Origin of the sequence: Enterobacter sp. Bisph1 (assembly GCF_000814905.1) — a bacterium.
In the GTDB taxonomy this organism is placed as follows: Bacteria; Pseudomonadota; Gammaproteobacteria; order Enterobacterales; family Enterobacteriaceae; genus Kosakonia.
The window spans coordinates 1-57,671 of the sequence record NZ_JXAG01000020.1; the positions used below are offsets into that span (position 1 = coordinate 1).

At 53.7% G+C, this 57,671-nt stretch carries 53 protein-coding genes and 1 other annotated feature (1 of these 54 running past the window's edge); of the genes, 15 read left to right on the top strand and 38 right to left on the bottom strand.

Annotated elements, in window-relative coordinates; genetic code table 11:
* Positions 1–416, top strand: a 416-nt coding sequence (locus RW65_RS01425) for an Hcp family type VI secretion system effector (RefSeq protein ID WP_039054649.1), incomplete at its 5' end; no start/stop codon positions are given.
* A gap of 38 nt (positions 417–454) precedes the next feature.
* Here RW65_RS01425 and RW65_RS01430 read toward each other — a convergent pair.
* From RW65_RS01430 to RW65_RS01445, 4 genes are all read right to left on the bottom strand, one after another.
* Positions 455–805 carry a DUF202 domain-containing protein gene (locus RW65_RS01430; RefSeq protein WP_039054864.1) on the bottom strand — a complete coding sequence of 117 codons (351 nt, stop codon included), beginning with the start codon at positions 803–805 and terminating at the stop codon, positions 455–457.
* On the bottom strand, positions 795–1,142 hold the full coding sequence (locus RW65_RS01435; protein ID WP_039054865.1) for a YidH family protein: 348 nt from the start codon (positions 1,140–1,142) through the stop codon (positions 795–797). Before RW65_RS01435 ends, RW65_RS01430 begins: the two co-directional genes overlap by 11 nt.
* Before the next feature lie 106 nt (positions 1,143–1,248).
* Positions 1,249–2,571 (bottom strand): 6-phospho-alpha-glucosidase, encoded by a 1,323-nt coding sequence (locus tag RW65_RS01440; protein ID WP_039054866.1) that lies wholly within the window; start codon positions 2,569–2,571, stop codon positions 1,249–1,251.
* Positions 2,568–4,184 carry an alpha-glucoside-specific PTS transporter subunit IIBC gene (locus RW65_RS01445; protein ID WP_039054867.1) on the bottom strand — a complete coding sequence of 539 codons (1,617 nt, stop codon included), beginning with the start codon at positions 4,182–4,184 and terminating at the stop codon, positions 2,568–2,570. Before RW65_RS01445 ends, RW65_RS01440 begins: the two co-directional genes overlap by 4 nt.
* A 221-nt stretch (positions 4,185–4,405) precedes the next feature.
* Between RW65_RS01445 and RW65_RS01450 the strand changes: the two genes are divergently transcribed.
* A complete protein-coding gene (locus tag RW65_RS01450; RefSeq protein ID WP_039054868.1) occupies positions 4,406–5,152 on the top strand; it encodes a GntR family transcriptional regulator in 747 nt (248 codons plus the stop codon).
* Here the strand turns inward: RW65_RS01450 and RW65_RS01455 are convergent.
* The 3 genes from RW65_RS01455 to ibpA all read right to left on the bottom strand — a co-directional run bounded on the left by RW65_RS01455 (position 5,120) and on the right by ibpA (position 7,912).
* Positions 5,120–6,781, bottom strand: a complete 1,662-nt coding sequence (locus RW65_RS01455) for a putative transporter (protein WP_039054869.1) — start codon at positions 6,779–6,781, stop codon at positions 5,120–5,122. The two genes, RW65_RS01450 and RW65_RS01455, sit on opposite strands and share 33 nt — an antisense overlap.
* A 180-nt stretch (positions 6,782–6,961) precedes the next feature.
* On the bottom strand, positions 6,962–7,390 hold the full coding sequence (gene ibpB / locus RW65_RS01460) for a small heat shock chaperone IbpB (protein WP_039054870.1): 429 nt from the start codon (positions 7,388–7,390) through the stop codon (positions 6,962–6,964).
* A 108-nt stretch (positions 7,391–7,498) separates the two neighbouring features.
* Complete coding sequence (gene ibpA, locus RW65_RS01465; RefSeq protein ID WP_039054871.1) at positions 7,499–7,912, bottom strand: small heat shock chaperone IbpA; 414 nt, start codon at positions 7,910–7,912, stop codon at positions 7,499–7,501.
* Positions 7,906–7,981, bottom strand: a sequence feature (ROSE (Repression Of Heat Shock gene Expression) occurs in the 5'-region of heat shock genes and acts as an RNA thermometer to modulate expression.). It overlaps the preceding gene by 7 nt.
* Positions 7,982–8,221: 240 nt before the next feature.
* On the opposite strand from ibpA, the gene RW65_RS01470 reads away from it, so the two are divergent.
* Positions 8,222–8,551, top strand: coding sequence for a YceK/YidQ family lipoprotein (locus RW65_RS01470; protein ID WP_039054872.1), 330 nt, complete (start codon positions 8,222–8,224; stop codon positions 8,549–8,551).
* Position 8,552: 1 nt separating this feature from the next.
* Here the strand turns inward: RW65_RS01470 and RW65_RS01475 are convergent, their stop codons facing one another.
* The 6 genes from RW65_RS01475 to dnaA form a co-directional block, all read right to left on the bottom strand.
* Positions 8,553–9,779 carry a YidR family protein gene (locus tag RW65_RS01475; RefSeq protein WP_039054873.1) on the bottom strand — a complete coding sequence of 409 codons (1,227 nt, stop codon included), beginning with the start codon at positions 9,777–9,779 and terminating at the stop codon, positions 8,553–8,555.
* A 118-nt stretch (positions 9,780–9,897) separates the two neighbouring features.
* Positions 9,898–10,710, bottom strand: a complete 813-nt coding sequence (gene yidA / locus RW65_RS01480) for a sugar-phosphatase (protein WP_039054875.1) — start codon at positions 10,708–10,710, stop codon at positions 9,898–9,900.
* 149 nt (positions 10,711–10,859) lie between these two features.
* Positions 10,860–13,277 carry a DNA topoisomerase (ATP-hydrolyzing) subunit B gene (gene gyrB / locus RW65_RS01485; RefSeq protein WP_039054876.1) on the bottom strand — a complete coding sequence of 806 codons (2,418 nt, stop codon included), beginning with the start codon at positions 13,275–13,277 and terminating at the stop codon, positions 10,860–10,862.
* Positions 13,278–13,305: 28 nt separating this feature from the next.
* Complete coding sequence (recF, locus tag RW65_RS01490; protein ID WP_039054877.1) at positions 13,306–14,379, bottom strand: DNA replication/repair protein RecF; 1,074 nt, start codon at positions 14,377–14,379, stop codon at positions 13,306–13,308.
* 140 nt (positions 14,380–14,519) lie between these two features.
* Complete coding sequence (dnaN, locus tag RW65_RS01495; protein WP_039054878.1) at positions 14,520–15,620, bottom strand: DNA polymerase III subunit beta; 1,101 nt, start codon at positions 15,618–15,620, stop codon at positions 14,520–14,522.
* Between the two features lie 4 nt (positions 15,621–15,624).
* Positions 15,625–17,022 (bottom strand): chromosomal replication initiator protein DnaA, encoded by a 1,398-nt coding sequence (gene dnaA, locus RW65_RS01500; protein WP_039054879.1) that lies wholly within the window; start codon positions 17,020–17,022, stop codon positions 15,625–15,627.
* Positions 17,023–17,628: 606 nt separating this feature from the next.
* On the opposite strand from dnaA, the gene rpmH reads away from it, so the two are divergent.
* The 6 genes from rpmH to RW65_RS01520 all read left to right on the top strand — a co-directional run bounded on the left by rpmH (position 17,629) and on the right by RW65_RS01520 (position 22,396).
* Positions 17,629–17,769, top strand: a complete 141-nt coding sequence (gene rpmH, locus RW65_RS21500; protein ID WP_000831330.1) for a 50S ribosomal protein L34 — start codon at positions 17,629–17,631, stop codon at positions 17,767–17,769.
* Between the two features lie 17 nt (positions 17,770–17,786).
* Positions 17,787–18,146, top strand: coding sequence for a ribonuclease P protein component (gene rnpA / locus RW65_RS01505; protein ID WP_017458071.1), 360 nt, complete (start codon positions 17,787–17,789; stop codon positions 18,144–18,146).
* Positions 18,110–18,367, top strand: a complete 258-nt coding sequence (gene yidD, locus RW65_RS21505; protein ID WP_017458070.1) for a membrane protein insertion efficiency factor YidD — start codon at positions 18,110–18,112, stop codon at positions 18,365–18,367. The genes rnpA and yidD overlap by 37 nt, the downstream gene beginning before the upstream one ends.
* A gap of 2 nt (positions 18,368–18,369) precedes the next feature.
* A complete protein-coding gene (yidC, locus tag RW65_RS01510) occupies positions 18,370–20,016 on the top strand; it encodes a membrane protein insertase YidC (protein ID WP_039054880.1) in 1,647 nt (548 codons plus the stop codon).
* 73 nt (positions 20,017–20,089) lie between these two features.
* Positions 20,090–21,454, top strand: a complete 1,365-nt coding sequence (gene mnmE, locus RW65_RS01515; RefSeq protein WP_039054881.1) for a tRNA uridine-5-carboxymethylaminomethyl(34) synthesis GTPase MnmE — start codon at positions 20,090–20,092, stop codon at positions 21,452–21,454.
* 198 nt (positions 21,455–21,652) lie between these two features.
* Positions 21,653–22,396, top strand: a complete 744-nt coding sequence (locus tag RW65_RS01520) for a 4'-phosphopantetheinyl transferase family protein (RefSeq protein ID WP_039054882.1) — start codon at positions 21,653–21,655, stop codon at positions 22,394–22,396.
* A gap of 134 nt (positions 22,397–22,530) precedes the next feature.
* Here the strand turns inward: RW65_RS01520 and RW65_RS01525 are convergent, their stop codons facing one another.
* Complete coding sequence (locus tag RW65_RS01525; protein WP_039054883.1) at positions 22,531–23,868, bottom strand: NCS2 family permease; 1,338 nt, start codon at positions 23,866–23,868, stop codon at positions 22,531–22,533.
* A gap of 171 nt (positions 23,869–24,039) precedes the next feature.
* Here RW65_RS01525 and yieH point away from each other — a divergent pair, with 171 nt between their 5' ends.
* Both yieH and cbrC read left to right on the top strand, forming a co-directional pair.
* Positions 24,040–24,705 carry a 6-phosphogluconate phosphatase gene (gene yieH, locus RW65_RS01530; protein ID WP_039054884.1) on the top strand — a complete coding sequence of 222 codons (666 nt, stop codon included), beginning with the start codon at positions 24,040–24,042 and terminating at the stop codon, positions 24,703–24,705.
* Between the two features lie 26 nt (positions 24,706–24,731).
* Complete coding sequence (cbrC, locus tag RW65_RS01535; RefSeq protein WP_039054886.1) at positions 24,732–25,319, top strand: PF03691 family colicin E2 tolerance protein CbrC; 588 nt, start codon at positions 24,732–24,734, stop codon at positions 25,317–25,319.
* Between the two features lie 208 nt (positions 25,320–25,527).
* On the opposite strand, the gene phoU is transcribed toward cbrC, so the two are convergent.
* From phoU to pstS, 5 genes are all read right to left on the bottom strand, one after another.
* A complete protein-coding gene (gene phoU, locus RW65_RS01540; protein WP_039054887.1) occupies positions 25,528–26,253 on the bottom strand; it encodes a phosphate signaling complex protein PhoU in 726 nt (241 codons plus the stop codon).
* Positions 26,254–26,322: 69 nt separating this feature from the next.
* On the bottom strand, positions 26,323–27,096 hold the full coding sequence (gene pstB / locus RW65_RS01545) for a phosphate ABC transporter ATP-binding protein PstB (RefSeq protein ID WP_039054888.1): 774 nt from the start codon (positions 27,094–27,096) through the stop codon (positions 26,323–26,325).
* Positions 27,097–27,142: 46 nt separating this feature from the next.
* Positions 27,143–28,033, bottom strand: coding sequence for a phosphate ABC transporter permease PstA (gene pstA, locus RW65_RS01550; protein WP_039054889.1), 891 nt, complete (start codon positions 28,031–28,033; stop codon positions 27,143–27,145).
* The gene (gene pstC, locus RW65_RS01555) at positions 28,033–28,992 is read right to left on the bottom strand and encodes a phosphate ABC transporter permease PstC (protein WP_039054890.1); all 960 of its coding nucleotides are present in this window, start codon (positions 28,990–28,992) and stop codon (positions 28,033–28,035) included. Before pstC ends, pstA begins: the two co-directional genes overlap by 1 nt.
* A gap of 124 nt (positions 28,993–29,116) precedes the next feature.
* Positions 29,117–30,157 (bottom strand): phosphate ABC transporter substrate-binding protein PstS, encoded by a 1,041-nt coding sequence (gene pstS, locus RW65_RS01560; protein WP_039054892.1) that lies wholly within the window; start codon positions 30,155–30,157, stop codon positions 29,117–29,119.
* A gap of 386 nt (positions 30,158–30,543) precedes the next feature.
* Between pstS and RW65_RS01565 the strand changes: the two genes are divergently transcribed.
* Positions 30,544–30,930 (top strand): kinetochore Spc7 family protein, encoded by a 387-nt coding sequence (locus tag RW65_RS01565; RefSeq protein ID WP_039054893.1) that lies wholly within the window; start codon positions 30,544–30,546, stop codon positions 30,928–30,930.
* 145 nt (positions 30,931–31,075) lie between these two features.
* Here the strand turns inward: RW65_RS01565 and RW65_RS01570 are convergent, their stop codons facing one another.
* The 4 genes from RW65_RS01570 to glmU all read right to left on the bottom strand — a co-directional run bounded on the left by RW65_RS01570 (position 31,076) and on the right by glmU (position 37,274).
* A complete protein-coding gene (locus RW65_RS01570) occupies positions 31,076–31,399 on the bottom strand; it encodes a DUF3592 domain-containing protein (RefSeq protein WP_039054894.1) in 324 nt (107 codons plus the stop codon).
* 12 nt (positions 31,400–31,411) lie between these two features.
* Positions 31,412–33,670 carry a type VI secretion system Vgr family protein gene (locus RW65_RS01575; protein WP_039054895.1) on the bottom strand — a complete coding sequence of 753 codons (2,259 nt, stop codon included), beginning with the start codon at positions 33,668–33,670 and terminating at the stop codon, positions 31,412–31,414.
* 225 nt (positions 33,671–33,895) lie between these two features.
* Positions 33,896–35,725, bottom strand: a complete 1,830-nt coding sequence (gene glmS, locus RW65_RS01580) for a glutamine--fructose-6-phosphate transaminase (isomerizing) (protein ID WP_039054897.1) — start codon at positions 35,723–35,725, stop codon at positions 33,896–33,898.
* 181 nt (positions 35,726–35,906) lie between these two features.
* The gene (glmU, locus tag RW65_RS01585; RefSeq protein ID WP_039054898.1) at positions 35,907–37,274 is read right to left on the bottom strand and encodes a bifunctional UDP-N-acetylglucosamine diphosphorylase/glucosamine-1-phosphate N-acetyltransferase GlmU; all 1,368 of its coding nucleotides are present in this window, start codon (positions 37,272–37,274) and stop codon (positions 35,907–35,909) included.
* Between the two features lie 344 nt (positions 37,275–37,618).
* Here glmU and RW65_RS01590 point away from each other — a divergent pair, with 344 nt between their 5' ends.
* The gene (locus tag RW65_RS01590; protein ID WP_039054899.1) at positions 37,619–39,736 is read left to right on the top strand and encodes a right-handed parallel beta-helix repeat-containing protein; all 2,118 of its coding nucleotides are present in this window, start codon (positions 37,619–37,621) and stop codon (positions 39,734–39,736) included.
* A gap of 333 nt (positions 39,737–40,069) precedes the next feature.
* Here RW65_RS01590 and RW65_RS01595 read toward each other — a convergent pair whose 3' ends face one another.
* From RW65_RS01595 to asnC, 13 genes are all read right to left on the bottom strand, one after another.
* Positions 40,070–40,489 carry a F0F1 ATP synthase subunit epsilon gene (locus RW65_RS01595; protein WP_039054900.1) on the bottom strand — a complete coding sequence of 140 codons (420 nt, stop codon included), beginning with the start codon at positions 40,487–40,489 and terminating at the stop codon, positions 40,070–40,072.
* Between the two features lie 20 nt (positions 40,490–40,509).
* Positions 40,510–41,892: a F0F1 ATP synthase subunit beta gene (gene atpD / locus RW65_RS01600; RefSeq protein ID WP_039054901.1), complete on the bottom strand. Its 1,383-nt coding sequence runs from the start codon at positions 41,890–41,892 to the stop codon at positions 40,510–40,512.
* A gap of 26 nt (positions 41,893–41,918) precedes the next feature.
* The gene (gene atpG / locus RW65_RS01605; protein ID WP_039054903.1) at positions 41,919–42,782 is read right to left on the bottom strand and encodes a F0F1 ATP synthase subunit gamma; all 864 of its coding nucleotides are present in this window, start codon (positions 42,780–42,782) and stop codon (positions 41,919–41,921) included.
* Positions 42,783–42,832: 50 nt separating this feature from the next.
* Positions 42,833–44,374, bottom strand: coding sequence for a F0F1 ATP synthase subunit alpha (gene atpA, locus RW65_RS01610; protein WP_039054904.1), 1,542 nt, complete (start codon positions 44,372–44,374; stop codon positions 42,833–42,835).
* A 12-nt stretch (positions 44,375–44,386) separates the two neighbouring features.
* Entirely contained in the window at positions 44,387–44,920 is a 534-nt protein-coding gene (atpH, locus tag RW65_RS01615) for a F0F1 ATP synthase subunit delta (RefSeq protein ID WP_039054905.1), read from the bottom strand.
* 13 nt (positions 44,921–44,933) lie between these two features.
* The gene (atpF, locus tag RW65_RS01620) at positions 44,934–45,404 is read right to left on the bottom strand and encodes a F0F1 ATP synthase subunit B (RefSeq protein WP_017458044.1); all 471 of its coding nucleotides are present in this window, start codon (positions 45,402–45,404) and stop codon (positions 44,934–44,936) included.
* Between the two features lie 58 nt (positions 45,405–45,462).
* Positions 45,463–45,702 (bottom strand): F0F1 ATP synthase subunit C, encoded by a 240-nt coding sequence (gene atpE, locus RW65_RS01625; RefSeq protein ID WP_007369368.1) that lies wholly within the window; start codon positions 45,700–45,702, stop codon positions 45,463–45,465.
* Positions 45,703–45,750: 48 nt separating this feature from the next.
* Positions 45,751–46,569 (bottom strand): F0F1 ATP synthase subunit A, encoded by an 819-nt coding sequence (gene atpB, locus RW65_RS01630; protein WP_039054906.1) that lies wholly within the window; start codon positions 46,567–46,569, stop codon positions 45,751–45,753.
* An 8-nt stretch (positions 46,570–46,577) separates the two neighbouring features.
* A complete protein-coding gene (atpI, locus tag RW65_RS01635) occupies positions 46,578–46,958 on the bottom strand; it encodes a F0F1 ATP synthase subunit I (protein ID WP_039054907.1) in 381 nt (126 codons plus the stop codon).
* Positions 46,959–47,575: 617 nt separating this feature from the next.
* The gene (gene rsmG / locus RW65_RS01640; RefSeq protein WP_039054908.1) at positions 47,576–48,199 is read right to left on the bottom strand and encodes a 16S rRNA (guanine(527)-N(7))-methyltransferase RsmG; all 624 of its coding nucleotides are present in this window, start codon (positions 48,197–48,199) and stop codon (positions 47,576–47,578) included.
* A 54-nt stretch (positions 48,200–48,253) separates the two neighbouring features.
* Positions 48,254–50,143 (bottom strand): tRNA uridine-5-carboxymethylaminomethyl(34) synthesis enzyme MnmG, encoded by a 1,890-nt coding sequence (gene mnmG, locus RW65_RS01645; RefSeq protein WP_039054909.1) that lies wholly within the window; start codon positions 50,141–50,143, stop codon positions 48,254–48,256.
* Between the two features lie 371 nt (positions 50,144–50,514).
* Positions 50,515–50,964: an FMN-binding protein MioC gene (gene mioC, locus RW65_RS01650; protein WP_039054910.1), complete on the bottom strand. Its 450-nt coding sequence runs from the start codon at positions 50,962–50,964 to the stop codon at positions 50,515–50,517.
* 119 nt (positions 50,965–51,083) lie between these two features.
* Positions 51,084–51,542, bottom strand: coding sequence for a transcriptional regulator AsnC (asnC, locus tag RW65_RS01655; RefSeq protein ID WP_039054911.1), 459 nt, complete (start codon positions 51,540–51,542; stop codon positions 51,084–51,086).
* 150 nt (positions 51,543–51,692) lie between these two features.
* On the opposite strand from asnC, the gene asnA reads away from it, so the two are divergent.
* Complete coding sequence (gene asnA / locus RW65_RS01660; protein WP_039054912.1) at positions 51,693–52,685, top strand: aspartate--ammonia ligase; 993 nt, start codon at positions 51,693–51,695, stop codon at positions 52,683–52,685.
* Here the strand turns inward: asnA and viaA are convergent.
* The gene (gene viaA / locus RW65_RS01665) at positions 52,682–54,133 is read right to left on the bottom strand and encodes an ATPase RavA stimulator ViaA (RefSeq protein WP_039054913.1); all 1,452 of its coding nucleotides are present in this window, start codon (positions 54,131–54,133) and stop codon (positions 52,682–52,684) included. The two genes, asnA and viaA, sit on opposite strands and share 4 nt — an antisense overlap.
* Positions 54,127–55,626 (bottom strand): ATPase RavA, encoded by a 1,500-nt coding sequence (gene ravA / locus RW65_RS01670; RefSeq protein ID WP_039054914.1) that lies wholly within the window; start codon positions 55,624–55,626, stop codon positions 54,127–54,129. The genes viaA and ravA overlap by 7 nt, the downstream gene beginning before the upstream one ends.
* A 223-nt stretch (positions 55,627–55,849) precedes the next feature.
* On the opposite strand from ravA, the gene kup reads away from it, so the two are divergent.
* A protein-coding gene (gene kup, locus RW65_RS01675; RefSeq protein ID WP_039054915.1) for a low affinity potassium transporter Kup crosses the window boundary here: on the top strand, positions 55,850–57,671 show its 5' portion. It continues 47 nt past the right edge of the window; the window shows 1,822 of its 1,869 coding nt (coding positions 1–1,822); the start codon lies at positions 55,850–55,852; the stop codon falls past the right edge of the window.

Consider the following 57,671-nt stretch of genomic DNA (forward strand, 5'->3'; position numbering starts at 1 on the left):
AAATGCCGCTGCGTTTAGGCTCGATTGAGTTGAAATCTTTTACCCACGGCGTCACTATCCCCGTCGATCCGAGCTGGGGAAAATTGACCAGTACACGCATTCATCGGCCCATCACGGTAGTAAAAGATTTCGACCAGACCACTCCTCTCTTATACCGCACCGTGTGCGAAGGCCGAACATTGAAGCAAGCGACCATCAAAATGTACCGCATCCTGGAATCAGGTATCGAAGCGGAGTATTTCAATATCATTCTGGACAACGTCAAAATCACCACGGTCTCGCCTCATCTTTCTCCCGGCGGTATGAGCAGTACCCATCTGGAAACCCTCGAAATGCGTTACGAAGCGATTACCTGGAAATATACGGAAGGCAATATACTCTACCGCGATACCTGGAACGATCGCGCCTGTGCCTGAAAAGCACACACTGAAAAGAAAGTAATATCTTCTATTACTTAAAAAAACATCACTAAATGCCGGATATGCGTTACCGCAAACAGTAGCGAGAGCGAGAGCACCGCGAGGGCAATCAACAGCTTGTCCCGCGCCGCGCCGGGTAAGCCGATATCAACGTCCTGTACGTCCATCAGCATGCGCCTGCGGGTATATCGCCACAGCAGCAGCGCCACGCCCAGTAAGATACCTAGTGAGATCCAAAACGGCAGGCCCGATTCCTGCCAGTTATGCTTCACCGCCAGCGCCATTAGCGCACCGTAACCGAATAAGGTGCGCAGCCATGCAAGCGAAGTACGTTCCGGCTGCAGGCCGGGATCGGCTTCGCGGCGCGCTTTACGGTTATTCGCCATAAAACACCAGCACCATTACCACCAGCGCAACGGCCAGCAGAATAACGCTTATCAGCATCAGCGCGGGGGTGTAGGGCAGATCCTCTTTCAGGCGCATCGCCTTTTCATTGCGCAGCCAGCGCAGATAACCATACAGCGCCAGCCCGCCGGCGAAGAGACACAGCAGCAGCGCCAGCACTTCGCGAATCATCGGCGTGGCAAAGCCCGGCGCTAACTGCTCGAGGCCGACACCGGCGGCAAGAAAGCCGAGGGCCGTACGGATCCAGGCAAGAAAAGTACGTTCATTCGCCAGCGAGAAGCGATAATCCGGCGCTTCGCCGACGCGAGAGATTTTCATGGAGGCTCCTTGTTGGGACACTGCACAACAAAGTAGCGGATACGGTAAGTTTTTTCGACAGGTTTGACGTTAAGGACCGGCATCCTGACGATGCCGGTCGCGGGGATCAATGCAGTTCGGGCCAGAAATCCTTATTCGCCTCGACTAAATCATCCAGTATAGCTTTGGCAACGGAGGCGCTGGGCACGGTTTTCGACAGGGTTATCGCCTGCCAAAGCTTCTGGTATGAACGTTGTTCCCAGGCATCCACCACCAGTTTTTCGACCGCCACCTGCTGGCTCATCAACCCTTTCTGGAAGTGAGGAATATCGCCAACGGTTAACGGTTCCGGTCCGTTTTTGCCAACAAGGCAGGGGATCTCCACCATCGCATCGGCATCAAAATTATGAATCGCGCCGTTGTTCGGCACAATCAGCAGCATGCGCTCCTGGGTATTAAAGGCGATGGCGGTCGCCAGATCGACGATGTACGAAGCATGTTCGTCGATTTCCAGCTCACCGGCCGCAGAATTCCCGGCGGCAATAATGGCGCGGCAGGAACCGAATACCTGTTTTTCGCGGTGATCCATCACTTCGTTGGCGCGGGTACGCTCAGGATTGGCGTGCGCAACCACGTAATCAGAGAACAGATAATATTTCAGATAGGTGTTCGGCATGGTATCGGGATCGAGGGCCTGCACATCTTTCGCTTTAGCAAAAGTATCGTTCCAGCTGGCTTCAGTATGAGCATCCTGTGCCGGAGGCAGATAGCCGTTTTTCGCTACATATTCGCGTAATTTAGGCATTAAATCGTTGCCACTCAGATCTTCAATCGAGGTCCACCAGCCGAAGTGGTTTAGCCCGTAGTAGCGCACGCGCATCTGTTTGCGGTCTTGCAGGCCGACAATCTGCGCCATGCGCCCTTCAATGCCGATCGGCATATCGCAAATGTTGAGAATTTTGGCCTGCGGGCGCAGACGGCGCGTTGCTTCCGCAACAATCGCCGCCGGGTTGGAGTAGTTCAGCATCCAGGCATTCGGGGAATATTGCTCCATATAATCCACCAGCTCCAGCACACCGCCAATAGAGCGCATGCCGTAAGCGATACCGCCAGGTCCGCAGGTTTCCTGGCCGACAACGCCATGACGCAACGGGATTTTTTCGTCCAGTTCTCGCATCGGATATTTACCCACGCGAATATGCGCCATCACAAAATCCACATCCGTAAAGGCGGTTTTGGGATCGGTGGTGTAGCTGAATTCGATGTCCGGTGCCTGCTCCTGCAGAATGATTTTACAGGCCTCGGCAATGGTTTCCTGACGCGCGCCATCGTTGTCATAGAACGTCAGCGCCCGCAGCGGAAAACGTTCGCGGTTGGCCAGTAACATCAGAACAATACCGGGCGTAAAGGTGCTGCCGCCACCGGCAATAACAACGGAGAATTTTTTCATGATACAGCCTCTGTCAGGGTGGATGGTTCAGGGTTTAACGGGGTTTTCATTAGCGATTCGATCTGTTCACGCACCTGCGGAACATGCAGACCGACAATGACCTGGATGCCGGTGCCGCGACGAACGACACCGTGTGCGCCAAGGGCTTTAAAGTCGTCATCGCTTTGCGTTTTCGCCATGTCGACCAGCGTGATACGCAACCGGGTAGCGCAGTTATTGACGCTGGCGATATTGCCCGCGCCGCCAAGGGCCAGCAGGAAACCGGCCGCCTGACCCGCCTGGCTGTTTGCCGCCGCCGTGGTTTGTCCGCGCGCGGCTTTATAATCGGCTTTGCTGTAGAGCTTCACTTCGCTCTGTTCCCGACCGGGGGTTTTCAGGTTGAAGCGCACAATCAGCGTGCGGAACACCACGAAATAGACGGCGGTAAAACTCAAACCGATGGCGATTTGCGTAAACACCATCGCGGAATGGTTGTGGAACATCGGGATCCAGTTTTGCGTTAAGAACTGATCGAGCAGCCCGCCGCCCATGTTGCCGACCACGCCGAAGCTGTACATCACCGTCGCCATTGTCGCCGCCAGCACTGCGTGTACGGCAAACAGCAGCGGCGAGATAAATAAGAAGGTGAACTCCAAAGGCTCGGTGATCCCCACCAGTACGGCGGTAAGGGTGGCAGGAATCAGCAGCCCGGCAACCTTAACGCGGTTTTCCGGCGCGGCGGTGTACCACAGCGCCAGTGCGATACCGACGGAGCCGAACACTTTCGAGTTACCGTGCAGGGCAAAACCACCTTCCGGAAAGAGGGTTTTCAGGGGTTCGGTACTCTGGCTGAACTCTTGCAGATGTTGCGCCCAGTAGACCTGAATGCCGCCTTCTACCACCGCCGGACCAAAGACAAAGGGGCCATAAACAAAGTGATGCAGCCCGGTAGGGATCAGAATGCGTTCCAGGAAGGTATAAACCCACACTCCCAGCGCACCGGCGGAGCGTAAAAAAGCCTGCAAGGATTCAATACCTAACTGCACTTTCGGCCAGCCGAGCAGCGTGAGCCAGGCACAGGGCAGCATCACCAGAAACGCGATAATCACCACAAAAGAGGAGCCCTGGAAAATCCCCAGAAATACCGGCAAGGGTTTATCGAAGTAACGGTTATGCAAGGCGGTGACAATGCCGGAGATAACAATCGCGCCAATAATGCTGGTATCAAGGGTTTTAATACCGGCAATCAGCGTTAAGCCGCTGCCCGCGACGGGTTCTGCTGAAAAGTCGACGCCGAAGAAGTGTCCCCAGGTGACACCCATCGCGTTGATAAAGTAGTTCCAGGTCAGGAAGCTGATCATCACTGCCAGACAGGCACGACCCGGCGCCTGCTTCGCCAGACCAATGGGTAAACCGACGGCGAACAGCAGCGGCATATTACGAAACACCGTCCAGCCACCCTCTTCAACGATGTGCACGATTTGCGCAAAGAGATTATCGGGTGCGGTTAATGCTTCACCGACGAACAGCGGGTTGCCGAGCATAATGGCGATGCCGACCACCATGCCCGCGAAGGGGAAAAGCAGCACCGGGGTAAACATAGCGCCGCCAAAACGTTGTATTTGACTGAGCATTTTTAAATCCTCATGTAACAACCTGTAGGGGAGAGAGGCCTTGTTATGTTTTGGTGGCCTGCAGTGAGCATATGGAGTCGCCTTCGCGGCGGCAGGACACGCCGTTACGTTCCGTGATCCCTTTCATGGTTTTATTTCACCCTCTGAGGTCTACTTTTTGCATAAAAAATGGACATGTCGGGCAGGTTTGTTCCCCTTAAGCGGCGTAAAGAGGTCTACAGGTGATCTATAAATCGATAGCGGAACGGCTGCGTCTACGGCTGAATTCGTCGGATTACAATATTGGTAGCCCGTTACCGGGTGAAAAAACCCTGGCGCAGGAGTTCGGCGTGGCGCGAATGACCCTCCGCAAAGCTATCGATCTGCTGGTGAGCTGGGGATTGGTGGTGCGCCGCCACGGGAGCGGAACCTTTGTCGCGCGCAAGGATGTACACCATGAAACCACCAATCTTACCGGGCTGGCGGAAGTGCTGCGTCGACAAGGCAAAGAGGTGCACAGTAAGGTGCTGCTGTTTGAGGTGATGCCTGCGCCGCCCGCTATCGCCAGCCAGTTACGCATTCAGGTTAACGAGCGCATCTACTTTTCCCGCCGGGTACGCTATGTCGATGGCAAACCGCTGATGCTGGAAGACAGCTATATGCCGGTAAAGCTGTTCCGCACGCTCTCGCTGGGGCATCTGGAAGGATCAAAGTTTGACTTCATTGAGAAGGAGTGTGGGATAACCATCGATGGCAACTACGAGAGCCTGACGCCGGTGCTGGCGGATAAACAGCTGGCGCAAACGCTGAATATTCAAGAACAAACGCCGCTGCTGCGCATCACCTCACTTTCCTATAACGACAGCGGCGAGTTTCTTAACTATTCGGTTATGTATCGTAATACTCGCGATTACCAGGTGGATTACCATTTGCGGCGCATCCACCCGGAAACGCCGTTAGGTCATCCCCCAGAAGATCACCGCCAGTAGCTGCGGAGTAATAATGCGCAGAAACATCACCAGCGGATAAACCGTGGCATAAGAGAGCGCCGCCGCACCGCTGGTGGGATGCAGCGCGTTGGCGAAGGCCAGCGCGGGCGGATCGGTCATGGAGCCGGCCAGCATGCCGCATAAAGTCAGATAGTTCATTTTTGCCAGCATCCGCGCCAGCAAACCGACGGTGAGCAGCGGAACGGCGGTAATAAAAATGCCGTAGCTCATCCACTTCAGACCATCGCCGTGGGTGAGCGTAGTAATAAAATCTCCGCCGGATTTCAGCCCGACCACCGCCAGGAACAGCACAATCCCCAGCTCCCGCAGCGCAAGATTGGCGCTTGGTGGCATAAACCAGTACAGCTTACCGATGCTGCCGATACGCCCAAGGATCAGTGCTGTGATCAGCGGCCCGCCGGCCAGGCCCAGCTTTAGCGCCACCGGGAATCCGGGAATAAAGAGCGGTATCGAGCCGAGTAACACCCCGAGCCCAATGCCAATAAAGACCGGCAGCATCTGCACCTGCTGCAGTTTTTGCCGGGCATTGCCAACCTCGTTTGCCGCCGCTTCGATAGCCCCCGGACGGCCGACGAGGCTGAGAATGTCGCCGAACTGCAGACTGGCAGCACTGCTGGCAACCAGTTCCACCCCGGCGCGGTTAAGCCTTGAGATCACCACGTCGTAGCGCTCTTTAAAGTGCAGATCGCGGATTTTTTTCCCCAGCACTTTTTCATTGGTGACCACCACACGCTCGACGCGCAAATCCGTTCCGTGGGTGGACAACGAGACATCCACTTCCTGGCCAATCACCAGTTGGGCATTGTGCAGATCGTGGGGAAGCCCCACCAGATGCAGCAAATCTCCAGTCTCAATCAGCGTCGTCGGCGCCGGCACCATCAGCAGATCGCCGCGTTTTAAGCGTGAGCAGATAATTTTTTCGCTGTTGAGAATCGGCACATCCTGCAGCGCCATTTTGTCGAGATTGGGGTTTTCTACGCGAATATTAATGGTGCGAATCAGGGAAGTTCCGTGGCTCATAGTGGCATCGTGCCGCCGCGCTTCCTCCTCAACGTTCACGCGGAACAGTACGCGCAGCAGCCACATGCAGAGCAAAATGCCGCAGATGCCGAACGGATAGGCCATCGCGTAGCTCATGCCCATCTGATCCACCAGCGGGCCAGTCACGCCCAAATCATGCAGGATCTGCTGTCCCGCGCCCAGGGCTGGGGTATTGGTGACCGCACCAGAGAAAATCCCCAGTACCACCGGTAACGGAATGGCGAATAGCTTATAGAGAATGGCGGTGACAAGACCCCCAAGAAGCACTATCAGAATAGCAAATAGATTCAACCGCAGGCCTGAGACGCGTAACGAGGCGAAGAAGCCCGGTCCCACCTGAATCCCGATGGTATAAACAAACAGGATCAGACCAAACTCCTGCACAAACAGCAGCATGGGGCCGCTCAGCGAAATGCCCATTTTATCAATAAAGTGGCCAACGATTATCCCACCGAACAGCACGCCACCAATGCCGAACCCCACGCCGCGGATCTTCACATTGCCTATCCATAAACCGACCACGGCGACGAGCGCCAGAATGCTTACGGTTAACGCGATATCACTCATGAGCTTTTCCCTGTACAGAATGGCTACAGGAATATTGGCAGAACCCGTCATAGCGGTTTGGGTGATGCCGCACAAAGTGCAGGGATTTTATTGGCGCGCGGTTGGCGCTTTTTAGGCTGAAACTCTGGCTTGCAGAAACAAAAAAGGCCCCGCAATGCGGAGCCTTTTCGTTATCTAACCTTAGCTGTTTAATGCCGGGCGAGTACTGATAGCGATACGCTGTGGCGCGGCGCTTTCCGGCACGTTACGCAGTAAGTCGATATGCAGCAGACCGTTGGTGAAGGTCGCGCCAGAGACTTCCATATAATCCGCCAGCGTGAAGCTCAGGCTAAAGGGTTGAATAACCAGCCCTTGATGCAGCCATTTCGGCTCGTTGGCCGGTTTTTCCGGCGTGCCTTTAACGGTTAAACGGCCATTTTCCAGCTGGATATCCAGCTCTTCCTGGCGAAAGCCCGCCAGCGCAAGGGTAATGCGGTAGTGGTTATCATCGCCCTTCTCAATATTGTAGGGCGGGAACGCCTGCTGCTCGTTGCTGCTTTGCAGGGCGTTAGCCAGTTTGTCAAAGCCGATCCATTGACGCATCAGCGGGGATAAATCGTAGTTACGCATTGTGTTTCTCCTTCTAAGAAGCGAGTGAATACCGGCGAGCGCGTAAGCTCACCTGTGCCCCCTGTCGGCGAGCATCTTCGGGATGGGCCGCCAGCGCGACCCAAGAAATTAGTTAATTTCGATACGACGCGGTTTTTTCTCTTCCGGGATCACGCGTTCTAACTCGACATACAGCAGGCCGTTTACCAGGTTGGCACCCTTAACATGGATGTTTTCTGCCAGCTGGAATTTGCGCTCGAAATTACGTTCGGCGATGCCCTGATAAAGGTAAGTGCGCTCTTTCTGTTCGTCGGTATGGGATCCTTTCACCACCAGCAGGTTGTCCTGCGCGGTGATATCCAGTTCGCTTTCAGCGAAGCCCGCCACCGCGATAGCGATGCGGTAATGGTTTTCGTCAACCAGCTCGACGTTATACGGAGGGTAACCGCCATTGCTCTGATTTTGATTGTTTTCCAGCAGGTTAAACAGACGGTCGAAACCAATAGCTGAACGATAAAGCGGGGAAAGATCGAAGTTACGCATACTAAAAGCTCCTGATATCAGCGAGAGTTTTATGCCTTCCACCATGGACAGGCGATTAACGTAGCCGAACACCCTTCCGGCATGTTCCGGGGCTACACTCATAAAATGGGAATGAAGAGACGAATTTCAAGGACGCGTTTGTGACTTTTTTTTGCACTTTCTGCTGTAATGCATAGACTGGAACCGCAGCACAAATCGTTAAATTTCCCATACCGCCACAGCGCGGAGCCAGAACGCTGTTGCTTTCTTGCTGGTGAGGCTAATCCCCACACGGACAGCATTCAAACGATAGACAACGATGATGAATCGATGATGAAAATTATTCTGATTATTTCTGCATTGCTTAGCGGGATGCTGTTATCGGCGTGTTCAAGCGTGATGTCGCATACCGGCGGCAAAGAGGGAACCTATCCCGGCACGCGCGCCAGTTCAACGATGCTTTCTGATGATGACACGAGTGTCGCGACAAAATCGCTGGTGGCGCTGGATATGCCTTTTACCGCTATCCTCGATACGCTGTTGCTGCCATGGGATCTCTTTCGTAAGGATAACTCGCTAAAATCCCGTGTCGAACAGAGCGAGAAAGCCTCTCTTGCCACCGACTCCATTATCCCGCCAGCACCGATGCCGACGCACTGAGTTACCAGCCGGTTTCCGTCATCCACAGCTGGCGGAAACCGCTGACCTCTTCCATCCACGCTATCTTTTTGCCATCCGGTGAAAAGACTACCGCATCCGCCGACGGCGGGTTTGCATGATCGGCGCTCAAAAAGGTGATTGAGCCCTGGCGGGCGTCGCACAGCGCAATACGGTCATCCAGCACAAATCCCAGCGCTTCACCCGACGGATGCCAGTTAAAGGCCGACTGAATCCCGCTGGTGGTGTGAGTTAACTGGCGCGGTTCACCGCCTTGCGGGCTTATCAACCACAGCTGCACCACGCCATTGTCGTCGCGCATCAGAAACCCTATCTCGGTGGCCTGCGGATTACTGCGCACCCAGTGACGCGGCATATTGACCAGGCCCGGGAAGCGGCGCTGATGCGTAAAGGTCAGGCGCTTTTGCACGACGCCTTTTGGCGGTGCGGGCAGGGTCGTTTCGCTCCCCGCCAACGGCGCATCGCCCGGCGTTTTCCAGCCCTGCTCATCGTCGGGAAGCGCGACAATAAACAGCTCCGGCACTTTTTCACCTGCAATCGACAAGGTATCGCCGATAAAGGCCAGCCGCTGATTACCCACCCAGCCCTCTTCATACGCGCGGTTGATCTCATCGCTGCCCGGCCGCGGCGTGGGCGTGGTGCGACTCACCAGCACGCACCAGTGACTGCCGCTGTATTCACGAGGGTGATAACAGGGCGGTGTGACCGGTCCAAACGGCACTGCGACGCCAACATTGCGTAAATCGAGCGCCGGATCGCACTCATGCAACACATGGTCGTTATAGGTGAAACTGACGTTTTCGCCGTTCGGGCTGTAAACATGAACGTGGGTACCGCCGCGTAACGCACCGGGGGTGAAGGGCGCGGTAATATCCAGCGCGTCGAGATTTTGTACTGCGCCGTTTTCCGCTATCACGCCGCGGCGATGGTGGAAATCGTACTGCCAGCTGGCGTCCGGATTCTCCGGGCCGTGAATAAAAAGGTATTTCTCCGCCGTCGGGCTTACCGTCACCACGCCAACGTGCGCGCCATCGGTGGCAGTATACAGAACCTCAATTTCACCGCTGTGCACATTGACCCGCTCAATGGTTTTGCCGGTAAACGAAGCGCCGGAGGGGCGAACATCAAATACCAGCCACTGGCTGTCCGCTGTCCAGACGTTGATATTAGTGAGTTGATGATGACGCGGGGCAAAGGTGAGCTGTTTCATGACAAAACCTGCAAGCCAAAATATCGCTTCAGGGTAGCGCACTGCGCGAAATACGCCTACTGCCATTGCGGGGGAAAACAGAGCGGCAAGGGCGAATTGCCCCTGCCCGTGTGCGGATTTAATTCAGCGCGAACTTCTCAATGGCATAAGCAACACCATCTTCCAGATTCGATTTGGTGACAAAATCCGCCGCCTCTTTCACCGAGGGAATTGCGTTCTCCATCGCCACGCCAACGCCTGCGTACTCAATCATTGCGATGTCGTTTTCCTGATCGCCAATCGCCATGATCTCTTCCTGCTTGATATTCAGCACCTCGGCCAGGGATTTAACACCGGTGCCTTTATTGACGCGTTTATCGAGGATTTCGAGGAAGTAAGGCGCGCTTTTCAGCACGGTATATTTCTCTTTCACTTCCTGCGGAATGCGGGCAATGGCCCGATCGAGAAGGGTGGGTTCATCAATCATCATCACTTTCAGCAGCTGGATTCTCGGATCCATCTTTTCTGCTTCGCAGAACACCAGCGGAATAGTGGCGACATAAGATTCATGCACCGTGTAGTAGCTGATATCACGGTTGGCGGTGTAGAGCGTGTTGCGATCTAAAGCGTGAAAATGTGAACCCACTTCCCGGGAGAGCTTCTCCAGATAGCGGTAATCGTCATAGCTCAGCGGGGTTTGTGCGACGGTGCTGCCATCGCTGGCGTTCTGCACCAGCGCACCGTTATAGGTAATGCAATAGTCTCCTTCGCGCTCCATATGCAGCTCTTTCATATAGCTGTGCACGCCCGCGTAAGGCCGGCCGGTGGTGAGCACGACGTTGATACCGCGTTCGCGAGCGGCGGCAATGGCATTTTTAACCGCAGGAGAAATAGTGTGGTCCGGCAGCAGCAGCGTACCGTCCATATCGATTGCAATAAGTTTGATAGCCATGAGATCCCCAGGTGAGATATTCCGAGGCTCATGCTAACGCGATTCCGCTCAAAAAACAGCACGGGAATAGGCGGAAAAGGGGGATAGAAACGGGGCGGGAAGTGCCTCTTTTAGATTTCCCCTCTCCGGATGGAGAGGGGAGGAATCCATTAGATATCGATGTTCGCCGCTTTCAGGGCGTTCTCTTCGATAAAGGCGCGGCGCGGTTCAACCGCGTCACCCATCAGCGTAGTGAAGAGCAGGTCGGCGGCAATGGCGTCTTTCACCGTTACGCGCAGCATACGGCGACTGTCCGGATCCATGGTGGTTTCCCACAGCTGATCCGGGTTCATCTCGCCCAGCCCTTTGTAACGCTGGATAGCGAGGCCACGACGCGACTCTTTCACCAGCCAGTCCAGCGCCTGCTCGAAGCTGGCTACCGGCTGACGGCGCTCGCCGCGTTCAATGTAGGCATCTTCTTCAATCAGGCCACGCAGTTTCTCGCCCAGCGTGCACAGTCGACGATATTCGCCGCCGGTAATAAATTCATTATCCAGCGGATAATCGGTATCGACGCCGTGGGTACGGACGCGAATAATCGGCTCGAAATGGCTCAGCTCGCTGTTCACGCGAACCTCGAACTTCCACATGCTACCGTGCTGCTCGCTTTCGTTCAGCTCGGTAACCAGCGCGTTCACCCAGCGGGTAACTTTCTGTTCATCACCCAGATCGGCTTCGCTCAGGGTCGGCTGATAGATAAGCTCTTTCAGCAGCGTGCGCGGGAAGCGGCGCTCCATGCGGCCAATCATTTTCTGCGCAGCGTTGTACTCAGCTACCAGTTTTTCCAGCGGCTCGCCCGCCAGTGCCGGAGCGCTGGCATTGGTGTGCAGCGTCGCGCCATCAAGAGCGATAGCTATCTGATACTGATCCATCGCTTCGTCGTCTTTGATGTACTGTTCCTGCTTGCCTTTCTTCACTTTATACAGCGGCGGCTGAGCAATATAGACATGACCGCGTTCTACGATTTCCGGCATCTGACGGTAGAAGAAGGTCAGCAGCAGCGTACGGATGTGCGAACCATCGACGTCCGCATCGGTCATGATGATGATGCTGTGGTAACGCAGTTTGTCCGGGTTGTACTCATCGCGGCCAATGCCGCAGCCCAGCGCGGTAATAAGCGTGGCGACTTCCTGAGAAGAGAGCATCTTGTCAAAGCGTGCTTTCTCGACGTTAAGGATTTTACCTTTCAGCGGCAGAATCGCCTGGTTCTTACGGTTACGGCCCTGCTTCGCAGAACCGCCCGCGGAGTCCCCTTCCACCAGGTAGAGTTCGGAGAGCGCCGGGTCGCGTTCCTGACAATCCGCCAGTTTACCCGGCAGGCCAGCCAGATCTAAAGCGCCTTTACGACGGGTCATTTCGCGGGCTTTACGCGCCGCTTCACGGGCGCGCGCCGCATCGATAATTTTGCCAACCACGATTTTCGCGTCGGACGGGTTTTCCAGCAGGTATTCCGCCAGCAGTTCGTTCATCTGCTGTTCCACCGCCGTTTTCACCTCGGAAGAGACCAGTTTATCTTTGGTCTGAGAGGAGAATTTCGGATCCGGCACTTTCACCGAAACCACCGCAATCAGGCCTTCGCGGGCATCGTCGCCCGTTGCGCTGACTTTGGCTTTCTTGCTGTACCCTTCTTTATCCATATAGGCGTTCAGCGTACGGGTCATCGCCGCACGGAAGCCTGCAAGGTGGGTACCGCCATCGCGCTGTGGAATGTTGTTGGTAAAGCAGTAAATGTTTTCCTGGAAACCATCGTTCCACTGCAGCGCGACTTCAACGCCGATACCGTCTTTTTCGGTGGAGAAGTAGAAGATATTGGGGTGGATCGGCGTTTTGTTTTTGTTGAGATACTCAACAAACGCGCGGATGCCGCCTTCGTAATGGAAATGATCTTCTTTGCCTTCTTCGCGCTTATCGCGCAGGCGGATGGAAACGCCGGAGTTCAGGAAGGAGAGCTCACGCAGGCGCTTCGCCAGAATTTCATATTCGAATTCGATAACGTTGGTGAAGGTTTCATAGCTCGGCCAGAAACGCACCATCGTACCGGTTTTTTCGGTCTCGCCGGTTACCGCCAGCGGTGCCTGCGGCACGCCGTGCTGATAGATTTGGCGGTGAACTTTGTTATCACGCTGGATAACTAACTCCAGCTTCTGCGACAGGGCGTTTACGACAGAAACGCCAACGCCGTGCAGGCCGCCGGAAACTTTATAGGAGTTGTCGTCAAACTTACCGCCTGCGTGCAGAACGGTCATGATCACTTCCGCGGCGGAAACGCCCTCTTCCGGGTGAATACCCGTTGGGATGCCGCGACCATCGTCCTGTACGGAGACGGAGTTATCGCTGTGGATAGTGACGACAATGTCTTTACAGTACCCAGCGAGCGCCTCGTCGATAGCGTTATCTACCACCTCGAATACCATATGGTGCAGACCGGTGCCGTCATCCGTATCGCCGATATACATACCAGGGCGCTTACGCACCGCATCCAGCCCTTTCAGGACTTTGATACTGGAGGAGTCATAAGAATTCGACATCAACGTTTCTCGCTCATTTTGTCTTGGGTTAATCCGTTATTTTACCCTTTTCCACGGTGAACATCTTCGAATTTTTGTCCGACATGTCCATCACGTGATCGGCGCTAATCGCGCTGACGAAAACCTGTGACTGCGTCGCTTTTAAGCGGCTGGCTAGCAGCCCGCGCTTCGCGTCATCAAGTTCTGAGGCAAAATCATCTATCAGGTATAAACAGCGTCGTCCGCTCTCGCGCGTTAAAAACTCCCCCTGCGCCAGACGCAGCGCGCACATCAGGAGTTTTAGCTGTCCGCGCGACAACGTATCCTCTACCGGCGCACCGTCGGCCCGAATGCGGAAATCCGCCTTGTGCGGGCCATGGGCGGTGTACGTTAACAGGCGATCGCGTTCAAAATTACGTTCCAGCACTTCGCCGTAGTCCGTCTCTTTCTCCCAGCCGCGCTGAAAAGAGAAGGTTAACGCGAACTCCGGTAAAAATTGCTGGCACGTATCCGCCATATCTTCGGCGATAGCTGCGCTGTATTCCGCTCGCCAGCGGCTGATTTGCTCCGCCAGCGGGATAAGTTCTTTATCCCACGGACGCAGCTGTGCGTGGTGGCTCACCTGGCGCAATGCGGCGTTGCGCTGTTTCAGCAGGCGTTTGAGGTTGCTCCAGGCGGTAAAAAACCCGGTTTCGTTATGAAAGCAACCCCAGTCAAGGAATGCTCTTCGGTATTTGGGGCCGCCGTTGAGTAAAGTAAACCCCTCCGGCGTAATCAGCTGCATCGGCATCAGCAGCGCAAGCTCTGCCACCTTGTGACCGTCGGTACCGTCAATACGCACCGTGCTGTCGCCAAGCTTATCTTTGGTCAGCCCGATGGCGGTTTCCCGCTCCGCGCCCTGTAAACGTCCGTGCAGGATAAACGCATCCTGCTCATGACGAATCACGCGACCGATTTGCAAACTGCGAAACGCACGACCGTGGCCGAGGGTGTAGATCGCTTCCAGCACACTGGTCTTACCGCTGCCGTTGGCACCCACCAGGAAGTTAAAACCAGGGGATAAAGCAAGATCTGCGTTTTCGATATTGCGGAAATCTTTAATCAGTAATCGGGTTAGCGACATGATTTACTCATCACCAGGGCGTTATCGTCGCCGTTAATCTGGTTACGGCCAGCGCGCCGCAAACGCAGCGTACTGCTGTACGTGAGTAGTGCGAGCGCTGCCCGAAGCCAGAATAACAAGTAAGATAGCCCGATACTTTTCTACAAGCGCATTGGCATAACAACGTAAGCCGCCGATTGCGATGCGGCATCTTCAATCTGCACACTCGATACGGAATCCGTCAGCAGAATGCGTACATTTTCGCACTTCAGCGCATTCAGTACATCCAGCACGTAGCTGACGTTAAAGCCGATTTCCATTTCGCTGCCGCCGTAGGTGACATCAAGAAACTCTTCCGCTTCTTCCTGCTCGGGGTTGTTGGCGGTGATTTTGATCTGATTGGTACTGACATACAGACGTACGCCGCGGAATTTCTCGTTCGAGAGAATTGCCGCGCGGGCAAAGGCCTGTTTTATCGCATCACAGCCCGCTTCGAGGATCTTATCGGGGTTTTTCGGTAATACGCGGCGATAATCCGGGAAACGACCGTCAACCAGCTTCGAAGTGAAGATAAAGTCGCCAACGTGGGCGCGAATATTATTGCTGCCAATTTGCACGCGCAGCGGCGTATCGCCGCCGTCGAGCATACGCATCAGCTCGATCACCCCTTTACGCGGCACGATCACTGAATGGTTCGGTAACGATTCGCCAATCGGCATAGAGCAGACCGCCAGACGGTGCCCGTCGGTGGCAACCGTGCGCAGCTCTTCGCCTTCGGTTTCAAACAGCATGCCGTTTAAGTAGTAACGCACATCCTGATGAGCCATGGAAAACTGCGTCGCTTCGATAAGCCGCTTCATGGTCGCCTGCGGAAGCGTGAACTCCACTTCGCTTTGCCAGTCGTCCAGGTTCGGGAAATCCGCAGCGGGCAGGGTAGACAGAGAGAAGCGGCTGCGCCCGGAACGGATTAGCATCCGTTCACCTTCCAGCTGCATCGCTATCTCGGCGCCTTCCGGCAGCCCACGGCAAATATCGAAGAATTTACGCGCCGGTACGGTGGTTGCACCCTGTTCATGAGGCTGAACTAAGGCTACGCGTGCCACCATTTCCATTTCAAGATCGGTGCCGGTTAACGATAATGCGCCTTCCGTTACCTGAAGCAGCAGGTTACCGAGAATAGGCAACGTCGGGCGTCCGCCCAGCGGGCCGCTCACCTGTTGCAGCGGCTTTAATAAATGTTCACGTTCAACGGTAAATTTCATAGCGTCACGACGATAGGGTTCTGATTAAATTGGAGAAATCTTCTTTGATATCGTGGCTTTCTTCACGCAGTTGCTCAATCTTACGGCAGGCGTGCAGCACGGTAGTATGGTCGCGACCGCCAAAGGCATCGCCAATCTCCGGCAAGCTGTGGTTGGTCAGCTCCTTTGCCAGCGCCATCGCCATCTGGCGCGGACGGGCAACGGAACGGGAGCGACGCTTCGACAGCAGATCCGCAACCTTAATCTTGTAGTACTCCGCCACCGTCTTTTGAATATTGTCGATGGTGACGAGTTTTTCCTGCAACGCCAGCAGATCGCGCAGCGCTTCGCGGACAAAATCGATAGTAATCGCACGGCCGGTAAAGTTGGCGTTGGCGATCACGCGGTTCAGCGCCCCTTCCAGCTCACGGACGTTGGATCGCAGGCGCTTGGCAATAAAGAAGGCCACTTCGCCCGGCAGACGAATATCGTTTTCATCGGCCTTTTTCATCAGGATCGCGACGCGTGTTTCCAGCTCCGGCGGCTCGATCGCTACCGTTAAGCCCCAGCCGAAGCGGGATTTCAGACGATCCTCAACGCCGTTGATCTCTTTTGGATAACGATCCGAGGTCAAAATGATCTGCTGATTGCCTTCCAGCAGGGCGTTAAAGGTGTGGAAAAACTCTTCCTGGGAGCGCTCTTTATTAGCAAAGAACTGGATATCATCGATAAGCAGGGCGTCAACGGAGCGGTAGTAGCGTTTAAACTCTTCGATCGCATTGTTTTGCAGGGCCTTTACCATGTCCTGGACAAAGCGCTCGGAGTGCATATACACCACTTTGGCGTTGGGCTTTCGCGCCACAATGCCGTTGCCTACCGCATGTAGCAGGTGCGTCTTACCAAGCCCGGTACCGCCGTATAAAAACAGCGGGTTATAGGCGCCGCCTGGGTTGTCGGCAACCTGACGCGCCGCCGCACGGGCCAGCTGGTTCGATTTACCTTCAACAAAGTTATCAAAGGTATGCTTCACGTTTACGTTTGAGCGGTAGGTAGGTTCGGCAGGCGCCGGGACGTTATCCCAGCCAGAACGCGCGGCAGGCGGCGTGCGTGGCACAACAACCTGAGCGGCCTGAGCGGGCGCCGCAACAACCGCGGGTTCTCTCAGGGTCTGGTTGGCCGGACGAGAGCCGACTTCAAAGCGCAGTTGCGGAACATCCGTACCGCAAAAATCGTTTAGCAGCCCGTTGATATTATTAAGGTATTTATCCCTTACCCAGTCGAGCACGAAACGATTTGGCGCATACAAAGCCAGCGTGTTATCGCTCAGTTCCGCCTGCAATGGGCGTATCCACATACTGAATTCTGTGGCTGGTAACTCATCCTGCAATCGGGCAAGACACTGCTGCCAAAGCGAAAGTGACACGGCGGACTCCACTCGAACGAAAATCGATAAATAGTAAAGACAGAGACATTAATGTTTTTAGACACACGTCGATAAGACCCAACCGGGTGACGTGCGAACCGCTATAGACGGTTTTTTGCCCGGCTCACGATCCTGGATCGCGATCGGGACCGCGGATCATAGCCTAAACCGCAGAAGAGATCTTCTGTTTCTCACAGATTCTTCATGATTTATCCACAGGGCTTAGCGGAATCGGATAAGTGTAAACGATCCGGGCAGGGGTGCGAGACGATTTACGCCGCATATTGGAAAATTTAATGATTGACGGTGAATTAGAGCGTAAACGATCTAACGAAGATCCCGACGGATCCTTGCGCTTTGCCATTGGCTCCGTATAATTCTTCCCCCGGCGCGTTATGCTGCTCTTCCGGCGTCGAATGCTGCTTATTTTTTGTGCGAACTTGTGCAAAAAAAGGGGCGCAATAAGGAAAGAGAATTGACTCCGGAGTGTACAATTATTACAATCCGGCCTCTTTAATTACCCATGGCTTGCGCGCCAGTCGTTCGATATTCGTTCAGGCATACGCAAAAGTCAGTGAATTTATTCAAGTTTAGGTAGAAACCGCCATGAAACGCACTTTTCAACCGTCTGTACTGAAGCGCAACCGTTCTCACGGCTTCCGTGCTCGTATGGCTACTAAAAATGGTCGCCAGGTTCTGGCTCGTCGTCGCGCTAAAGGCCGCGCACGTCTGACCGTTTCCAAGTAATAAAAGCTAACCCCTGAGTGGTTAAGCTCGCTTTTCCCAGGGAGTTACGTTTGTTAACTCCCACTCATTTCACTTTCGTCTTCCAGCAGCCACAACGGGCTGGCACGCCGCAAATCACCATCCTCGGCCGCCTGAATTCGCTGGGGCATCCCCGTATCGGTCTTACCGTCGCCAAGAAAAACGTCAAACGCGCCCATGAACGCAATCGGATTAAACGTCTGACGCGTGAAAGTTTCCGTTTACGCCAGCATGAACTGCCGGCAATGGATTTTGTGGTGGTGGCGAAGAAAGGGGTTGCCGACCTCGATAACCGTGCTCTCTCGGAAGCGTTGGAAAAATTATGGCGCCGCCATTGTCGCCTGGCTCAAGGGTCCTGATAGCCCTGATTCGGGTCTATCAGCGCCTGATTAGCCCGCTACTCGGGCCGCATTGCCGTTTCACCCCAACCTGCTCTCACTATGGAATTGAGGCATTGCGCAGGTTTGGAGTGATAAAAGGCAGTTGGTTGACAGTGAAACGCGTATTAAAATGCCACCCTTTACACCCGGGTGGAGACGATCCCGTCCCGCCAGGACCTTCAAAAACCAGAGAACACTAACGATGGATTCGCAACGCAATCTTTTTATCATCGCTTTGTTGTTCGTGTCTTTCATGATCTGGCAAACGTGGGAGAAGGATAAAAATCCTCCTCCGGCGCAGCAGCAGACCACGCAGACTACGACCACCGCAGCGGGTAACGCAGCCGACCAGGGCGTTCCGGCCAGTGGGCAAGGGAAACTGATTACGGTTAAAACCGACGTGCTTGAACTGACCATCAACACCCGTGGTGGTGATGTTGAGCAGGCGCTGCTTCCGACCTTCCCGAAAGAGCTGGGTTCCAGCGAACCGTTCCAACTGCTGGAAACCACCCCGCAGTTTATCTATCAGGCGCAGAGCGGCCTGACAGGGCGTGATGGCCCGGATAACCCGGCGAACGGCCCACGTCCGCTGTATAACGTGGAAAAAGATACGTTTGTGCTGGCCGAAGGTCAGAATGAACTGGCGATCCCGCTGACCTATACCGACGCGGCTGGCAACACCTTTACCAAAACGTTCACCCTGAAACGCGGTGAATATACGGTAAACGTCGGCTATAACGTGCAGAACGCCAGCGAAAAACCGCTGGAAGTGGCGACCTTCGGTCAGCTGAAGCAAACCATCAATTTGCCGACGCATCGTGATACCGGCAGCAGCAACTTTGCGCTGCATACCTTCCGCGGCGCGGCATACTCCACGCCTGACGCGAAGTATGAGAAATACAAATTCGACACCATCGCCGATAACGAAAACCTGAACGTCAGCTCTAACGGCGGCTGGGTGGCGATGCTGCAGCAGTATTTCGCGACCGCGTGGATCCCGAACAAAGACGTTTCCAGCAACTTCTACACCAGCAACCTGGGCAACGGCGTGGCCGCTATCGGCTACAAATCCCAGCCGGTCCTCGTACAGCCAGGCCAAACCACCGCGCTGAATAGCACCCTGTGGGTTGGCCCGGAGATTCAGGACAAAATGGCTGCTGCGGCACCGCATCTGGATCTGACGGTAGATTATGGTTGGTTGTGGTTTATCTCTCAGCCGCTGTTCAAACTGCTGAAATGGATCCATAGCTTCCTGGGCAACTGGGGCTTCGCCATCATCGCTATTACCTTTATCGTCCGTGGCATTATGTACCCGCTGACCAAAGCGCAGTACACCTCGATGGCGAAAATGCGTATGCTGCAGCCGAAAATTCAGGCGATGCGCGAGCGTTTGGGCGATGACAAACAGCGTATGAGTCAGGAGATGATGGCGCTGTACAAAGCGGAGAAAGTGAACCCGCTGGGCGGCTGCTTCCCGCTGCTGATTCAGATGCCTATCTTCCTGGCGCTGTATTACATGCTGATGGGTTCCGTTGAGCTGCGCCATGCGCCGTTCGCCCTGTGGATCCATGACCTGTCCGCGCAAGACCCGTACTACATTCTGCCGATCCTGATGGGCGTAACGATGTTCTTCATTCAGAAGATGTCGCCGACCACCGTGACCGACCCGATGCAGCAGAAGATCATGACCTTTATGCCGGTCATCTTCACGGTGTTCTTCCTGTGGTTCCCGTCAGGTCTGGTGCTGTACTACATCGTCAGCAACCTGGTGACCATTATCCAGCAGCAGCTAATCTACCGTGGTCTGGAGAAGCGTGGCCTTCACAGCCGCGAGAAGAAAAGCTCCTGATTGCGCTAAGCAGTCGCTAAACTAAGGGCGGTCAGATGACCGCCTTTTTTATTGGTATTAAACGAGACAAACCATGAACCATAACGACACGATTGTCGCCCAGGCAACCCCACCGGGACGCGGTGGCGTGGGCATCCTGCGTATTTCAGGCGCCAAAGCGCGCGAGGTGGCGCAGGCGGTACTGGGCAAGCTGCCGAAACCGCGTTATGCCGATTATCTGCCGTTTATGGATGGCGACGGTGCGGTGCTCGATCAAGGGATTGCGCTGTGGTTTCCTGGCCCAAATTCCTTCACCGGTGAAGACGTGCTGGAGCTACAGGGCCACGGCGGTCCGGTTATCCTCGATCTGCTGTTAAAACGCATCCTGACGCTGCCAGGGCTGCGTATCGCCAATCCTGGTGAGTTCTCGGAACGTGCCTTTCTGAATGACAAGCTCGATTTGGCGCAGGCGGAAGCGATAGCCGATCTGATTGACGCCAGTTCCGAGCAGGCGGCGCGGTCGGCAGTGAATTCATTACAGGGCGTCTTTTCCGCACGCGTCAATCATCTGGTGGAAGCACTTACTCACCTGCGCATCTACGTCGAAGCGGCGATTGATTTTCCCGATGAGGAGATCGACTTCCTCTCCGACGGCAAAATCGAAGCCCAGCTTAATGACGTTATTGCCGATCTGGACGCCGTACGCGCCGAAGCGCGCCAGGGCAGCCTGCTGCGTGAAGGGATGAAGGTAGTGATTGCCGGGCGGCCAAACGCCGGTAAATCAAGCCTGTTGAATGCGCTGGCCGGGCGCGAAGCGGCTATCGTCACGGATATTGCCGGTACCACCCGCGACGTGCTGCGCGAACATATTCATATTGACGGTATGCCGCTGCATATCATCGATACCGCCGGGCTGCGTGAAGCCAGCGATGAAGTGGAACGCATTGGTATTGAGCGCGCCTGGCAGGAGATAGAACAGGCTGACCGCGTGCTGTTTATGGTCGATAGCACCACCACCGATGCCGTTGACCCGGCAGCAATCTGGCCCGATTTTATCGCCCGTCTACCGGCAAAACTGCCCATCACCGTGGTGCGCAACAAAGCGGATGTCACCGGTGAGCAGCCAGGCCTTAGCGAAGTGAATGGTCACTCACTTGTGCGCCTCTCTGCACGCTCGGGCGAAGGCGTAGACGTGCTGCGCCAGCATCTTAAGCAGAGCATGGGCTTTGATACCAGCATGGAGGGCGGTTTCCTCGCGCGCCGTCGTCATCTGCAGGCGCTGGAAACCGCTGCCGACCATCTGCAGCAGGGCAAAGCGCAACTGTTAGGTGCCTGGGCCGGGGAGCTGCTGGCCGAAGAGTTGCGTCTGGCGCAGCAGAACTTGAGCGAAATCACCGGTGAATTTACCTCGGATGACTTACTGGGACGGATTTTTTCTAGCTTCTGTATTGGCAAATAATCGCACAGCGGCCGTTTTTACGGCCGCTTTCGTGGCAACGGTATGATTATCCGAAAGTGCGTCGAATCACTAAAGAAAGTGTAAATATCACCCGTTAGGACTTTTCAGATGCGATTTTCCGCATTAAAACCTATGCAGTATGGGCGATAATATTGATTATCGATTCGATTAATTCAGACCATTATCAAGGAGAGAAAAATGGCGACGCACTTTGCAAGGGGGGTTTTGTCAGAAGGGCATCTCGTTTCAACCCGGCTCCCCCTTTCCTGCCACGATATGGCGCGTCAGCTACCTGAACACCGCCGCTCACGCTTTCTCGCTTCCCGCGCACTGCTCGCTGAAATGTTATTTATGCTGTATGGCGCCAGCGAGTTACCGGAAATTGAAATCGAGCCGGGCGGAAGACCACGCTTTGTCGATACCAGCCTGCCACACTTTTCGCTGGCCTATGCGGGAAATATGGTAGGCGTCGCCATCACTACCGAAGGCGAATGCGGATTGGATATGGAGCTACAGCGCGCAACGCGCAGCTTCCATAGCCCGCACGGGCAGAAATATACCTTCACCAACAATGAACAGTTGTGGATCAACAATCAAAACGATGCCAACGAAGCGCAAACTCAGCTGTTGACCATTCGCCAGAGCGTGATGAAGTTGTTGCACCAGATGCATGACGATCCGGGTTTGCTACAGCTGTTGCCAGGGGCGGGACGCCTTCGCGCTGCGCATCTGACGCAGGTAGAAGTGATGTGTGACGCGGAAGACGTGTTGATTTGGTCCGTCGCCGTTAGTCCGGCGATTGAAAGCCTGAAAATCTGGGAGTTCGATAGCCAAAAAGGGTGGCGATATCTCGCGGATGTGCAAACGCGGGCTAACGATCCCGCTTCCCGCTTAATGCGTTTTACCAGCCTGCCTGCGGAAAAAGCTCTGACTTTTAACTGATCTTATCGCGATAGCGCGTCAAGGGGCCAGGAAAAGCGGTTGCTCTGACGAGGCAGCGATACCGCTATCGGCGATGACCTTCGTCGCGTCAAGCGGTAGATACTCGTCCTCTCCCGGCCGGGAGAGGAGAGCGCTTAGTGAGCGTCGATAAAGACGATTTTAAGCAGGAACAGCAGCGCAACCACGATCACGCACGGACTGAGATCACGCAGGCGACCGGTACCGATCTTCATCACGCAGTAAGAGATAAACCCGAGCGCAATCCCTTCGGTAATGGAGAAGCTAAACGGCATCATCACCGCGGTGATAAACGCCGGCACGGCTTCCGTCAGATCGTCCCACTTCACCCGCGCAAGGCTCGAGGTCATCAGCACGCCAACATAAATCAGCGCGCCAGCCGCAGCATAGCCCGGCACCATTCCCGCCAGCGGCGAGAGGAAGATAACCAGCAGGAACAACAGACCCACAACCACCGCCGTCAGGCCGGTACGACCGCCGACGGAGACGCCGGAAGAGGATTCGATATAAGCCGTAACGGAAGAGGTGCCAATAAACGAACCGGCAACCGAAGAGATACTGTCGACAAACAGCGCCTGCTTCATGCGCGGAAACTTGCCTTTCTCGTCCACCAGCCCGGCTTTATCGGTCACGCCAATCAGCGTACCGGAGGAGTCAAACAGGTTAACCAGCATAAACGAGAAGATCACACCCGCCAGACCGATATTGAACGAACCGGCCAGATCTACGTTGCCAACCACGGACGCGACGCTCGGCGGCGCGGAGATAATGCCGTGGTATTGCACATCGCCCAGCATCCAGCCCAACAGCGTCGTTACGACGATGGAGACCAGCACAGCGGCGTGAATATTGCGGGAAGCCAGAATGGCGATGATAAAGAAACCGAGAGCGCCCAGCAGAACGCTGTGGGAGGTCAGGTTGCCGATGCTCACCAGCGTCTCTTTGTTGGCGACGATAATACCGGCGTTTTTCAGCCCCATCATGCCGATAAACAGGCCGATACCGCTGGTAATACCCACGCGCAGGCTAACCGGGATATTGGCAATCATCCAGTAACGTACGCGGAAAATCGTCAGCAGCAGCAAACCTACCGCGCCCCAGAAAATCGCCCCCATGCCAATCTGCCATGAGAGGCCCATTGCACCAACAACCACAAACGCAAAGAAGGCATTCAGACCCATCGCCGGAGCCAGCGCCACCGGCAGGTTGGCGACCAGCCCCATCAGGATGCTGCCGAATGCAGCAATCAGACAGGTGGTAACAAAAACGGCGCTGGTGTCCATCCCGGCGACGCCCAGAATCTGGGGGTTAACAAAAACGATATAGACCATCGTCAAAAACGTTGTAAAACCCGCGATCACTTCCGTGCGTGCAGAAGTACCGTGCTCACGCAATTTAAACACGCGGTCAAGTAACCCCTGGCCCGCAGCCTGGGTAGTCTGTTGTTGGCTCATTATCAATTTCCGGAATAGGAAGGAAAATTCGTCGCTATCCTATACCAAAATGAGACAATATTGACGGTTATCACACAATTTTTTTCATTGAATTTACTTATACGGCAACGATTGCGTCCCGCCATCTGCGATAAGTAAACGTTAAACTTGCAATAAAAAACAGGAAACGGCATGTCCCACATTGAAGCGGTTTTTTTCGACTGTGACGGCACCCTGGTCGACAGTGAAGTAATTTGCTCGCGCGCTTATGTCCATATGTTTGCCGAATTTGGTATCACTCTCGAACTTGAAGAGGTGTTTAAACGATTTAAGGGCATGAAGCTGTACGAGATAATCGATGTTATCGGCGAAGAATCAGGTAAAACACTGGATAAAAGCGCGCTGGAGCCGGTGTACCGCGCGGAAGTGTCGCGTCTGTTTGATAGCGAGCTGGAAGTGATTGCCGGCGCGAACGCGTTACTGGAGGCGGTAGAGATTCCCATGTGCGTGGTTTCCAACGGCCCGGTCAGCAAAATGCAACACTCTTTGGGCAAACTTGGGATGCTACATCACTTTCCTGAAAAACTGTTTAGCGGCTATGACATACAACGCTGGAAGCCCGATCCGGCGTTAATGTACCATGCAGCTAAAGCGCTTGAAGTCGATCCGGTGAATTGTATTCTGGTAGATGACTCCATTGCCGGAGCGCAATCTGGTATCGCGGCAGGGATGGAAGTATTTTACTTCTGCGCCGATCCGCATAACAAACCCATCGACCACCCTAAAGTGACGACGTTCACTGAGCTGGCGCAGTTACCAGCGTTGTGGCGAGCACGAGGGTGGCATGTTACGCGTTAATTTAAACCACTAAACAGGATGTTTATATGGCCCAGAAACTTGGCCCTCTACCGGTATTTAAATATCACCCGCGCCCCCTGGAAACAGGGGTGTTCTCTGAAGACAAAACGGTCACTTGCGCCTGCTGTCAGCAGTCGACCGACTGCTACTACACGAACCCGTTCTATAGCCAGCAAGAAATCGACTATCTCTGCCCGTGGTGCATTGCCGACGGCGCAGCGGCAGCGAAATTTAACGGCAGCTTTCAGGACGAATCTTCGCTGGAGGGTATCGAAAGCGAGTTCGATGACGAAGGCGAATTTACCGGCTTCAAAAATCCCTGGCCGGAAGCTCGCGTGATTGAACTGACCGAACGAACGCCGGGGTATTGCGGCTGGCAGCAGGAGTACTGGCTGGCGCACTGTAATGATTTCTGCGCCTTCGAGGGGTATGTTGGCTGGGCCGATATTGCCGACAAACTGGAGCAATTTGCCGATCTGCATGCCGACTGCCATGCCATCGGTATCGAGTATGACAAGCTGCCTGAGACCCTACGGGACGGCGGCGATTGCCAGGGCTATCTGTTTCGCTGTCTGCACTGCGGCAAGCTGCGTCTGTGGGCGGACTTTTCCTGATACAGCCTGAGGAAAGCAGATGAGTGACGTGCTTGCATGGGCCACAGGCGAGGCTATCGGTAGCGCCAAAGAGACGTTTAGGCTAGTAAGCACAATAGAAGGTTTTCACTGACGGGCGGGCGAGACTTCTGTGGCTTCGTACCTTGCGAAGCTGGCGAGAAAGCGTCCTGAAACAACAACCCCCTCGTGCCTTGAGGGGGTTTTTACATCACTCTTTCGGATCTTTTCCGGCGAGCAGTTTATCCAGCTCATCGCCGCCGACGTGACGGAAATCCTGCCCCTTCACGAAGTAGAAGATGTATTCGCAGATATTCTGGCAACGGTCGCCGATACGCTCGATAGAACGGGCGCAGAACAGCGCAGTCAGGACGCTCGGAATGGTACGGGAATCTTCCATCATATAGGTCATTAACTGACGCACGATGCCTTCATATTCCTGGTCCACTTTTTTATCTTCGCGATAAATACGCACCGCTTCGTCCAGATCCATACGGGCGAAAGCGTCAAGCACATCGTGAAGCATCTGTACGGTATGACGGCCCAGCGACTCAAGGCTGACCAGCAGCGGCTGATGCTGGTGGGAGAACTTCTCCAGCGCCGTACGGCAGATTTTGTCCGCCACATCGCCGATGCGCTCAAGCTCAGCGATGGTTTTAATAATCGCCATCACCAGACGTAAATCGCTCGCCGTGGGTTGCCGTTTGGCGATAATACGCACGCAGGCCTCATCGATGGCGACTTCCATCATATTGACCTGTTTGTCTCCCTCAACAACGCGCTTTGCCAGCTCGCTGTCCTGGTTGTGCATGGCGGTGATCGCATCAGAAAGCTGCTGCTCCACCATCCCACCCATGGTCATTACCTGAGTGCGAATGTTTTCCAGCTCAGCGTTAAACTGAGCGGAAATATGTTTATTAAGGTTGAGATTGTCCATGGTGCACTCCAAATGCCCGACAGATTTCACGTTGTAACAGGGTGGCTGATACCTTTACGGTTCGGTAAATCAACCATAGCGCCCGGTAATATAGTCTTCCGTTTGCTTCATTTTCGGCTTCGTGAACAGATCATCTGTAATGCTGAACTCAATCAACTCACCGAGATACATAAAAGCCGTGTGATCGGAGCAGCGCGCCGCCTGCTGCATATTGTGCGTCACGATAACCACGGTGTAGTCCTGTTTAAGCTCGGTAATCAGCTCTTCGATACGACCGGTTGAAATCGGGTCAAGAGCCGAACAGGGCTCATCCAGCAGCAGCACTTCAGGACGGATCGCGATACCGCGCGCGATGCACAGACGCTGCTGCTGACCGCCGGAGAGAGAGTACCCGCTCTGATGCAGTTTATCCTTGGTTTCGTTCCATAATGCGGCTTTGGTCAACGCCCACTGCACGCGCTCGTCCATTTCCGGGCGAGAGAGCTTCTCAAACAGACGCACACCGAACGCGATATTGTCATAAATCGACATCGGAAACGGCGTTGGCTTTTGAAACACCATGCCCACTTTGGCGCGCAGCAGCGCGATGTCCTGGGTATTGGTGAGAATATTGTCGCCGTCGAGCAGGATTTCCCCTTCAGCGCGCTGATCGGGATAAAGCTCAAACATTTTGTTAAAGGTACGCAGCAGCGTCGATTTGCCGCAGCCTGACGGCCCGATAAACGCCGTCACCTGATTTTTAGCAATATCCAGGCTGATGTTTTTCAGGGCATGGAATTTGCCGTAGTAGAAGTTCAAATCGCGAACCTGAATCTTGTCCGGCGTCGTTTCAACCATACTCATTTATCTCGTTCCTCAACTCGACGCCGCCTTCGCCGCGTCGCAAAAATTAACCGTGTTTACTCTTCGCGAAGATAACGCGCGCCAGAATATTCAACAGCAGTACGCAGAGAGTGATAATCAGCACCCCGGCCCAGGCCAGCTGCTGCCACTCGGCAAACGGGCTCATAGCGAATTTGAAAATCGTCACCGGCAGGTTAGCAATCGGCTGCATCATATCGGTGCTCCAGAACTGATTGGAGAGCGCCGTAAACAGCAGGGGCGCCGTTTCACCGGCGATACGCGCAACGGCCAGCAGCACGCCGGTCATAATCCCGGAAACCGACGCTTTCAGGGTAATCGCGGAGATCATCTTCCACTTCGGCGTGCCGAGGGCGTAAGCCGCTTCGCGCAGGCTGTCCGGCACCAGTTTCAGCATGTTCTCGGTGGTACGAATAACGATCGGCACCTGTAACAGCGCCAGCGCAATCACCCCCGCCCAGCCGGAGAAGTGCTGCATTTGCGCCACAACAATGGTGTAGACAAACAGGCCAACCACAATCGACGGTGCTGAGAGCAGAATGTCGTTGATAAACCGGATTACTTCCGCCAACAGCGATTTACGGCCATATTCCGCCAGATAAATCCCCGCCAGAATCCCCAGCGGCGTACCGACCACCGTTGCCCAGAGGATTAACAGACCGCTACCCGCCAGGGCGTTAGCCAGCCCGCCGCCCGCCGTATTCGGCGGCGGCGTCATTTCGGTAAACAACGCCAGCGACATGCCATCAAAGCCGCGCGTAACCGTCGAGAGCAGGATCCAAATCAGCCAAAACAGACCGAACGCCATGGTCGCCATCGACAGCGTCAGGGCAATGCGGTTTTTAAAACGGCGGCGCGCCTGCATTTTGCGACGCGATTCGACCAGCTGTGCGGTGCCTTGCATTTCAATCGTAGCCATTAGCGTGCCCCCTCGTTTTTCGTCAGGCGCATAATCATAAATTTGGAAATGGCCAACACGATAAAGGTGATCACGAACAGGATCAGGCCCAGCTCCATCAATGCCGCCACATGCAGCCCCGATTCGGCTTCGGCAAATTCATTCGCCAGCGCGGAGGTAATACTGTTACCCGGCATAAACAGCGATGCGCTGTCGAGCTGGTAGGTGTTACCGATGATAAAGGTGACCGCCATGGTTTCACCCAGCGCGCGTCCCAGGCCGAGCATTACACCGCCAATCACCCCGTTTTTGGTAAAGGGCAATACGATGCGCCAGATAACTTCCCAGGTGGTGCAGCCGATACCGTAGGCCGACTCTTTCATCATCACCGGCGTTTGTTCGAAGACATCGCGCATTACTGCCGCGATGTAGGGAATGATCATAATGGCGAGGATCACCCCGGCGGCCAGAATACCGATGCCGAATGCCGGCCCGGAAAAGAGCGCGCCAACAAAAGGAATATTGGAAAGGACGTTGCCCACCGGTTCCTGAAAGTAGGTGGCAAACAGCGGCGCGAAAATAAACAGCCCCCACATGCCGTATACAATACTTGGGATCGCCGCCAGCAGTTCAATCGCGATCCCCAGCGGGCGCTTCAGCCAGTTTGGCGACAGCTCCGTCAGGAACAGGGCGATACCAAAACTCACCGGTACGGCGATCAGCAGCGCAATGAACGAGGTGACAAGGGTGCCGTAAATCGGTACCAGGGCACCGTAGACGTCATTGGGCGCATCCCACTCTTTGGTCCACAGGAAAGAGAAACCAAACTTTTGAATGCTTGGCCATGAGGAGAAAATCAGGGACACAATAATGCCGCTGAGCAGCAATAAAACAATCAGCGCAGCCAGTCTGACCAGTGCGCTGAAAAAGATGTCGCCTTTTTTACCCGGTGGGTTAAATGCCGGCTTGGTTGCAGCCATAAATTACTCTTCAGTTTAACGTCTTACGAATTTGCCCATGCTTACTTATGCTTGCCGGGCCTACAGCGGATCTGTAAGGCGGATGGTGTAAGCGCCATCCGCCATGGTGTTCAAAAACGTGTGATTAGTACAGTGCTTTACCGCTGCTGTCTTTCACATTGGTTTTCCAGGCCGCGCGTACTTGTTCAACCACGCTATCCGGCAGGGAAGCGTAATCGAGATCGTTAGCCTGTTTCGCGCCTTTTTTGTAAGCCCAGTCAAAGAATTTCAGCACTTCAGCGCCCTGTTCAGGTTTCGCCTGCTCTTTGTGCACCAGGATGAAGGTGGTGGAGGTGATTGGCCACACATCCGCGCCTTTCTGGTTGGTCAGATCCTGGGCGAAAGATTTGCTCCAGTCGATATCTTTGGCCGCGTTGGAGAAGCTGGTTTCCGTCGGGCTAACCGCTTTGCCATCGGCTGACATCAGTTTGGTATACGTCAGGTTGTTCTGCTTAGCGTAAGCGTATTCAACATAGCCGATAGAACCCGGCAGACGCTGAACGAATGCGGCGATTCCGTCGTTACCTTTACCGCCCAGACCGGTCGGCCAGTTAACGGTAGAACCAGAACCGACTTTCGATTTCCACTCTTCATTCACTTTCGCCAGGTAGCTGGTGAAAACGAAAGAGGTACCGGAACCATCGGCGCGACGCACGACGGCGATATTCTGCGCAGGCAGTTTCAGACCCGGGTTGAGTTTGGCGATGGCCGCGTCATCCCATTTTTTGATATTGCCCAGATAGATATCACCCAGGGTTTTGCCATCCAGCACCAGCTCACCGGATTTCACGCCCGGTACGTTGATAGCCAGCACGATACCGCCGATTACGGTCGGGAACTGGAACAGGCCTTCCTGCGCCAGTTTGTCATCAGCCAGCGGAGCGTCGGAGGCACCGAAATCCACGGTTTTAGCGGTAATTTGTTTTACACCACCGGAAGAGCCGATACCCTGATAGTTAACTTTATTGCCCGTCTCTTTCTGGTAGGTATCCGCCCATTTGGCGTACACCGGTGCAGGGAAAGTTGCACCCGCGCCCGTCAGGCTGGCCGCTGCGTTAACAGCAAAAGCACTCAGAGAAAAGGTCGCGGCGACAACAGTTGCGACAGTGGTACGCATAACGTTCATAATGTCTCCTGCAGGGATCGTAAATCGTTGTTTGAGTTGCTACTGGGAGCAAAATAGGACACTTTGATGACAGTTATATGCAAAGATTGTTACTGTTTGATGACAGCCTCAACGTTTTACTGCGCTATCTCTTAATTAGTTGATAAACATATAAATTATCTGACAAATTTACATAACCGATATGTAAAGGTTTTCATTTTATGAAAACGTACAAGAGGTTTCAAAACACCGGGACGAATGCAACGTTATTAGTAGTAATTCCTCTTTCGCGCATCCTGCGAACGTGCTTTCATTTATCAGCGTCTTAAAAAGCGCGCGTCAATTCGACATCTATCCATGCTGTGCAAACATATTGAATACTACGTAACCAATATTAAGGAACAATGATGCGCAAATCGGTTGTTTTCCCTGCAGCACTGTTAAGTCTTCTCCTGTCTCTTTCCACTCAAGCCAATGCGAAGGAAATAGCCTTAGGTAATGGGAGTTTATCCAACGATCCGATCCTGGTTCTCTCCCAACAAAGATCGGATGTAATAACAATCGTACCCTCATCGCAGTTGAACACTGCTGACCTAATCAATATTCAAGAGAAATTCCCTGAGCAACAAAAAGATATAGGGAATATGAAAAGCAAGCTTGAGGATATCGAACGAGAAAGAGATGAATTGAAAAGAGATAATGAAAACTTAAGCCGCAAAGTGGATGATATGCAGCGCAGCATCGATGGACTGGAAAGGTCGCTAAATGAATTGAGCAGCAAAGTTAACAAATAACGATGCCGCTCCTGGGTGACACATTTTCCCTGTCCGATGGGGAAAAAGTGTCACCGCTATTCAGGTCTGGCTAAAACCAGGTTATCACGCAGACCTGGCAAAGATTTAACAGGACAGCTGCTGCGTAACCCGCCTACGCGTTGAACTACTTATCAAAGATAAAAAGAATATGGCGGTCGTCGAGGTACTTGATATCGACGTTTTGCCCTTTTTGCATTTTTGACGCGTAGAAAGCCGCGATTGTCTCAGTGCCCGCCACTGCACGCGTGAGGCTTCCATCGTGGACCGCCAGCCGGTAGCGAATATTTAAGGTCCCGTTATCATTGGAGCTGATATAGGTGACATCTTCGATGGTGGCCTGCAATTCTCGCCCGTGGGTCTGAATACGGTGATCGCGATTAAACAGATACACGATGTAAGCAATCATACCGACAATAAAAACGACAGAAAAAACGATGGCAATTTTCATTCCGCTCATCCCTTACATAAACATCGTTAAACCATGGACCGAAGCCATCACCTGACCGTATTGCATCATCGCTTTACCAAATTCAACGCGACCATCATGAGACGCTAAATCGAAAGCCGATTTATCAAACTTCAGGCCCGTTAAAGCTACCTTACTGATGGCCGAAACGGTAAACGAAGAGGCTTCCGTGACCACTTTCAGGGCGGTGAAATCAAACGAGAAGAGCGAGGCAGACTCTTTATGATCTTTATATTCAAAGGCATGGGGCGTTTTCACATGCACTTTTTCTGCACTCTCAATGGTGATCACTTTTGGCGAATAGATTTTCGCTCCGCCGTTAATGGTCTGGTTCCACTGACCTTCTATTGTGGTCACGCTGTTGCCCTGAATGGCCTGCGTCAGGTGCTGTGAAATATGCTCTTCGCGCGAGCCGGTAATGGTCGATTTTACGCCGCTATCAAAGGTATAGCTCACTGATTCAGTCACATGCTGAAAAGCGGTTCCTTCAATTTCCTCTTTTCTGCCGCCTTTGATCGCTACCGTTTCGCCACCGCTGGTGACGGTTTTCTTACGGCCATTGGTGACGGTAAGCTCTTCACCGTTTTTTACCGTGCGGGAATCTTTATCTTCCACCAGCACCGTGCGCGTCGCATGGTATTTGAAATCGGCTTTTTTCGTCACCTCATCGCTGAGTTCTCCGGCAACCGTCAGGCTTCTGTTACCGCCGACGGTTATCACCTGATTGTTCTCCACGGAGATATTCATATCCTTTTCCGCATGCATATCGACCCGCTCAACCCCAAGCTTATCTTCGAATAACAGATAGCTGGCGTTATCGCAGCTGCCGGTTTTGGAACGGGTCATAAATCCCATTACCGTGGCCGCGGCAGGTAACGCCCAGGGTGGCATATTGGCATCGTTATAGACGCGCCCGGTGACGATAGGGCGGTCGGGATCGCCATTAATAAAATCAATCACCACTTCATCACCGACGCGCGGAATTTGTACCCCGCCAAATCCCTGGCTCGCCCACGCGCTGGAGACGCGCACCCAGCAAGAACTGGTTTCATCATTATTACCCAACCGATCCCAGTGAAACTTCACCTTGATACGGCCATATTTATCGGTCCAGATTGTCTCACCCGCGGGGCCAACAACGCGGGCGGTTTGCGGACCATAGGTGCGTGGCCAGGGGGTTTTCTGCGCCGGGCGATACACCAGCGACGCGGGAATTACACTAAAGCTAATAAGCCGCGAGCTTGCGCCATCATCGCCGCTGGCATAACGGTTTTCCTCACACTGCAGCCAGGTTCTCGTGACCAGATAGCTGCCATTATCCTCAGGATAAGGCGCGTGGGTGAGCTGGAAACGGCGCCCGGTAGCAATACCGGTTGCCGTGGCGGTAGCGGTAATTTGTTGATGCTCAACCTGCCAGCGCTCCTGCTTGATACGGGCATAATATTCCCCGTCATTCTGTTCAACAAAACGCCCCGGCCATTCATAGACATCGATTTTACCCGGCGAAGGTGAGGCCGGATTCTGCCGCGCCTGAAACAGCCAGGCGTTGGGTTTGCGGAAATCATAATCTTCCGTGCTGAACAGGCCCGGCGTGACCCTTTCTTGCATCGACCACTGGCTGATGCCTTCATAATCTGCCACACCGCCCGCCGTCGTCTGAATATAGGGAATCAGCTCATATCCGGGAGCGGTAGGGAAAACAGAACCTGCATCTGTAAGCACCAGCGTATGGCTATCGGGCGCGTGGCGGAAATACCAGCTAATCCCTTCAAGCTCCATCAGGCGGCTAATAAAATCGAGGCTGCTCTCCTGGTACTGCACGCAATAATCCCAGATGCGGTAACTTTGCGTCAGCTGAGAATCTATTTTCACACCCTGTTCTGCCAGCATCGTCTGTACAATTTGCGGCACCGTCTGCGCCTGAAAGATGCGCATATTGCGCTCCAGCCGCATCGGCCACAGATCCGACTCCAGGGTGACTTGCCAGGCGGCATAGCGCTCACCGGAAAGCTCCACGGAAGAGACCGCCACGCTGGTGATCTTGCCATTGAGATAGCGTATCGCAGCCTGCCCCGGTGCCGGGATTTCAACGGTCAGCGGCTGCCCAAGCAGCTTCCCTCTGTCGAGCCTGCCATCTTCACCGAGCAGCGTGAGGGTATATTCAAAAGGTTCTGAAAGGGATTCACTGCCAGCCATTTTCCAGAAAAGCAGATCGGGCGCGGCGGCCAGTTTTACCGTGATGCGGGAAAGCATGGGAATTCTCCGGTAGGGAACAGGATGATTAACGGCTTGCGAAGCGGGGGAAACAGCACGAAAACCTATAGTCGTCGCCGTACTGCGCGCGGAAGAATTCAGGAATGGTTTGCTTAGGGATAGACATAAAAAAATCCGGTATGCTTTTTTTCAAAAGCATATCCGGACTTATTTACACTCCGATTAACGTCAACGCCCCTGACGGGAAATGACGCCAGTTTCGGATTATTCCACCGTTACAGATTTCGCCAGGTTACGCGGCTGGTCCACGTCGGTGCCTTTAATCAGCGCCACATGATAAGCCAGCAGCTGCAGCGGCACGGTATAGAAAATAGGCGCAATCGCTTCTTCGACATGCGGCATCTCGATAATGTGCAGATTGTCGCTGCTGGTGAAACCGGCATCCTGATCGGCGAAGACATACAGCACGCCGCCGCGGGCGCGCACTTCTTCGATGTTGGATTTCAGTTTTTCCAGTAACTCATTGTTCGGCGCGACAACAATCACCGGCATATCCGCATCAATCAACGCCAGCGGGCCATGTTTCAACTCGCCTGCGGCATACGCTTCTGCGTGAATATAGGAGATCTCTTTTAACTTCAGCGCACCTTCCAGCGCGATCGGGTACTGATCGCCACGGCCGAGGAACAGCGCATGATGTTTGTCAGAGAAATCCTCCGCCAGCGCTTCGATGCGTTTATCCTGCGACAGCATCTGTTCAATACGGCTCGGCAGCGCCTGCAAACCATGCACAATGTCGTGCTCAATAGACGCATCCAGCCCTTTCAGGCGGCTCAGTTTCGCCACCAGCATCAGCAATACGGTGAGCTGCGTAGTAAAGGCTTTGGTGGAGGCCACGCCGATTTCGGTCCCGGCTTTGGTCATCATCGCCAGATCCGATTCCCGCACCAGCGACGAGCCAGGGACGTTACAAATCGCCAGCGAACCTAAATAACCGAGCTCTTTTGACAGGCGCAGCGCCGCCAGCGTATCCGCCGTTTCACCGGACTGCGACAGGGTGATCATCAGGCTGTTGCGACGCACCGCGGATTTGCGGTAGCGGAATTCAGAGGCGATTTCGACATCGCACGGCACGCCCGCCAGCGCTTCAAACCAGTAGCGTGAAACCATACCGGAGTTGTAAGAGGTGCCGCAGGCGACGATCTGGATATGTTCAACCTTTGCCAGCATATCGTTGGCGTTCGGCCCCAGTTCACTCAGGTCCACTTCGCCGTGGCTGATGCGACCGGCCAGCGTGTTTTTGATGGCGTTCGGCTGCTCATAGATCTCTTTCTGCATGTAATGGCGATAGATACCTTTATCGCCAGCGTCGTATTGCAGATTGGATTCAATCTCCGGGCGTTTTATCTGCGCGCCGGATTTATCAAAAATGACCACGTTACGGCGGGTCACTTCGGCGATATCGCCCTCTTCGAGAAAGATAAAGCGACGGGTAACCGGCAGCAGCGCCAGCTGATCGGAAGCAATAAAGTTTTCACCCATGCCGAGGCCAATCACCAGCGGGCTACCAGAGCGCGCCGCCAGCAGGACTTCTGGATTACGGCTATCCATGATAACCGTGCCATAAGCGCCGCGTAGCTGCGGGATGGTGCGCAGTACCGCTTCGCGCAGCGTGCCGCCCTGTTCAAGCTCCCAGTGCACCAGGTGAGCGATAACTTCGGTATCCGTTTCAGAAACAAATACATAGCCGCGTTCTTTTAACATTTCACGCAGCGGTTCGTGGTTTTCGATAATACCGTTATGCACCACGACAATGTGGTCAGAAACATGGGGATGCGCGTTGCCTTCCGACGGTTCGCCGTGGGTTGCCCAGCGGGTGTGAGCAATACCGGTGCCGCCATGCAGCGGGTGTTCTTCCGCCGCCTGGGAGAGCATCTGCACTTTACCGAGGCGACGCAGGCGGGTCATACGACCTTGCGCGTCAACCACTGCCAGGCCGGCAGAGTCGTAACCACGGTACTCCAGACGACGTAAACCTTCGAGAAGGATTTCAGCTACATCACGTTGCGCGACTGCGCCAACAATTCCACACATAGTTTTTGATTCCGATTTTGGCGTTATGCCATATGTTGTCGGTCAACCTGTATACACCGGATGTATCATCCGGTGTCTGTGTCCGATTTACGGACGCCCCGAGCCTTGTAGAGAGTGGGGTTATTTTTATAGTTACTGCAGTGTGGGCGGAGGAATTATCTTTCCCCTCATCCCGAATTCGTTACTTCTTCACCGGGCGACGCCAGCCTTGTTTATGCACCTGCGGGACACGGCTTAATACCAGTTCGTTCTCCGCGACATTACGCGTCACAGTAGTGCCTGCGGCAATCGTTGCGCCGTTGGCAACCGTCACCGGTGCGACCAGCTGGGTATCTGAACCAACAAACACATCGTCGCCAATAATGGTTTTATGTTTGTTCGCGCCATCATAATTACAGGTAATAACGCCAGCGCCGACGTTCACGTTGTCGCCGATCTCCGCATCACCCAGATAGGTGAGATGACCCGCTTTCGAGCCTTTACCCAGACGCGCTTTTTTCATTTCGACAAAGTTGCCAACGTGCGCGCCTGCTAATAATTCTGCGCCCGGACGCAAACGTGCGAACGGCCCGATGGTGCATTCAGCCTCCAGACGCGCATCTTCAACCACGCTATAAGGGCTGATTTCGCAATCATCACCAATTACGCTGTTCTTCAGGATGGTGCCCGCACCGACCTTCACGCGATCGCCAAGCGTAACGTGACCTTCAATGATGACGTTAGCATCGATCTCGACATCCCGCCCATGCTCCAGCGTACCGCGCAGATCGAAACGCGCCGGATCGCGCAGCATTACGCCCGCCAGCAGCAATTTTTCCGCTTGTTCAAGCTGGTAAGCCCGCTCCAGACGGGACAGCTGAAGGCGGTTATTTACGCCTTCAACTTCACTCAGGCGCTGCGGATGAACGGCAACAATTTCACGCCCTTCCTGGAAGGCCAGCGCAATAATATCGGTGATGTAGTATTCACCCTGCGCATTGTTATTGGTGAGCTTACCGAGCCAGCGTTTTAAATCCCCACCGTTGGCGATCAAAATGCCGGTATTGATTTCATTAATCTTACGCTGCTCGTCGCTGGCATCTTTCTGCTCAACAATGCCCGTCACCGCGCCGTTTTCACGAGTGATACGGCCATATCCCGTTGGATCGTCCAGCACGACCGTTAATAAACCGATGCCGCCTTCGGGTTTGGCGGCGCGAAGACGTTCCAGCGTTTCCAGGGAAATCAGCGGCACATCGCCGTAGAGCATCAATATCTCTTCGTCATCGGCAAAGAACGGCGCGGCCTGCTGCATCGCGTGGCCTGTACCGAGCTGTTCAGCCTGCAGCACCCAATTCAGTTTATCGTCACTGAGACGTTGTTTAAGCAGATCGCCGCCGTGTCCGTAAACGAGATGAACATGGTTTGCGCCAAGAAGCGTAGCAGTATCAATGACATGCTGAACCATCGCCTTCCCGGCAAGAGTATGCAGCACTTTGGGGAGATCGGAATACATGCGTGTACCTTTGCCCGCTGCAAGGATCACCACGCTCATTTTTCTGTTCAACATACGTGTCCTGACTTGATTTTGGGAAAGAAGTTAACCTCTTTCGCGTTGAAAATTCTACATATTTTGCCGCACGAAATGGGCTGCCCATGAAACGTACAACAATCACATTTCCCGGCCATTTAACGGCGGTTTGCAGGGCAGAGTAAAGCAGTTTACCGCTGAAAAGTAGCGCCATTGTTTGTACTGCGTAATTCATACAATGAGTTAGCTATTTTTTTTCATCCTGAATAAAGATCGCTAAAAAATAAAACAGTGTTTTATTCATCAAAGAGTGTGACGTATAAAAAAGAAACAGTGTTTCAAACTGTTGATAATGTCGGGCAATAATTACTCAGGAGAATAAAATGAATTATAAAATATCTCTGGCCCTTACCGTTTGCAGCTCGCTTATTTCGGCCACAGCGCTGGCCGCACCGGCACCTGTGTGGAAAGCAATTACCTTTGGCCAATCTACCGACGTCAATTTTTCATCGAACGTGCTGGCGGAAAAAATCGGCGTTAACGATGTCACTATCGACGGTAAAAAGCTTTCTACCTCGGATGAGGCAGATTTAAGCAAACCTGTTACCGTTGAAAGCCGCGGCGGCAAAATTGCCAACTCCCACGATGGGCTAACATTTTTCTATACCACGCTTCCTGGCGAGGAAAATTTTGTTCTGCAGGCAACCCTTACCGTTGAACAGTTCGGGCCGGAAAACGGTGCCAAACCTGCCGCTCAGGAAGGGGCAGGTTTGTTGGTGCGTGATGTGATCGGTACGCCGCGCCAGCAGCCGTTGAAAGAGGGTTATGAAGAGTTTCCTGCTGCGTCGAATATGGTGATGAACGCCATTATGACGCAGGATAAGAAAGATAATGTTCGCGTCAAAATGCAGGCTATTACCCGCGAGGGCATCAGCCAGCCGTGGGGCAATGCGGGTGCGGCTATCTCGAAACAAAGCTATCACGAAGAGATCGATCTTCGCCAGACGCCAACGTTTCGCCTGAAACTGGAACGCACCAATGATGGGTTTATCAGCGCCTGGGCTCCGCAGGGCAGCGATCAATGGGTGAGCAGTAGCGTACCGCATGCCGATCTGATTTCAGTACAAAATAAAGGGCACTATTACGTCGGTTTTTTTGCTTCACGTAACGCCAAAATTATCGTCAGCGATGCCTCACTCACCACCAGCAAAGCGCGGACGGTTGCTTCTGCGCCCTGGCAGCCTAAACCGTTACCGCTGGTGGTCCAAATCGCCTCGCCCGCACAAAGTATCGGTGATGCCTATACGGTACAGGCCCGCGCGAATACCGATGGTTTATTTAGCGTGCGGCTGAATGAAGTGGTGATCGGTAATGAAAAACCGGTAAAAGCGGGAGAGATGTATACGCTTCCCACCACGCTTGGGGCGGATAATCTCTTTTCCGTGACCTTTATTCCGAGCAGCGGTAACGAGACAGCGCCTGCCACGCAAACCTTTAAAGTTGATCGGGTGGCCGGAACCCCCTCACCAGAACTGTATGCCGCCGCCGACGGGAAACCTGACGGTGAAGGCACCGCTACGTCACCGCTTGATTTGCCCACCGCCATTGCTCTGCTTGCGCCCGGCGGGACAATCCATCTGCAAGCAGGAGAATATGCCCGGACAGACATTCCCCTTACTGCCAGCGGTCTGCGCGATAAAATGAAAACCCTGCAGGCGCAGGGAAAAGTGGTGATCCGCGGTTTGCTGCTGGATGCCAGCTACTGGCATATCAACGGTATTACGGTAACGGACAAAAGCCTGCGTATTCAGGGCAGCCATAACCTGATTGAAAAGGTGGTGGCCTCGCACAATGACGATACGGGCATTCAAATTTCCTCACCAGAAAACGTCGGCCGCCCGCTATGGGCCAGCTATAACCGGGTTGTCGATTCTGAATCCTCGGGCAATGAGGATCCGGGGAAAATCAACGCCGACGGTTTTGCCGTGAAGATGCGCGTCGGCGAGGGCAACCAACTGGAGCGATGCTACGCACATGACAATATCGATGACGGTTTTGATTTGTTTAACAAGATAGAAGACGGAGCCAACGGCGTTGTGGTGATCGAGAATTCTATTGCCCGCAACAATACCAGTAACGGCTTCAAGCTGGGGGGAGAAGGGCAGCCCGTCGCGCATCAGGTGCGTAACAGCAAAGCGATAGGCAATCATCTGGACGGTTTTACCGACAACTTTAACCCCGGTGCGCTGGTGGTTGAGAACAATATTGCGGTAGATAACCAACGCTTTAACTTTATCTTCCGCCCAAGCCCGTACGGCAAGCCGTCCACGCAGGGGATCTTTAGCCGTAATAAATCCGTGCGCAGCGTGCCGGGACGTTATGACGATGCGGTGGTCGGGAATATAGATGAGACGAATTATTTTATTACGCAAGGGCAGAGCGTAAACCGTAAAGGCGAGATGCTGGATAGCGGGGCGGAACTGGCAGAACTGAAGAAGTAGCAGATGGCGCTCGCTTATCACACTACGGTAAGCGTGGCGCCACTCAGCAGATCAGCAATTAATGATTGAACGTACCGAAAGAGATGTTCATGTTGCTGAAGAGAGCGATGATTTTGTTGATCAGTTTCATGGTGGTATCCTGATTTTTTAAGGTTGATTATGTGACTTACTTCACAAAAAGAAGTCTACTCCTCAAATTTTAACCGATCAACATTTTTGTGACGCATATCACATAAAAATTAAACTGCCTTTTCAGTTTCAAATTTTTCGAAACCAAAGCATAAAAAAAGCCAGCCTGGAAACCAGACTGGCTTTTTAACGTTCAAGCCGGTGTTACATCGCTTTTTTAGTCAACTCGATAACACGCAGTTTCGCGATGGCTTTCGCCAGCTCCGCAGACGCCTGAGCGTAATCCACGTCACCGTGAGAGCCTTTAATGTGCTCTTCTGCTTTACGCTTCGCTTCCAGGGCTCGCGCTTCGTCGAGATCCTGGCCACGAATAGCGGTATCAGCCAGAACGGTCACGCTGCTCGGTTGCACTTCAAGAATGCCGCCGGACAGATAGATAAACTCTTCATGACCGAACTGTTTAACGATGCGGATCATACCAGGCTTAATGGCGGTGAGCAGCGGTGCGTGGCCAGGGAAAATCCCCAGTTCACCTTCGCTACCCGTTACCTGGATTTTCTCGACCAGACCAGAGAACATCTGTTTCTCTGCGCTGACGACGTCCAGGTGGTAAGTCATTGCCATATCACCCTCCGATTAAGGCGTTAAAGTTTTTTGGCTTTTTCCACTGCTTCTTCGATGGAACCAACCATGTAGAACGCCTGCTCCGGCAGGTGATCGTATTCGCCTTCCATAATGCCTTTAAAGCCACGGATGGTGTCTTTCAGGGAAACGTATTTACCCGGAGAACCGGTAAACACTTCCGCTACGAAGAACGGCTGGGAGAGGAAGCGCTGGATCTTACGAGCACGCGCTACCACCAGTTTATCTTCTTCAGACAGCTCATCCATACCGAGGATGGCGATGATGTCTTTCAGTTCCTGATAACGTTGCAGCAGAGACTGTACGCCACGCGCGGTGTCGTAGTGTTCCTGACCAACCACCAGCGGATCCAGCTGACGGCTGGTGGAGTCCAGCGGGTCAACGGCCGGGTAGATACCCAGAGACGCGATCTGACGGCTCAGTACCACGGTTGCGTCAAGGTGCGCAAAGGTGGTGGCTGGCGACGGGTCAGTCAAGTCATCCGCAGGTACGTATACCGCCTGCACGGAGGTGATAGAACCGGTTTTGGTGGAGGTGATACGTTCCTGCAGAACGCCCATCTCTTCCGCCAGCGTCGGCTGGTAACCTACCGCTGAAGGCATACGGCCCAGCAGTGCGGATACTTCAGTACCGGCGAGGGTGTAACGGTAGATGTTGTCCACGAACAGCAGAACGTCACGACCTTCGTCACGGAACTTCTCAGCCATGGTCAGGCCGGTCAGCGCAACGCGCAGACGGTTTCCCGGCGGCTCGTTCATCTGGCCGTAAACCAGGGATACTTTATCCAGAACGTTAGAGTCGGTCATTTCGTGGTAGAAGTCGTTACCCTCACGAGTACGTTCACCCACACCCGCAAACACAGAGTAACCGGAGTGCTCGATCGCGATGTTACGGATAAGCTCCATCATGTTTACGGTTTTACCTACGCCCGCACCACCGAACAGACCAACTTTACCGCCCTTGGCGAACGGACACATCAGGTCGATAACTTTGATGCCGGTTTCCAGCAGTTCCTGAGAGCTTGAAAGCTCTTCATAGGAAGGTGCCGCGCGGTGAATAGCCCAACGCTCTTCTTCACCGATGTCGCCTTTCATGTCGATCGGCTGACCGAGCACGTTCATGATACGACCCAGTGTAGCTTTACCTACCGGGACTTCGATCGGGTGCGCAAGGTCGGTGACATCCAGACCACGACGCAGACCGTCGGAAGAACCCATGGCGATGGTACGTACGATACCGCCGCCGAGCTGCTGCTGAACTTCCAGCACCAGCGTCTCGTTACCATTTTTAACCTCAAGAGCATCGTACACGCGCGGTACGGCATCCTGAGGGAATTCGACGTCAACTACGGCGCCGATTACCTGGACAATTTTTCCAGTAGCCATCATGAATCCTCTACGAATTAACCTGGTTATACCGCGGATGCACCACCGACAATCTCGGTGAGTTCCTGAGTAATGCTGGCCTGACGAGCTTTGTTGTATACCAACTGCAGCTCTTTAATCAGGCTGCCGCCATTGTCGGTCGCGGCTTTCATCGCCACCATACGTGCGGCCTGCTCGCTGGCCAGGTTTTCCACAACACCCTGGTAAACCTGAGATTCAACATAACGACGCAGGAGGGTATCCAGCAGCGCTTTTGGATCAGGTTCATACAGATAATCCCACGCTTTATGCTTCAACTCTTCGTCTTCTGCAGCCGGTAATGGCAGCAGCTGAACGATGGTTGGTGCCTGAGACATGGTGTTGATAAATTTGTTGCTAACAATATAAAGCTTGTCGAGACGACCTTCGTCGTAGGCCTGCAGCATCACTTTTACCGGGCCGATCAGTTCTGACAGAGACGGGTTATCCCCCATGCCAGTCACCTGAGCGACGACGTTGCCGCCTACGGAATTAAAGAAAGAGACGCCTTTAGAGCCGATCATCGCGAGTTCGCTCTGAACGCCTTTATCAGACCATGCTTTCATATCCGCCAGCACTTTTTTGAACAGGTTAATGTTCAAACCACCGCACAGACCACGGTCGGTCGACACCACCAGGTAGCCCACGCGTTTAACGTCGCGTTCTTCCAGGTAAGGGTGCTTATATTCCAGATTCCCTTTCGCAAGGTGACCAATCACTTTGCGCATGGTTTCTGCATAAGGACGGCTGGACGCCATGCGATCCTGCGATTTACGCATTTTGGAAGCGGCGACCATCTCCATCGCTTTAGTGATCTTTTGCGTGTTCTGGACGCTTGCGATCTTACTACGTATCTCTTTTGCGCCGGCCATGAGCTTCTCCTCAATGCCTTGCGGCCTGCCCTAAGACAAGCCGCCAGACGTTACCAGGACTGGGTTGCTTTGAAGGAATCGAGGAGGCCTTTCAGCTTGCCTTCGATTTCATCGTTATAGCCACCGGACTGGTTAATCTCTTGCATCAGCGGAGCGTGATCACGGTCAGCGAAAGCCAGCAGAGCGGCTTCGAAGCTACCGATTTTCGCCAGTTCCACATCTTCGAGGTAACCGCGTTCAGCCGCGAACAGCACCAGGCCCTGTTGTGCAACAGACATAGGGGCATACTGTTTCTGTTTCAGCAGCTCGGTCACTTTCTGACCGTGGCTCAGCTGTTTACGGGTTGCTTCATCCAGATCGGAAGCGAACTGCGAGAACGCCGCCAGTTCACGATACTGCGCCAGCGCGGTACGAATACCACCGGACAGTTTCTTGATGATCTTGGTCTGCGCTGCACCACCCACACGGGATACGGAGATCCCCGGGTTAACCGCCGGACGAATACCGGAGTTAAACAGGTTGGTTTCCAGGAAGATCTGACCATCGGTAATCGAAATTACGTTAGTCGGAACGAACGCGGAAACGTCACCCGCCTGGGTTTCGATGATCGGCAGCGCGGTCAGAGAACCGGTTTTGCCTTTCACTTCACCTTTGGTGAAGTTCTCAACGTATTCAGCGTTTACGCGGGATGCGCGCTCCAGCAGACGAGAGTGGAGATAGAATACGTCGCCCGGGAATGCTTCACGTCCTGGCGGACGACGGAGCAGCAGGGAAACCTGACGGTAAGCGACAGCCTGTTTGGACAGGTCATCGTAAACGATCAGCGCATCTTCACCACGGTCGCGGAAGTATTCACCCATTGCGCAACCGGCATACGGCGCCAGGTATTGCAGTGCGGCAGATTCAGAAGCGGTCGCCACAACAACGATAGTGTTGGACAGCGCGCCGTGCTCTTCCAGTTTACGCACCACGTTAGCGATGGTGGACGCTTTCTGGCCGATAGCGACGTATACGCATTTGATACCGGAATCACGCTGGTTGATGATCGCATCGATCGCCATCGCGGTTTTACCGGTCTGACGGTCGCCGATGATCAGTTCACGCTGACCACGGCCGATTGGGATCATGGCGTCAACGGATTTATAACCCGTTTGTACCGGCTGATCGACGGACTGACGATCGATTACGCCCGGTGCGATAACTTCGATTGGTGAGAAGCCATCGTTATCAACCGGACCTTTACCGTCGATCGGCGCGCCCAGGGTGTTGACCACGCGGCCAAGCAGGCCACGGCCAACCGGAACTTCCAGGATACGGCCAGTACATTTTACCGTCATGCCTTCGGCAAGGTCGGCGTACGGACCCATTACCACCGCACCTACAGAGTCGCGCTCCAGGTTCAGTGCGATAGCGTAACGGTTACCCGGCAGAGAGATCATCTCGCCCTGCATACATTCGGCCAGGCCGTGAATGCGGATAACGCCGTCACTTACAGAAACAATAGTACCTTCGTTGTGCGCTTCGCTCACAACACTGAACTGAGCAATGCGCTGCTTGATCAGTTCGCTGATTTCGGTGGAATTCAGTTGCATGCTCCAGTCCCCTTAAGACTGCAAGACGTCTGCAAGGCGTTCAAGACGGCCGCGTACGCTGCCATCAATGACCATATCACCCGCACGGATGATTACGCCTGCCATTACAGACTTATCGATATTGCAATTCAGCTTAACTTTGCGTGACAGACGTTTTTCCATCGCGGCACTAATCTTCGAAAGCTGTTCTTCACTCAGTGCGGTCGCGGAGGTCACTTCGACTTCAGCGATAGCCTCGCTGGCTGCGCGCAATTGAATAAACTGCTCAAGAACATCAGGAAGCGCCTTAATACGACCGTTTTCAGCCATTACCCGAATCAGGTTCTGACCTTTGTCGTCAAGTTGCTCCCCACAGACTGCGATAAACGACTTAGCGAGCGTTTCCGGCGCTAACGCGCCGGAGATGAGCTCTGCCATGTCTTCATTTTTCGTCACCTCGGCGGCGAACACCAGCATATCCTGCCAGTGGTCAACGCTCTGAGTTTCGACGGCAAAGTCAAAAGCTGCTTTGGCGTAGGGGCGAGCTACCGTTACAAATTCAGACATCAGCCCCTCCTCCTTACAGTTCAGCGACCAGTTTATTCACGATGTCGCTGTTAGCAGCTTCATCCACGGAACGCTCGATGATTTTCTCGGCGCCGGCTACTGCCAGCAGAGCCACTTGTTTACGCAGCTCTTCGCGGGCACGTTTGCGTTCGGCGTCAATTTCCGCCTGCGCCTGCGCCACGATTTTGGTACGTTCCTGCTCGGCTTCTGCTTTTGCTTCGTCCAGGATCTGAGAACGGCGTTTGTTCGCCTGTTCAATGATTACCTGAGCTTCAGCTTTCGCTTTTTTCAGCTGGTCGGTCGCATTGGCCTGTGCAAGGTCAAGGTCCTTTTTAGCTCGTTCTGCGGAAGCGAGACCGTCAGCAATTTCTTTCTGACGTTTTTCGATGGCAGCCATTAACGGCGGCCATACGTACTTCATGCAGAACAGAACGAACAGGACAAACGCGATGGCCTGGCCGAGGATTGTTGCGTTTAGATTCACAGCACAATGCCTCTTATCTGGTTAACGTTCTAAACAATTGCTTGTAAAGCAACCCTTACTACGCGACAGCAAACATCACGTACAGACCCAGACCCACAGCGATCATCGGGATAGCATCCACCAGACCCATTACGATAAAGAACTGAGTACGCAGCAGAGGAATCAGATCCGGCTGACGCGCTGCGCCTTCCAGGAATTTACCTCCGAGGATGCCGATACCGATCGCAGCACCGATTGCCGCCAGACCCATCATCACAGCGGCAGCCAAGTACAGCAGATCCATATTCAGGTTTTCCATGACAGTCTCCAGTTTGTTTCAGTTAAAACGTAGTAGTGTTGTTAAAAATCAGTGCTCTTCGGATGCCATCGACAGATAGACAATCGTCAGAACCATGAAGATAAAGGCTTGCAGCGTAATGATCAGGATGTGGAAAATGGCCCAGGGCACATTCAGAATCCACTGTGACCACCACGGCAGAAGACCCGCGATCAGAATGAAAATCAACTCACCCGCGTACATGTTGCCGAACAGTCGCAGACCGAGAGAAACCGGTTTGGACAGCAGGCTCACGCCCTCAAGGATAAGGTTTACCGGAATAAATACCGGATGGTTGAACGGCTGGAGAGTCAGCTCTTTAGCGAAACCGCCAATACCCTTCATTTTGATGCTGTAGAACAGAATCAGGATAAACACGCCCAGCGCCATCGACAGGGTGATGTTGACGTCCGCAGACGGCACCACGCGCAGTGCAGGCAGCCCCAACACATGCTCACCGATGTACGGCAGCAGGTCGATAGGCAGTAAATCCATCAGGTTCATCAGGAATACCCAGACGAAAATCGTCAGGGCCAGCGGGGCGATAAGCTTGCTTTTGCCGTGGTACATGTCTTTGACGCTACCATGAACAAAACCAATCACCAGCTCAATCGCCGTCTGGAGTTTCCCCGGGACGCCGCTGGTGGCTTTTTTCGCTACGCTACGGAATATCACCAGGAACAACAGACCCAGAACCACTGAGAAAAACATGGAGTCGATATTCAGCGTCCAGAAGGTGGCCGGGGGGTTATGCGGATCCACCAGCGAGAAGGTACGCAGGTCGATCTGAAGGTTATTCAGATGGTGACCTATGTATTCCTGCGGTGTTGAGATTTCTCCTGCAGACATGATGCCTCTTACCCTTTGTTGTTAATTACAGCAGGCGCCAGTATCTGAACGACCAGCACCGAAACCCACGTGACTATCAGCGGCAAAAAAGCCACCTTGAAAACCGCCAGCGCCATCACCAGTAGCACGAATGTCATCAACACCTTGAGCGCTTCACCGAGGGCGAAGGTCCAGGCCACACGGCCTTTAGCGGGTGTATGCGCCTGATGACGCCAGGCAAAAATCATGAACAACACATTCGGCAGTAACACTGCCATACCTCCGCACACGGCGGAAATGCCCCAGAAGGGGTCTTTGAGGCTAAACAGCAATCCACTTGCCATTACCGCCAGAAACTGAGTAAGCAGAAGCTTGCGAGCAACGTTGCGACTATAGAGCGACACAGACATGACGTTTATTAACTCCTGCTCCCTATGGGGTATGCCGCGAGTCGTATAAAACGTCCTTTAGGTCCCGGAGTCAAGCTTCAAAAAGCGGTCAAATTATACGGTGCGGTCTCGTGATTTCAAACAATAAGTAGCAAAAAGGTGAATAAATGTTTAAATAATTTTCCCGGGGGCTATTTTTCAAATTTTATGGAAACTGTGAACCTTTGGGCAAAAGTGGTAATAACGCGAAAAACCTGACGATAAAGCGTGCACTCGGTCACAAAATAAACATTTAGGCCTCTGTCCTGTTTAACGCTTGAATATTTTGATACTTTTCATCGTTTTGAAATTAAAGCTATTTTTTTACAACTCTTTTTAAAAAAGCCCTGTCTACGTTAAAAACGTTTTATTGACATTTTTAATAATTATTTAACATCATTTTTTGCTTCTGGAAGCGGATTTTTAGCGGGCTGATATTTTCAATGTTGATTATTTTATCTGTTAATAAAATTCTCATCGTTAAATGTCAGAAAAATCCTGGTAAAAATTCGGTTAAATGTAACTGAACGTATCACCCTTTTTGCTGCCGTTTTTTAACATCTTTACAACCGCACGAATGATACATTTTTTGATAAAAATTAAACTTTATTTGCCTTAACGACCACCAGATGACGCTCGCCATCCAGATGCGGAACGGACAGTTTGACAACACTTTCCACGTTTAAATCAGCGGGTAACAGCGCAATCTCCTCTTCCGGCACCAGGCCTTTAAGGGCATAGAAGCGCCCGTCAGCGCCGGGCAGGTGACGACACCAGGCCACCATATCGTTGAGTGACGCGAATGCACGGCTGATAACGCCATCAAAAGGCGGTTCGGCAGGGAAATCCTCGACGCGGCTCTGCACCGGTTCGATATTCTCTAGTTTTAGCTCGTGCTGAACCTGACGTAAAAAACGTACGCGTTTACCAAGGCTATCGAGCAGGGTGAAGTGGGCTTCAGGACGCACGATAGAGAGCGGGATCCCCGGCAATCCAGGTCCAGTGCCGACGTCGATAAAGCGCGAACCCTGCAGGTAAGGCGCAACCACAATGCTGTCGAGGATATGGCGAATCAACATCTCGTTGGGATCGCGTACCGATGTCAGATTGTACGCTTTGTTCCATTTGTGCAGCAGTTCGACGTAGGCTACCAGCTGCTGTTGCTGGCTTACGGACAACGAAATGCCTGCTTCTTCGAGCAGACGAGAGAGTTTGTTAAGCACGATTGTTACCTGTGGAATTAAGCTACCCGGTAAAGACCGGGCAGCTACTTAAGATTAGGCGCTGCGGCGCAGCATACCTTGTTTTTTTAGCCAGACCAGCAAAATGGAGATGGCCGCCGGGGTGATCCCCGAAATGCGCGATGCCTGGCCAATGGACGATGGCTTATGATCGTTAAGCTTGGCGATCACTTCATTGGACAGGCCATTCACCTGACGATAATCCAGCGTGGCCGGCAGCAGCGTGTTCTCATTGCGCTGCTGCTTTTCGATCTCATCCTGCTGACGGGCGATATAGCCTTCGTATTTCACCTGGATTTCCACCTGCTCGGCGGCCTGGCGATCGTCAAGGCCCGGTGCAAACGGTGCGATCTGCACCAGCTGCTCGTAGGTCATTTCCGGACGGCGCAGCAGATCCTCACCGCTGGCTTCACGCGACAGCGGGGCGGTAAGATGCGCGTTAACCGCAGGGGCATGTTCAGACGCCGGGGAAACCCACTGGGATTTCAGGCGCTGACGTTCACGCTCGATAGTTTCCAGCTTCTGGTTGAAACGCGCCCAGCGCTCGTCATCCACGAGTCCCAGCTCACGACCCGCCTGGGTCAGGCGCAGATCGGCATTGTCTTCACGCAGCATCAGGCGATATTCCGCCCGGGAGGTAAACATGCGGTACGGCTCTTTAGTACCCAGCGTGCAGAGATCGTCCACCAGCACGCCAAGGTAAGCCTGATCGCGACGCGGTGCCCAGCCCTCTTTTTCCGCCGAGAAACGTGCGGCATTAAGCCCTGCCAGCAGCCCCTGAGCGGCGGCTTCTTCGTAACCTGTGGTGCCGTTGATTTGGCCGGCGAAGAACAGACCGTGGATAAATTTGCTCTCCAGCGTCGGTTTCAGATCGCGTGGGTCGAAGAAATCGTACTCAATGGCGTAGCCAGGACGAACAATCTTCGCGTTTTCCATCCCCTGCATCGAGCGGACAATTTGCATCTGTACATCGAACGGCAGGCTGGTGGAGATGCCATTCGGGTAAATTTCATTGGACGTCAGACCTTCCGGCTCGAGGAAAATCTGGTGCTGATTGCGATCGGCAAAGCGCATCACTTTATCTTCGATCGACGGGCAGTAACGCGGGCCGATCCCTTCGATCACCCCGGCATACATCGGGCTGCGATCGAGGTTATTGCGGATCACATCATGGGTTTTTTCATTGGTGTAGGTGACGTAACACGGCACCTGACGCGGGTGTTGCGCCACGTTACCCATAAACGAGAAGACCGGCATCGGGTTATCACCGTGCTGCTGCGCCAGCACGCTGAAATCGATCGTGCGGGCATCAATGCGCGGCGGGGTACCGGTTTTTAGACGACTCACACGCAGCGGCAGCTCACGCAGACGGCGCGACAGCGGAATTGACGGCGGATCGCCTGCACGGCCGCCGCTGTAATTATCCAGGCCAATATGGATCTTACCGTCGAGGAAGGTACCAACGGTCAGCACTACCGCTTTTGCACGGAATTTGAGACCCATCTGCGTTACCGCGCCCACCACGCGATCGTTTTCGACGATCAGATCTTCCACCGCCTGCTGGAAGATCATCAGGTTCGGCTGGTTTTCCAGCGCCGTACGTACCGCCTGTCGGTAAAGCACCCGGTCGGCCTGGGCACGAGTAGCGCGCACCGCCGGGCCTTTGCTGGCGTTTAGTATCCTAAACTGAATACCGGCCTGATCGATCGCTTTCGCCATCAGCCCGCCAAGCGCATCCACTTCTTTTACCAGGTGTCCTTTCCCAATACCGCCGATCGCCGGGTTGCAGCTCATCTGCCCCAGCGTGTCGATATTGTGTGTCAAAAGCAGAGTCTGCTGACCCATACGCGCTGCGGCCATCGCGGCCTCAGTGCCTGCATGACCCCCGCCAATGATAATGACGTCAAAAGGATCCGGATAAAACATGGTGGTATGCCTCGCCTGAGCGGTTAGAAATTGGATTGAAGCCTGGGCCGTGGATTCTACTCAACTTTAGCCCAGTGAGAAAGGATCGGATCCCGGCTATTAAAAAGAAGATCTTCTAACTTGAGAGATCTGTTCTGTTATGATCTCTTATTACGATCGAGGATCTCTGTGGATAACCCGGATCATCACTTTAAGATCAATTCATTAGGCACGATCATTAACTGTGAATGATCGGTGATCCTGCAGCGTATAAGCTGGGATCAAAATGGCTAGTTATACACAGGTCAAAAACTGACGCAGGGTTATTCAGGGATAACTACCGGTTGATCAGTGCTTTTAAGTATAGTTATCCACATCTGATCGCTCGATCTTTAAGCGTTATTGAGTAAATTAATCCACGATCCCAGCCATTCTTCTGCCGGATCCTCCGGAATATCATGCTCAAGGATGTTGATCCTGAGGGTTTCACCGATCTGTTTTGCCCCCGATGCCTTTAATGAGGCATCCAGTTTTTCGATGGCCTGACAGAAGGTGTCATATTCCCGGCTGCCGATACCAATCGCACCGAAGCGAACCTGAGAGAGATCCGGTTTCTGCTCATTGATATCATCTAAAAACGGCTGCAAATTCTCCGGCACATCGCCTGCGCCATGGGTTGAGCTGATCACCAGCCAAATCCCCTGCGCAGAGAGATCCTCTAATAGCGGACCATGCAGCGTCTCGGTACTGAAACCCGCGTCTTCCAGCTTTTCCGCCAGATGTTCCGCCACGTATTCCGCGCCGCCAAGGGTACTGCCGCTAATAAGAGTGATGTCTGCCATAAAGTCCCGCTCCGTTTTATTCGCCCTGCGGCGACAAAGAGGGGAGCATTGTACGCTGTGAATCGGCTGGGATCTACCTGTGGATAATATGGGTATTGTTTGCGGATGAAAACGCCCGGTTAAGGGCGGATGGTACGCATGATCGGGTTTTGCAGGGAGATCAATGTCTCTGTGGATTGGATTTCATCAATGGTTTGGATCTTGTTGATAAGTACCTGCTGCAGGGCGTCGATCGAACGGCACATTACCTTAATAAAGATACTGTAGTGGCCGGTGGTGTAATAGGCCTCGGTTACCTCTTCGAGGCTTTCGAGTTTCGCCAGCGCCGAGGGGTAATCTTTCGCGCTTTTCAAAATAATGCCGATAAAACAGCACACGTCGTAACCCAGCTGCTTTGGGCTGACGTCGATGCGGGCACCGGTGATGATGCCCGCTTGCTTCATCTTTTCTACGCGTACGTGAATGGTACCGGGGCTGACGCCAAACTGCTTAGCCAGTTCGGCATAGGCGGTACGCGCGTTGGCCATCAGTGCCTCGAGGATGCCGCGATCCAGATTATCGATCTGATAATTTTCCATAGGGTTTTCTTATGAGTAATAACGATTCTGACTATTTTAGCCTGCTATTTTAACGGATCAAAAGCGCTGACGGCTTTTTAATTGATGATTATTGAGTTACTGCGTTTTTTTGTTGCTTAATGAACAGCAACAGAACACAGGAGTTAAATAATGAAAACCGCTTACATCGCCAGACAGCGCCAGATTGCTTTCGTCAAATCCTTCTTCTCCCGCCAGCTGGAAGATAAATTGGGGCTGATTGAAGTTCAGGCACCGATCCTCAGCCGCGTCGGTGATGGCACCCAGGATAACCTGTCGGGTTGCGAAAAAGCGGTACAGGTCAATGTGAAAACCCTGCCGGAGGCGCGTTTTGAAGTGGTGCACTCGCTGGCCAAATGGAAACGTCAAACCCTCGGCCAGCATGATTTCAGCGCCGGGGAAGGCATCTACACGCATATGAAAGCCCTGCGTCCAGATGAAGATCGTCTCTCTTCTATTCACTCCGTGTATGTTGATCAGTGGGATTGGGAACGCGTGCTCGGCGACGATCAGCGCCAGCTGTCTAGCTTAAAAAGTACCGTTGAGGCGATTTGGTCGGGGATCAAAGCGACGGAAATGGCGGTGAGTGAAGCCTTCGATTTAACGCCGTTTCTGCCCGCGCAGATCCACTTTGTGCACAGCGAAACCCTGCTGCGTCGTTTCCCGGATCTTGATGCCAAAGGACGTGAGCGCGCGATTGCCAAAGAGCTGGGTGCGGTGTTCCTGATGGGCATTGGCGGTAAGCTGAGTGACGGTAAGCGTCATGATGTTCGCGCCCCGGATTATGATGACTGGAGCAGCATGGTGGAAGAGGGCTTTAGCGGGCTGAACGGCGATATCCTGGTGTGGAACCCGGTACTGGAAGATGCGCTGGAACTCTCTTCAATGGGCATTCGCGTTGATGCTGCGGCCTTAAAACGTCAGTTAACGCTGACCGGCGATGAAGAGCGCTTACAGCTGGAGTGGCACCAGGCGCTGCTGCGCGGTGAGATGCCGCAAACCATCGGCGGCGGTATTGGTCAATCCCGTCTGACGATGCTGCTGCTGCAGTTGCCGCATATTGGCCAGGTGCAATGCGGCGTGTGGCCTGCGCAGGTGCGTGAGCAGGTTTCCGGCCTGCTTTAACGTCGCCAGCGGCGTAACAGGCGGCTGCGCATCCCGGTATCGAAACGCCAGATATGATCAAATATGCGCATGATGCCGGGTTTGCCGTGAGAAGACATGGCAACGGCGTGAAAACGGTGTTGATGAAGCTGCTGCAGCGTCTTTATCTGGCTCACCACATCGTCCGGCAGACGCTGGGCGATGAAATCTGAAATCACTACCGCGTCGGCGTCATACCACTCTCCACCCTGCATCCGTTCAACGATAGCGCGAAAGCAGCTTGCCAGATCGGTGCCGCCGCGAAAACGCTGGCTGAGAAAGCGGATCGCCTGCTCCAGCCCCTGTGCGCTGGTTAGTTCATAACGCACCACTTCGCTGGAGAACAGCATAATAAAGCAGCGTCGTTTATCCGCCAGCGCAACGCGCATCAGCGCCAGACAGAAGGCTTTTGCGCACTGCTCATTAAAGCCGCCCATCGAACCCGAGGTATCGACACAGACAATAAACGGCCCGCGCGGCTGCTCATCAAAATCCTGATGCACCACCGGGCGTTCGGTCACTTTTTCCCGCCAGGCGTCACCGTGCAGACGGTAGGTTAGTAGCTGTTTTTCCACCAGCCGCCGGTAAAACTCGTACTCCAGCTCGGTGATACCCAGGGTTGCCAGCTCCGGGGGCAACAAGCGCAGAATATCGTCGCTCTGATGTAAGCCATCAACCTGCTCCGGAACGATGGCCGGTTCGCGCACCAGCGTACGGAAGGTTTCCATCGGCGCATCTTTTCGCGGCACCGATCTCGCTTCCCGCGAACGGCCAAGCTGCTCGGCAAGCTGGCGCAGTTCCGGCTGCTCTTGCAGGAAATCGCCATACTTAACGATAAGCTGGTAATCACCGCGTTTTAGCTGCCCGGCGCTCATATCCCACAGCCGTCCGGCGGCATTTTCATTCTCAATCAGTACCGGTTCTAGCTGGCCGCTCAGGGTCATGCGTTCCTGCACTTCACTGAGTAATTGCTCGCGCTCTTCTTCCAGTAGCTGCTGATTTAAAGCGGTGGTTTGCACCACCAGGCTCAGGCGCCAGCGCTGTAAAAACAGCGTATGCAGGGCCGGGGTGAGAACCGGGTTATCCGTTACCATTTGCCGCGCCTGGGCGGCGAAAGGGGAGTGCAGCTTATCCAGCAGGGCGAGGATTTGCGGCAGTTGCACGGTGAACTGTGAGGTGGAAAGCAGCTGGTTTTGCTGGTAGCTCAGCACCTCTTGCGCCAGCTCCGGCGGCACTTCGGACTCTTGCAGATGCTTTTTTAGCGCTGCGCGCCAGCGCGGAATATCGTCGGTAAGGGCATGTTTAAGTTTGGGGAATTTTTCAAAAAACAGCGCCAGCTGCGGTGAGGCCAGCAGGAGAACGATCAGCTCATCCACCAGCGCCTCTTCGCTAATGGTGAGCATCACATTCAGGGTATCCAGCGTTAACATTGCCGCGCCTGTTGGATTTGCGCTCGGACATCCTGCAGGCTGGCTTCAATGCGGCCTAACCAGTCGGCAGGGATAAACAAACATTTCTGCTGTTCACTAAAGCGGGTGTGCTGCTGATGCCAGGTATTATCAAGGGCTTCCAGCTCTTGTTTGATCTCTTCCGGCACGTTTTCCGTAGTGGCGGAACCCGGCAGCGCGAGGCGCGATCCCTGCAGGCTGACATCGCGGATCAGCAGATGCAGGCTGGTATCCACTTCCAGATTAAGCACCTGGGCAAAGCCAATACCGTTGAGCTTGCCGCGGATCTCGCCGCCTTTTGCCAGCCACTGCGCCAGCGCGCTGCGCTCAATGGTGACGTGAATAACCTGTAGATCGTGCAGTTTTAACGGCTGCTGCAGTAACAGCGTCAGAATCGGATCCGTCAGCTCAGCGGGCAAATCATAATGGGGCCGGCGGCTAAACATTCCGCCCTGGCGGCTGACTTTGAGCGCCGTTTTATCGCTTTGCTGCTGCTGGAGCTGCAGATGCCGTTGTGAAATAGCGCTGAGGCGGGCAATCATCGATTGCTGTTGCCAGGCGTGCCCGGTCATCAATATTTCCAGCTGCTGCTGTAATAAACGCATGCCATCGGCGTCATGCCAGAGGCAATCTTTCAGCAAGATTAAATCGATCGGCGCAACCGCATCACGGCCGCTGAAAAAGGCGCTGGACTGCAATAAACGGATCGCTTTTTTCCAGCGGCGGTCAGAAACATAGGGCGCGTTTGGCAGCGCATCCAGCTGCTGGCGCAGCGTATAGATAAGCTCAAAGACATTATCCGGCAGTTTGATTTTACCGATCTCCACTTGCCAGCTGGCATACTCTTCGTCGGTGATTTGCAAATCATGGGGCACGGGATTGTCGTTTTCGTCTTGCTGGCTAATCAGCATCGAACGGAAGTTGCCTTTATCCTGCACTTTGTCCAGCCACAGGCGAATCAGCATGCGGTCATACAGTGCTTCAAGGCTGCTGTCCGCTTCCGGCAGTTCGTTTGAAGCCGCCACCAGCAGACGCATCGGGATCTTCTCTTCACTGGCACCATTACGAAAGCGCCGTTCGTTAATGGCGGTCAGCAGGGTGTTCAAAATGGCCGGACCGGCTTTCCAGATCTCATCCAGAAAAACAATTTCCGCTTCCGGTAAATAGCCGCTGGTTAAACGCTCATAGCGTCCTTCATCTTTTAGCGCCTGAATAGACAGCGGGCCAAACACCTCTTCCGGCGTCGAGAAACGGGTCATCAGGTATTCGAAAGCACGGGCGCGTTTGAAGGCAAATTTCAACCGGCGGGCGATTAAGCTTTTGGCAATGCCCGGCGGGCCCAAAAGAAACACGCTTTCGCCGCTTAGTGCGGCCAGCAGACAGAGGCGAATAGCATGGCTACGCTCAAAAAGCCCTTTTTCCAGCGCGCTGCTTAAGCGGGAAATTCTTTCTGCTAATAAATGTGTGTGCGCCATAATAGATTTGCGTCCTTTCGCCGCGTTATCCGGCTTGAAAAAGCGAGTATAGACGTTCCTGAAAGTGCTTGTAATAGACTGAAGAACGGCTTTATTTTCTTTATGGCCGATTAACGTGGCCGCATTTAGGGGTACGATTTCACAAATAATCGTGCATACTGTGCGCTTTTCGTGGGCCAAGGGACTAAGCACACATTGTTGCATTCAATCAAAAGATTAGTCTATGAGCACTGATAATAAGCAATCATTACCCGCTGTTACGCTTGCGGCGATTGGCGTTGTCTACGGGGATATCGGTACCAGCCCGCTTTATACACTCCGTGAATGTTTGTCCGGTCAGTTTGGTTTTGGCGTTGAGCGCGATGCCGTATTCGGCTTTTTGTCGCTCATCTTCTGGCTACTGATTTTCGTTGTTTCCATTAAGTATCTGACGTTTGTCATGCGGGCGGATAACGCCGGTGAAGGCGGGATCTTAACCCTGATGTCGCTGGCCGGGCGCAATACCTCCGCCAGGATGACGTCGGTGCTGGTGATTATGGGGTTGATTGGCGGCAGCTTCTTCTACGGTGAAGTGGTCATAACGCCCGCCATTTCGGTGATGTCGGCGATAGAAGGTCTCGAAATCGTCGCCCCTTCACTTGATACGTGGATTGTCCCCCTCTCAATAGCGGTCTTAACCCTGCTGTTTGCGATCCAGAAACATGGCACCGGGCTGGTGGGTAAGCTGTTTGCACCCATTATGCTGGCGTGGTTTTTGATTCTCGCCGTGCTGGGTCTGCGCAGCATTATTGATAACCCGGAAGTGTTGCAGGCGCTGAACCCAATGTGGGCGGTGAATTTCTTCCTGCAATATAAAGCGGTCTCTTTTGTGGCGCTGGGCGCGGTCGTGCTTTCCATCACCGGGGTAGAAGCGTTATATGCCGATATGGGTCACTTTGGTAAGCTGCCGATCCGCGTGGCCTGGTTTACTGTTGTGCTGCCGTCGCTGGTGCTGAACTACTTTGGCCAGGGCGCGTTGCTGTTGAAAACCCCGGAAGCGATTAAGAACCCCTTCTTCCTGCTCGCACCGGAGTGGGCGCTAATCCCGATGTTGATCATTGCGACGCTGGCGACGGTTATCGCCTCGCAGGCGGTTATCTCCGGCGTCTTTTCCCTGACGCGCCAGGCGGTACGTCTGGGCTATCTTGCGCCGATGCGTATCATCCATACTTCCGAACGTGAATCCGGGCAAATCTATATTCCTTTTATTAACTGGCTGCTCTATTTCGCCGTGGTACTGGTTATTGTTAGCTTCGAACACTCCAGCAACCTGGCAGCGGCGTACGGCATCGCGGTTACCGGCACCATGGTGCTGACCTCGATTCTCTCGACCACCGTGGCGCGTAAAAACTGGCACTGGAATAAAGTGCTGGTGGGTCTGATTTTGGTGTTCTTCCTCTCATTCGATGTGCCGCTGTTCTCGGCGAACCTCGACAAAATCCTTTCTGGTGGCTGGTTGCCGTTAACCCTCGGGTTAGTGATGTTCCTGGTGATGACCACCTGGAAGAGCGAACGTTTCCGCCTGCTGCGCCGTATGCATGAACACGGCAATTCACTGGAAGCAATGATTGCGTCCCTGGAGAAATCGCCGCCGGTGCGCGTACCGGGTACGGCGGTGTATATGTCCCGTGCGCTGAATGTTATTCCGTTCGCCATGATGCACAATCTCAAGCACAACAAAGTGCTGCATGAGCGTGTGATCCTGTTAACGCTACGCACGGAAGATGCGCCATACGTGCACAATGTGCGCCGGGTGCAGATTGAGCAGCTGTCGCCGACGTTCTGGCGCGTGGTCGCGAGCTACGGCTGGCGCGAAACGCCTAACGTGGAAGAGGTGTTCCACCGCTGCGGCCTTGAAGGGCTTAATTGTCGGATGATGGAAACCTCGTTCTTTATGTCTCACGAGTCGTTAATTGTCGGCAGACGGCCCTGGTATCTGCGCCTGCGCGGTAAGCTCTATCTGGTACTGCAACGCAATGCGCTGCGCGCGCCTGACCAGTTTGAGA

Coding starts and splice junctions, on each gene's coding strand:
- RW65_RS01430 (WP_039054864.1), bottom strand. CDS start 805: ATGGCGAATAACCGTAAAGCGCGCCGCGAAGCCGATCCCGGCCTGCAG.
- RW65_RS01435 (WP_039054865.1), bottom strand. CDS start 1,142: ATGAAAATCTCTCGCGTCGGCGAAGCGCCGGATTATCGCTTCTCGCTG.
- RW65_RS01440 (WP_039054866.1), bottom strand. CDS start 2,571: ATGAAAAAATTCTCCGTTGTTATTGCCGGTGGCGGCAGCACCTTTACG.
- RW65_RS01445 (WP_039054867.1), bottom strand. CDS start 4,184: ATGCTCAGTCAAATACAACGTTTTGGCGGCGCTATGTTTACCCCGGTG.
- RW65_RS01455 (WP_039054869.1), bottom strand. CDS start 6,781: ATGAGTGATATCGCGTTAACCGTAAGCATTCTGGCGCTCGTCGCCGTG.
- ibpB (WP_039054870.1), bottom strand. CDS start 7,390: ATGCGTAACTACGATTTATCCCCGCTGATGCGTCAATGGATCGGCTTT.
- ibpA (WP_039054871.1), bottom strand. CDS start 7,912: ATGCGTAACTTCGATCTTTCCCCGCTTTATCGTTCAGCTATTGGTTTC.
- RW65_RS01470 (WP_039054872.1), top strand. CDS start 8,222: ATGATGAAAATTATTCTGATTATTTCTGCATTGCTTAGCGGGATGCTG.
- RW65_RS01475 (WP_039054873.1), bottom strand. CDS start 9,779: ATGAAACAGCTCACCTTTGCCCCGCGTCATCATCAACTCACTAATATC.
- yidA (WP_039054875.1), bottom strand. CDS start 10,710: ATGGCTATCAAACTTATTGCAATCGATATGGACGGTACGCTGCTGCTG.
- gyrB (WP_039054876.1), bottom strand. CDS start 13,277: ATGTCGAATTCTTATGACTCCTCCAGTATCAAAGTCCTGAAAGGGCTG.
- recF (WP_039054877.1), bottom strand. CDS start 14,379: ATGTCGCTAACCCGATTACTGATTAAAGATTTCCGCAATATCGAAAAC.
- dnaN (WP_039054878.1), bottom strand. CDS start 15,620: ATGAAATTTACCGTTGAACGTGAACATTTATTAAAGCCGCTGCAACAG.
- rpmH (WP_000831330.1), top strand. CDS start 17,629: ATGAAACGCACTTTTCAACCGTCTGTACTGAAGCGCAACCGTTCTCAC.
- yidD (WP_017458070.1), top strand. CDS start 18,110: ATGGCGCCGCCATTGTCGCCTGGCTCAAGGGTCCTGATAGCCCTGATT.
- yidC (WP_039054880.1), top strand. CDS start 18,370: ATGGATTCGCAACGCAATCTTTTTATCATCGCTTTGTTGTTCGTGTCT.
- mnmE (WP_039054881.1), top strand. CDS start 20,090: ATGAACCATAACGACACGATTGTCGCCCAGGCAACCCCACCGGGACGC.
- RW65_RS01520 (WP_039054882.1), top strand. CDS start 21,653: ATGGCGACGCACTTTGCAAGGGGGGTTTTGTCAGAAGGGCATCTCGTT.
- RW65_RS01525 (WP_039054883.1), bottom strand. CDS start 23,868: ATGAGCCAACAACAGACTACCCAGGCTGCGGGCCAGGGGTTACTTGAC.
- yieH (WP_039054884.1), top strand. CDS start 24,040: ATGTCCCACATTGAAGCGGTTTTTTTCGACTGTGACGGCACCCTGGTC.
- cbrC (WP_039054886.1), top strand. CDS start 24,732: ATGGCCCAGAAACTTGGCCCTCTACCGGTATTTAAATATCACCCGCGC.
- phoU (WP_039054887.1), bottom strand. CDS start 26,253: ATGGACAATCTCAACCTTAATAAACATATTTCCGCTCAGTTTAACGCT.
- pstB (WP_039054888.1), bottom strand. CDS start 27,096: ATGAGTATGGTTGAAACGACGCCGGACAAGATTCAGGTTCGCGATTTG.
- pstA (WP_039054889.1), bottom strand. CDS start 28,033: ATGGCTACGATTGAAATGCAAGGCACCGCACAGCTGGTCGAATCGCGT.
- pstC (WP_039054890.1), bottom strand. CDS start 28,992: ATGGCTGCAACCAAGCCGGCATTTAACCCACCGGGTAAAAAAGGCGAC.
- pstS (WP_039054892.1), bottom strand. CDS start 30,157: ATGAACGTTATGCGTACCACTGTCGCAACTGTTGTCGCCGCGACCTTT.
- RW65_RS01565 (WP_039054893.1), top strand. CDS start 30,544: ATGCGCAAATCGGTTGTTTTCCCTGCAGCACTGTTAAGTCTTCTCCTG.
- RW65_RS01570 (WP_039054894.1), bottom strand. CDS start 31,399: ATGAAAATTGCCATCGTTTTTTCTGTCGTTTTTATTGTCGGTATGATT.
- RW65_RS01575 (WP_039054895.1), bottom strand. CDS start 33,670: ATGCTTTCCCGCATCACGGTAAAACTGGCCGCCGCGCCCGATCTGCTT.
- glmS (WP_039054897.1), bottom strand. CDS start 35,725: ATGTGTGGAATTGTTGGCGCAGTCGCGCAACGTGATGTAGCTGAAATC.
- glmU (WP_039054898.1), bottom strand. CDS start 37,274: ATGTTGAACAGAAAAATGAGCGTGGTGATCCTTGCAGCGGGCAAAGGT.
- RW65_RS01590 (WP_039054899.1), top strand. CDS start 37,619: ATGAATTATAAAATATCTCTGGCCCTTACCGTTTGCAGCTCGCTTATT.
- RW65_RS01595 (WP_039054900.1), bottom strand. CDS start 40,489: ATGGCAATGACTTACCACCTGGACGTCGTCAGCGCAGAGAAACAGATG.
- atpD (WP_039054901.1), bottom strand. CDS start 41,892: ATGGCTACTGGAAAAATTGTCCAGGTAATCGGCGCCGTAGTTGACGTC.
- atpG (WP_039054903.1), bottom strand. CDS start 42,782: ATGGCCGGCGCAAAAGAGATACGTAGTAAGATCGCAAGCGTCCAGAAC.
- atpA (WP_039054904.1), bottom strand. CDS start 44,374: ATGCAACTGAATTCCACCGAAATCAGCGAACTGATCAAGCAGCGCATT.
- atpH (WP_039054905.1), bottom strand. CDS start 44,920: ATGTCTGAATTTGTAACGGTAGCTCGCCCCTACGCCAAAGCAGCTTTT.
- atpE (WP_007369368.1), bottom strand. CDS start 45,702: ATGGAAAACCTGAATATGGATCTGCTGTACTTGGCTGCCGCTGTGATG.
- atpB (WP_039054906.1), bottom strand. CDS start 46,569: ATGTCTGCAGGAGAAATCTCAACACCGCAGGAATACATAGGTCACCAT.
- atpI (WP_039054907.1), bottom strand. CDS start 46,958: ATGTCTGTGTCGCTCTATAGTCGCAACGTTGCTCGCAAGCTTCTGCTT.
- mnmG (WP_039054909.1), bottom strand. CDS start 50,143: ATGTTTTATCCGGATCCTTTTGACGTCATTATCATTGGCGGGGGTCAT.
- mioC (WP_039054910.1), bottom strand. CDS start 50,964: ATGGCAGACATCACTCTTATTAGCGGCAGTACCCTTGGCGGCGCGGAA.
- asnC (WP_039054911.1), bottom strand. CDS start 51,542: ATGGAAAATTATCAGATCGATAATCTGGATCGCGGCATCCTCGAGGCA.
- asnA (WP_039054912.1), top strand. CDS start 51,693: ATGAAAACCGCTTACATCGCCAGACAGCGCCAGATTGCTTTCGTCAAA.
- viaA (WP_039054913.1), bottom strand. CDS start 54,133: ATGTTAACGCTGGATACCCTGAATGTGATGCTCACCATTAGCGAAGAG.
- ravA (WP_039054914.1), bottom strand. CDS start 55,626: ATGGCGCACACACATTTATTAGCAGAAAGAATTTCCCGCTTAAGCAGC.